The sequence below is a fragment of the Flavivirga jejuensis genome (assembly GCF_030540765.1).
Lineage (GTDB): Bacteria > Bacteroidota > Bacteroidia > Flavobacteriales > Flavobacteriaceae > Flavivirga > Flavivirga jejuensis.
The window spans coordinates 1-57,671 of record NZ_JAUOEL010000006.1 but is presented as its reverse complement, the minus strand read 5'-3'; the positions used below and the strand labels follow the sequence as shown (position 1 = coordinate 57,671).

Here is a 57,671-nt window from a genome sequence, read left to right as displayed (position 1 = left end):
TTGGAGCAGAATACATTAATTTTTTTACTAAGGTTTTCATATTTTTAGGTAATTAGTTTTACTTACAATATACAAAGCTTGGTTTCTATATTTGGCTTTTTACTTTTTCTTTTAACGCATTCGCCAAATCATGATGCTTTTCAAGGTTTTTAACATTGGTCAATTTGTTAATTTTACCTTTTAATTCAAAATTAGAAGTATATACTCCTGTTTTACTGTTTATATCAATGCGATTAAATAATTCTAAAATACCATCAAACCTGCAAGAATCTACGAAACTATCAAATCCATTAACAAATATTACTGGTGTACCAAGTGCTAAACATGGTAATGCACAGTGAATCCTAGAAGTTATTACTAGTTTTGCTTTGGCATATTTTTTTAATAACGATTCTGCCATTTCAAATTTTTCCACATCAGAATATTTATTTGAAGGGGGTTCTTGATTAATAAACTCGGCAGATTCTAATAATTCGTCACTAATAAAATTCTTTAAGTGCTTATTTTTTTTGGAAAGTTGAAAAGCAGTTCCGTTTAGTATATTTCTTACTGTAGCTTTTGCATTATAAAATATTTTTTCTGGTCTTGGGTAACTATACAATGGATCTACAATGTATATATTTTCATCTCTTTGAGAATCATCAACTTTATAAGAATCTAAAGTAAGGGTTAGGCATCCAGTGAAGTGAGCATCAATTCCTTTTGCTATGAGTGTATCAGCCGTAAACTGGTCTCTACACCCAATAGGTTCATGCTTTTTCAAATAAGCAATTCCTTTATCGCTTAACATTGCTGGTGCTGCTGTATTATTCATGTGAAACGAAACAAATACTGGCGAAATATCATCAGAGGGTACCCAATTATGGATATTGTGTGTAAACCACCCATTCATAATAAGTTTGGTTTTTTCTCCTTTATATTCGCCTAATCGCTCTCTATTTATAAATGTATCAACATTTGGTAAAAACTGTTTAGCTGCTAAGCTTTGTATATTGTCTCCAACGTTAAAAAAACGTTTATTTTCGTCGTATGTAAGCAGTCCGTATTTCATTTTATCGTACTTGGATGGTTAATTTATCTTAAAATGGATCTTGGTCTAATTAAGAGGTTTTTATTTTTTTAATTAGGTTATAAACTTTTGAAAACTTATTTCTTAAAATAAATTTAAACTTTTGATTACTACTATTAGTCTTTAAAGATATTTCGTCTAAAAGCTTATCAATTTTCCCATTAGCTATGTCTTTAATCTGTGATAGTTCTTTTTCTTTATCATTAAAAATGTAAGGATTTGTAGCTGTTTTAGCTTTCTCCATTAATTCCCACCAAAAGTATTGCATCCCCTTATTCGAATTACCAATCTCTAATGTCTTAAACATCTCGTCATAATATTTCTCATCTACATTAAAACCATAATTATTTGGATTTTCGCCAGCAAGCACTAAACCTAAAATAGTTCTGTAACATTTTTCACAATTACTACAATTAAACTGGTCTCTTACTTCAGAATAGCAAACTCTAAGGCGGAAAGGCGTATTCGTTTCTTTAGAAAAATTAGCAATTAAATCTACTTTATCCTGTCTTCTTAAATCGAATGCATCATGATGTATTTGTATCCCAGCCCAAGTTATTTTTTCATCTATTTCTGGTTTTGAACCCCATACGACATCCATTAGCTCTGAGTAAGTCGATGAAATTGTAAGATGTTTATAGCCGTTAATAAAAGAAATAGGAGCTACCGAGCCTAATAGAGACAAGCCATGCTGTACTTTACCCCACCAGCCTAAACCTTCAATTAACAAGTTGACTTCATAAGTATAAAAATCACGAACATTAGACTCAATAAAGTTTTTATTGTTTTTTTGTAATAAAGACTGACCTTCAATAAACGTTTTTAAATCGTTCCATTGTTCAGTATCCTTAATGGCAATATCTGGACCATGTATGGTTACTAAATCTGGTACAGTGTCTATTTCTCTGATATATGAAGAAAAGGCATCAACACCACCACTAAAAAGCAATGCATATTTCTCTCCATTTATAGTATTCTTTATCAGGTTATTAACTAGTAGTTTACTAGTAAGTGTATATGAAGCATCTCGCTTCTCAAATTCCTTTTTAACAAGTACCATGGCATTGTAAAAATCTTCATCTAATTCATCTGCTTCAACATCAAAACAGCCATACCAAGCAATAGTTAATACATTAGATAAAAAAGGAATGGCCAAAATACTTTTAGGCACTTGACTAACATCTACGCCATATTCGGCATACAATGGTTGATCTTCATTGAAAAATTTTTTGATCTTATTTCCAATTGAATAATCATAATTAACTCTTTTTCCATTGTTTGAAAAAGATATACTATTAAGTTTTAATACATTATTCATTTTTTTTTATTTTAAATAATCTACTGAATGTTTTTTTAAATAATTCTTTTTCAAATTCTATTAAACCAATATAATACATAAGAATACTAAAGACAAACGTGTATAAAATAGATTTGGTAATAAAATTTACCCAATCATTAACCGAAACTGAAATTGAATTGATAAAGTAACCTATAGCTAATGCTATTACTATTACCAAAATGGTTTTATTTAATAATTCTTTAAAGAATCTAATAATGTTGAGTCCTATTTTGTTATGATAATAAAAATTCATAACATTTTGTACAATTATCCATGCTATAACTGAGCCTATCATCATTCCTATGGCGCCATAGTCATGCGCTAATATGGCGCCAAGTATGGTTCCAAGAATCATAAATGACAAGTATAAGATTGCTTTAAATTTAAGCTTGTTTTTAGCTTCTAAAATAGAATTCCCAAAGCCTTGTACTAGAGGTAAAGTATAAGCAACCATTATCATTAGAGCAATTACCCACGATTGAAAACTTCCATCATCACCTAATTCTCTACCAACCCATAAATACACAAATTGTTTTCCAAATAAAATGAAAGCAGTCAAAATAAACATTAAAACAATAAACGATAATCTACCTATTTTAATCATCATATCTGTTAGCGCTTCACCAGAGGCATCATCTACAGACATTTTTGTTGCCCTTGGTAAAAATACGCTAGAAATTGCTGTAGAAAAAGCGCCATAGTAAGACCCTAAGACAATCCCTATCCCATATATACTTAAAACTTCAGGAGGGCTTATTCTCCCTAAAACCCAATGCCCAGCTTTCCATTGAAGTAAACCTACTAATGCAAATACAAATATCCATGTGGAATAACTAAATATTTTCTTTATAAAATCTACAGAAAAGGAGTGAAGCTTAATTTTTACATCTAATTTATAAAACACATAATATCCGGTAATTAGTATGATGCATATATTAAAGATGGAGTCCACTATTACAAGAGCTATTGCTTTTCCACCTAATAATAGCACTGCTACTACAGTTATTGACCTTAAAATATATCTTATTATATTAAGTGTTTTTGGAAATACAAACTTCTCGTAGCCATAGCATATTCCTGTTAATGAACCACCAGGTAAACCAATAGCTAGATTAAAAATAAAAATTATAAAAATCACTTTTGCAATTTCTATTTCTCCTGGATTCATTTTGGTGAAATAGGTGTCTATATAACCGTAAAAAACAACACCAATAATAACGACTAGCGTAGATATACCAAGATAAATAAGCATGGTAGTTGCTAGAAAGTTTTCTTGACCAATTTTATCTTTTTCTGCTTTGTATTTGGCAACAAAACGTACTACTGTGTTGTTAAGTCCAAAATCCAGCAAAGATATTGTTCCTACTAAAGCGCCTATAGTTAGAAAAATACCGTATTCTTCTTTCCCTAAGTGATTAAGTATAAAAGGAGTTATTAATAACCCTATTACATTTATCAAAATAATAGTTGTGTAATTTAAAAAAGCTCCTTTTTTTAATTGACTCAAAGCGCGTAGGTTTTAGTTAAAATCATTTAAAATGTATTGATAAAGGTTATAACCTTCCATTCACATTTTCGCTAAGAATACCTTTAACATCATATAAAACGCCTTCTGGATTTAATAATGATCTTAAATCTTCTTGAAGAAATTCTTTATGAGCAACAGTTAAAACAACAGCATCAAATGTATCTTTTGGTAATTGTCTTACTGTCTGTAAATCATATTCATGTTTTACTTCTTCCGGGCTAGCCCAAGGGTCGTATATGGTAACTTCTGTACCATAACTTTTAAGTTGGTTAATAACATCAACAGCTTTGGTATTTCTAACATCCGGACAATTCTCTTTAAATGTAATCCCTAAAGCTAATATCTTTGCGCCTTTTATCCGGATATCATTTTGAACCATTAACTTAATAACTTCAGAAGCAACATATTGTCCCATACTATCATTTACGCGACGCCCCGCTAATATGATTTCTGGATGATACCCAACTTCTTGTGCCTTTTGAGCCAAATAATAAGGATCAACACCAATACAATGGCCTCCAACCAGACCTGGCTTAAATGGTAGGAAATTCCATTTAGTACCTGCAGCTTCTAATACCGAATGGGTATCAATATCCATTAGATTAAAAATTTTCGCTAACTCATTTACAAAAGCAATATTGATATCACGTTGTGAGTTTTCGATAACTTTTGCTGCTTCTGCGACTTTAATGGTTGGTGCTAAGTGAGTTCCAGCTGTGATAACGCTGGCATATAAATCATCCACTTTTTTGCCTACTTCTGGAGTTGAACCAGCCGTAACTTTTAGTATTTTATCTACTGTATGAAGTTTATCTCCCGGATTAATTCTTTCTGGCGAATAGCCCGCATAAAAATCTTCGTTAAACTTTAAACCGCTTATTTTTTCTAATACTGGCACACACTCATCTTCTGTAACTCCTGGGTATACAGTAGATTCGTAAATAACAATATCTCCTCTTTTTAAGACCTTAGCAACTGTTTCACTAGACTTATATAATGGTGTTAAATCCGGACGATTATTTTTATCGATAGGCGTAGGGACAGTAACAACATAATAGTTGCAATCTTTTATATCTTCAAGATTAGAAGAACAAAACAAACCAATGTTATTGCTTGGATTCTTTTTTAAAACAGATTGTAATGTTTTAGAATCGACTTCTAAAGTAGCATCATTACCTTGTAATAATTCTTCAATTCTGTTTTCATTAATGTCAAAACCTATAACATCATATTTTGTTGCAAAAAGTCTAGCTAAAGGTAGACCTACGTAGCCTAAACCAATAACGGCAATTTTAATATCCTTCATTTTTTTATTTTGATAATGTAACTTTTATTTTAAATTTTCCCAATACCAATTAACAGCTTCTTTTAAGCCGCTACTAATATCGTACTTTGGGTCGTAATTTAATAATTGTTTTGCTTTATCAATAGAAGCCAAAGAGTGAGGGATATCTCCAATTCTATTATCTCTGTGTTTAATTTCAATATTTCCTATAGCATTATCAAAATCAGTCAAATATTCTTTTAAAAGGTTGACTAATTCAATTAAAGTCGTTCTTTCGCCATACGCTACATTATATACCGTATTTATAGCTTTTGCATTACCAACTGTTAATGCATTTATATTCATTTGTACGACATTATCTATATATGTGAAATCTCTAGAATAACTACCATCACCATTAATAATTGGAGATTCATGACTTATAAACTGTTGAACAAATTTTGGTATCACAGCTGCATAAGCTCCATTTGGATCTTGTCGTTTTCCAAAAACGTTGAAATAACGTAATCCAATAGTATCTAATTTATAAGTACTGTAAAAAATTTCAGCATATAATTCATTTACATATTTAGTAATAGCGTAAGGAGATAATGGTTTTCCAATAGTGTCTTCTACTTTTGGTAAAGCTTCATGATCTCCATATGTTGAGGAACTGGCTGCGTATACAAAGCGTTTGACACCTGCATCTCTAGAAGCAACTAACATATTTAGAAATCCTGATACATTAACATCATTAGTAGTAATAGGGTCATTGATAGACCTAGGAACAGATCCTAAAGCCGCTTCATGTAATACATAGTCAACATTAGCACATGCATTATGGCAATCTTCAAGGTTTCTAATATCCCCTTCAATTAATTTAAAATTGCTATTATTTAAAAAAGGATCTATATTGATTCGCTTCCCTGTTGAGAAATTATCTAAGCAAACGACGTTTATATTATTGTCTAATAATACTTCACATAAATTAGAGCCAATAAAACCAGCGCCGCCAGTAATAAGAATTCTTTTTCCTTGTAAAGTTTTTAGTTGTTGTTTAGTCATTTTAGATTTTAGGATTTATTTAATTCGGAGCAAATATGAAAAAAATAAATGTAATTAGTTAACTAATTATATTAAGGTCTCGTTTTTACCGATGAAATTCAAATAAGTGCTAAAATAAGCGATTAAGTAAAGCTTTTTTTATAAAAACAGAATCACATTCTTTATAATTAAATCTAAGCATTTTAGATTTTGTAAGTTAAATATTATGCATATATATCTATTAATCAATAATATTTAAACTTAAAACTGAAATATAGAATCGATGATATGCATACTTTTACTTTTAACTAAATACGCCTATGTATTTAACCGATTTTAATTACTCTTTTAGCGAATTAAGTTAGTTATGCTCTTTTTGATATAAAACAATTACTAAATTTACACCGTAAAACACAAATTGAATTGATTAATAGCAGCATTAATTTAATTGTATTAAAAAGGATAAATAAAAATATTTTCAAAATCTCTCTATTATTAATCTATAAAAAAGTAAATAGATTAAAACGAATATTTTAAAATCATTTAATACTAATTTAATTGAAGCTAATAAACAGGTAATTAATTTTGTTTTATGAATAAAGAGGGAAATCATCCAGAAAAAAAATGTATTTAATTGTATAACCGTAAAAAGTTGTACGCATGTTTTATGCAATAAACTGGAATTATAAAACTGTAAAATGTTGACCAAAACTAAAATATATTTATCATCGCCACATATGGGAGGCACAGAACGAAAATTTGTTGCTGATGCTTTTGATACTAATTGGATTGCTCCATTAGGGCCTCATGTTGATGGTTTTGAAAATGATTTAAGAAATTATTTAGGAGAAGATAAATATGTTGCTGCGTTAAGTTCTGGCACAGCGGCTATTCATTTAGCACTTCTACTTCTTAATGTATCTAAAGGTGATGAAGTTTTATGTCAGAGTTTCACCTTTTCTGCTTCTGCTAATCCAATATTATATCAAGGAGCAACTCCTGTTTTTATAGATAGTGAAACTGACACTTGGAATATGTCTCCAGAATTATTGGAAATAGCTATTAAAGACAGGATTGAAAAGTATCAAAAACCGAAAGCAATAATAGCTGTTCATTTATATGGTATGCCATACAAGGCTAATGAAATTAATGCTATTGCTGAGAAATATCAAATTCCAGTAATAGAAGACAGTGCTGAAGCTTTAGGAAGTACCTATTTTAATAAAGCCTGTGCCACACTTTCAGATATTGGTATAATATCTTTTAATGGTAATAAAATAATAACGACTTCTGGAGGAGGTGCTTTAATTACAAATACTCAAGACCTAAAAGAAAAAGCTGTTTTTTTATCAACTCAAGCAAGAGATCATGCCCCTCATTATGAGCATTCATCAATTGGTTACAATTATAGAATGAGCAATGTTTTAGCGGGTATTGGTAGAGGACAAATGGAAGTGATTGACGATAGAGTAGCTGCTAGAAGACAAAATTTTGAATTTTATAAGAAGAATTTATCACAATTTAATACTATCGAATTTTTAGAAGAACCTCAAGGTTTCTTTTCAAACAGATGGATTACTTGTATTAAAACCGATTCTTTTAACACTCGTGAGCAAATAAGACTTACGCTATTAAAAGATGATATAGAATCAAGGCCTTTATGGAAGCCAATGCATATGCAACCTGTCTTTAAAGATTACCTTCATTTTACAAACGGTACTTCAGAAGACCTTTTTGATAAAGGTTTATGTTTACCAAGTGGATCTAACTTAAGTCAAGATGATTTAGACAGAGTCCTTAACAATATTTTAAAAACCCCAACTTATGGTAAATAATTACTTTACTTATCTCTCGCAAAAATATGCTTCAAAATGGCTGGTTTTAGCTATCGATTTAACAATTGTTTTGTTAACGTTTTTTATAGCGTATTTAATTAGGTTCAATTTCACATTAGATTTTGATTTAAAACAATTTTTTATCCAATTACCCTTTTTGGCAACAGCTACGACTCTTAGTTTTTTATTAACAGGATCATTTAAAAGTGTTATTAGACATACAGGATTTGCAGATGTTGTAAATTTATTTAAATCGATTACTGTAATATCTTTTATATGTATAGCTGCTGTATCAGTTAATAGAATATTTGTGATATTTCCTGAATTTACAATACCATTATCTATTGTAGTAATGCATGCCTTATTAAGTTTTGTTGCACTTAGTGCAAGTAGATTACTTTTTAAAATGTCTTACAAGTACTTAAAGTGTCAATTGATAACATCAAAAAGAGTTCTAATTTATGGTGCTGGAGACTCTGGAATCGTTACTTACAACGCTTTAATAAGTAATGTTACTACGCAATTTCAAGTTGTTGGATTTATTGATGATAACTCAAAAAAGAAAGGAAAATCAATAAATGGTATTTCTATTTTTTCTAAAGAAAAGATTAACAATGATTACATTGAGTCTCATAAAATAGACGAATTAATTATAGCTTCTAAGAATATAGAGAAGGAAAATTTAATTGATTTAGTAAATCTTAATATAAAGATCACTAAAGTTCCGCCTATTGAAGACTGGATTAATGGAGAATTAAGTGTTAAACAAATAAAACAAGTACAAATAGAAGATCTATTAGGAAGGCCTCCTATTGAAATAAATAATCCTAACTTAATAAATGAATTCACAGGTGAAACGGTTATTGTTACTGGTGCAGCTGGATCTATAGGGAGTGAGTTAGTAAAACAACTTTCTAATTTTGATGTGAAACATTTAATTTTGGTTGATCAAGCTGAGTCTGCTCTTTATGATGTACAGCAAGATTTAAAGCAAAATGGAAAACATAACTTTACAGCTATAGTAGCAGATATTAGAGATGGTTTGAGAATTGATACCATTTTTCAAAATCATAAACCAACCATGGTATTTCATGCCGCAGCTTATAAGCATGTCCCATTAATGGAGAAATCTCCTTATGAAGCCATAAAAATTAATGTTAATGGAACTAAACTTTTAGCAGATACAGCATCTCGCTATAATGTAAAAAAGTTTGTTTTTGTATCTACAGATAAAGCTGTTAACCCAACAAGTGTTATGGGAGCTACAAAAAGAATGGCAGAAATGTATATAAGCTGCCTTCAAAAAGAAAGCAAAACAAAATTTATTACCACACGATTTGGTAATGTATTAGGTTCCAATGGATCTGTTATTCCTTTATTTAAAAAACAAATTGAAAATGGAGGGCCTTTAACTTTAACACATAAAGATATTACCAGATATTTTATGACCATTCCTGAAGCTTCTCAACTAGTATTAGAAGCTGGAACAATGGGCAAAGGAGGTGAGATATTCATCTTTGATATGGGTGAATCTGTTAAGATCTATGATCTTGCAGAAAATATGATAAAACTTTCTGGTCTTAGATTTCCTGAAGATATTGCTATTAAAATTACAGGATTACGTCCTGGTGAAAAATTATATGAAGAACTATTAGCTAATGGAGAAAATACATTATCTACATATCATAAAAAAATATTAATAAGCAAAACCAGAGAATTAGATTACGATAAGGTTAGGGCTCAAATAGAAGAATTATGTATTACAAATCGTTTTCAAAATAACAATATTGTTATGAAAATGAAACGACTTATTCCTGAATATAAATCTAATAATTCTGATTATGAGCGATTTGACAAAAGAGTTCAGATATACAAAAAAGTAAAAGGAATATCTCAAAACAGGGCCGATAAAAATTATGGGAACCTATAATTAACTATTTCTAGTTTCACTATTTTCCCCCAAATAATATTAAAAATGAGCATATCACTTATAAAAAGTAAATTATTTATTATTGGTATAGTAATTAGTCTGTTTTTGACTTCATGTGCATCAAAAGAAGATATTGTATACTTTCAAAATGCCAAAAATTTTGAAACTATTGTAGATACAGATACTTTTACAGCCAAACTTAAAGTTGGTGACGTAGTAAGTATTTATGTTTCTACTTTAGATCCAACTGTTACACAACCGTATAATTTAATTAGATCTGCTGGTGCCCAAGGAGAATTAATTGATTATTTAATTGATGCAGAAGGTAATATAGATTACCCTGTTTTAGGTAAAATAAAATTATTAGGTCTTACCGTTGAGGAAGCAAAAGCTTTATTTAAGAAAAAATTTGCTGAAGGTAAGCTATTAAAAGATCCTGTTATTATTTTTCGTGTCCTTAATTTTAGAGTAACTGTAGCTGGAGAGGTGAACAGTCCAGGTGTTTACCCTGTTACTGGTGAAAGAATATCCATTCTAGAAGCACTTGGCATGGCTGGAGATTTAACGATAAAAGGCAGAAGAGATAATATATTAATAGTTAGAGATTTTAATGGTACAAAAACGTATACAAGAATTGATTTAACAAATAAAGAGGTTTTTAATTCTCCCGTATATTATTTAACACAAAATGATTATATTTACGTTGAGCCTAACAACTCAGCTATAAGTGGTGCTTCTGGTGATGCAAGAATTGGAACTCTAATTTCAATTACATCATTCCTCATAACTACAACACTCTTATTAATTACTAGAAATTAGAATTACGACATGGCTTTAGCTGACAATAGAAACTCATCTGATAATACTTCTGAAGATTTTAGTTTTAATCTAAAGAAAGTACTTTTTGTATATTTAAAGCAATGGAAATGGTTTGCATTAAGTTGTATTGTATGCTTAGGTATGGCTTATCTACATTTAAGGTATACGATTCCGCAATATCAAGCAACTGCCAAAATAATGCTCTTAGATGATAAAGATGCATCTTCCGCAGGGGCATTAAAAGATTTATCTATTTTCTCTGAAAAAGAGGATGCGATGGTCGAAGATGAAATACAAGTCATTCAATCTAGAAGTTTTTTAAGAAATATAGTTAAAAGGCTGCGTTTAAATATTACCTATTTTACAAAAGGAAGAATTAACGAGTTTGAACTTTATAAAACATCTCCAATAGTTGTCAATTTTATTGAATCTGATTCTATTATTAATACGACTAATTTTAATTTTCATACCGAAATTCTTTCTGTTACTCATTTTAACTTTAGAATTAATGAAGAAGATCCTCCCAAAAAATACACTTTTGGAGAAACAATTCCCACGTTTTTTGGTGGTCTTATAATTACACCTAAAAGTAAAAGTTTAGAAGGTTATATTGGAAATAACATTAGGGTAAAAATAACCCCGTTAGAATCATTAGCTGAATCTCTTAAATATAGAATTTCAATAACCCCTTCAGGTAAATCATCGAAGGTTGTTAGAGTTACTATGACTGACCCTGTTATACAGAAAGCTAAAGATATTGTAAATGTTCTGATTGATGAGTATAATATTTCTACCATTCAGAAGAAAAATGAAATATCAAAGAATACAGCCGACTTTATTAATAAGCGTGTTGAATTAATAGCCTCAGACTTAGTTAATGTTGATGATAGTATTGTAAAATTTAAAACAGGAAATAAAATAACAGATGTTTCCTCTGAAGCTGGTCAATTTCTGAGTTCTAGCGTATTAAACGAGCAACAATTGGATGCCTCTAGAATGCAATTGAATCAATTAAATTATATGAAAGAGTCATTAGGTGAGGAGAAATATCAAGCCATCCCATCTAATTTAGGCTTGGGCGATGCATCTATTAGCCAACTTTCATCTAGATATAATGAGTTACTTGAAAGAAGAAAAACACTTTTAAAAAGTGCAGGTGAACAAAACCCTATAGTTATAGAATTAGACCAAACTTTAAGAGGGATAAGAGAAAATCTTCAACAAAGTATTAATAATTCCAGTAAATCACTTAGAATCCAAATAGGTGGTTTAGAAAGCCAATCAAAAAGGATAAATTCCAAAATATTCTCTGTTCCAGGACAAGAACGCAGACTAAGATCTATTGAAAGAAAACAAGGTATTAAAGAATCTCTATATTTATACTTGCTAGAAAAAAGAGAAGAAGCCACCATATCTTTAACAGCGACTTCTCCGACTGCAAAAGTAATTGATGAAGCCTATAATAGTTACGGAGGTCCTGTATCTCCAAACAACCAAATTACATACATCACAGCATTATTTTTTGGGCTCGTAATTCCCTTTTCATTAATATATTTAGGGCATTTATTAGATACTAAGATCCATAATAAAGAAGATTTAGAAAAAGAGATTAAAAATATAACTGTTCTAGGGGAGATACCAAGAGTAAAAAAGAATGGAGAAACTTTAGTAGAACAAAATGATAGATCTATCTTATCTGAGTCATTTAGAATAATAAGAACGAATCTTGATTACGTTAAAAGAGGTAGAGAAGCCAGGGATTACGAGAATGTTATTTTTGTAACATCTACCATTAATGGAGAAGGAAAATCATTCTTCAGTTTAAATATGGCGCTTACACTAGTAAATACAGGTAAAAGAGTTTTACTTCTTGGTGCAGATATTAGAAATCCTCAAATTTATTCTGCAATAAAAAACGAAAAAGGAAAAGAGTATTCTAAAGTTGGGCTTACTGAATTCTTAGTTGACCAATCTATAATTGTTGGAGAAACTATTAATACACATAACATTAATGGAATAAATATTGATATTTTACTTTCAGGAAAAGTGCCACCAAACCCGGCAGAATTATTAATGAATAATAGAATAAAAGATTTATTTGATACTGTTTCAGAACAATATGATTATGTTATTGTTGATACAGCTCCATCCATGCTTGTTACAGACACATTATTAATAAGTGAATATGCTGGGCATACCATTTATTTAACAAGAGCAGATTATACAGAAAAACGTATATTGAATTTTGCGAAAGAATTACATGCTGAAAATAAACTTAATGGAATGATGCTTGTAGTTAATGATGTAAAACAATCTAATTTTGGATATGGAGCAAAATATGGTTATTATGGAGCTCCTGAAAAGAAAAGCTTTTTTAGAAAGATATCAAAGAGATCTTAAATTACTGAAAATGTTCGGTTCGTATTTTCTATTATTCCATTAAGGCTTTTAACTATTTTCTTATTTAATGTTAAATTAGATAATTTATCTACATGACCTTCATTGTGAATATCTGTACCAACAAAATCAATTAATTGTTCCTCTATTAAATAACTAGCGGTCTTTTCAACATTTTTTCCATAATGATTACCAAGTGATAGCAAGTTAAGCTGAAAAAAACACCCCAATTGTTTTAGTCTTTTGTAGTATTCTAAATTGTTATGATAAAACGAATAACGTTCGGGGTGTGCCAAAATAGGGAGGTACCCTTGCGTTTTAATTTTAAAAATAATGTCTTCTAAATTTATAGGTGCTTGAAAATACGACATTTCAATAAGCACGTAATCTCTTTTTAAAGTAAATAAGTTTTTGTTCTCTAATAAGCTTTCAAAATGACTATCAAGCATATATTCTGCAGCTGGGTTTACCGTAATAGTATCAAGTGATTTAGAAGCACTTAAAGCTTCTAATAAAATTTGATAAGCACCTCCAATAGATTCATCTGTATTGGGGTAAAAATCCTGCATGATATGAGGCGTAGGTATAAACTGTTTTACCCCCAGTTCTTTCATTTTTTTTATTAAGAGTAAAGCATCTTCAATAGTCTTTGCACCATCATCAATCCCAGGAAGTATGTGATTATGGATATCTACAAAATCTTCTAATAAATCTTTTAAAAATAGTTTCTTAGAAAAAAAATGAAACATTTATAAGTTTACAAATTATATTAAGTTAACAACTAATTATTAGTTGTCATAAAAATGAAAAGCATCTACGATTATCTTGTTATCTACTAAACAATCAATTCTAGGTTTCCCTATCGATTCTAAAAGCACAAAGTTAATATTGCCATGATTATTCTTTTTATCATATTTAAGCAGTTCAATTATAGCGGCATGTTCATCTTCATTAATTTTAACTTTACCGTAATAATTAATAAATAAGCTTTTAATATCTGCCGTTGTTTGCTTAGGGAAACCTGCTAATTCTGTAGAAATATAACAAGCTAAAATCATACCAATTATAATAGCCTCGCCATGCAACAGTGTTGTTTTATTAGGATTGCTTAAAAAATAAGATTCTATAGCATGGCCAAGTGTGTGACCAAAATTTAAAGTTTTACGTAAATTATCTTCAAAAGGATCATTCTCTACAACATTCTTTTTAATTAATACAGATTCATAAATTAAAACATCTAAATCATCTAAAGTTAATTTTGAGACCTCTTTAAATTTATTCCAATAAGCTTCATCTCTAATTAAACCATGTTTTAACATTTCTGCTAAACCAGAACGTATTTGGTTTTCTGGCAAAGTATTTAGAAACTTAGTGTCAATTAGTACCAAATCAGGATTACTAATAACGCCTATTTGATTTTTTAAATGTCCTAAATCAACGCCAGTTTTCCCACCAACAGAAGCATCAACCATAGAGAGTAGGGTAGTAGGAACATTAATATATGAAACCCCTCTTTTAAACGTACAGGCAACAAAACCTCCTAAATCTGTAATAACACCGCCTCCTATATTTATAACTAAGCTTTTTCTGTCTGCATCTAAATCGGAAAGAGTGTTCCAAACTCCTACACAGGTATCTATTGTTTTGTTAATTTCGCCAGATTCGATTTCAATAATTTCAATGACTAGGTTTGTTTCTAGTTTTTCTAAGAAATAAGGCAAACAATATTGATGCGTATTTTCATCAACTAAAACAAAAATTTTAGAAAAACCACTTTCTTTAATGTGCTTGTTTAAAGGCTCATAACATAAGTCATTAAAATGAATTGTACATTCATTTGCAGTAATAGAATCCATAGAATAATTATCATTTTTAAGGTGGTGAAATTAAGGAGATTTTATATAAAATGATAGTATAGATATAATTATCTTTGCGAAAATTTTTAATATGAGTTCTAACAAAATATTTGATAATACAGAAATTGCATTTTCATTAAAAAATGATTCTCAATTAGAGCGTGCTTATTTTTTATTTAAAATGATATCTATAGAGCCTTTAGTTAGAATAGGTACAGCGGCTACAAACTTTGCAATTAAGGCCAATTTACCAATAGAAGGGTTGATTCGATCTACAGTTTTTGATCATTTTTGTGGTGGTGTAAATGAAGAAGATTGCTTGCCAGTAATTAACAACATGTTTGTGAATGGTGTGAGTTCCGTTTTAGATTATTCTGTAGAAGGAAAAGAAAGCGAAAAAGAATTTGATTCTGCAATGAATACAATACTTAGCATTATTGATTTTGCAAAAAATATTGATGCCATTCCAATTGCTGTTTTTAAACCTACAGGATTTGGCAGATTGAATTTATATGAAAAAGTTGGCAGCGGAGAGACACTAAGCCAAAGTGAACAAGAAGAATGGAATCATGTTATAAATAGATTTGACCTTGTTTGTAAAAAGGCTCAAGAAAATGATGTTGCAGTTTTAATTGATGCAGAAGAAAGTTGGATGCAAGATGCAGCAGATGCATTAGTAACAACAATGATGCAAAAGTATAATACAGAAAAACCTATTGTATATAATACTTTGCAAATGTATAGACACGATCGATTAGACTTTTTAAAAGCAGAACATGAAAAAGCAAAAGCAGGTCATTATTTTCTGGGGTATAAATTGGTTCGAGGTGCTTATATGGAAAAAGAAAATGAAAGAGCTGAAGATAAAGGGTATAAGTCTCCCATTTGCGTAAGTAAATCTGCTACAGACGAAAACTTTGATCAGGGGTTGCATTATATGATCGATAATTTAGATACGATGTCTTTATTTGCAGGTACTCATAATGAGGCTAGTTCTTATCTATTAATGGAATTAATGGCAAGTAAAAATTTAAAAAATAACGACAGCCGCATTTGGTTTGGACAATTATATGGAATGAGCGATCATATTAGTTTTAATCTATCTGATAAAGGCTATAATGTTGCTAAATACATTCCTTTTGGGCCTGTAAAAGATGTTATGCCTTACTTAATTAGAAGAGCAGAAGAAAATACTTCTGTTGCAGGACAAACTGGTAGAGAATTAGCACTTTTAAGCAAAGAAAAGAAACGTCGGAAAACACTATAATTTAGACATATTTTTTTAAAATAGATTTAATTTCCGAATTCGACATATTTGGTGTAATACCCTCTAATTCTGTAAAATCAACCTTTTTAGTTTCAATATTATTTTTTGATCTAACCATTAAAATGCTCTCATCTTCGGTTGGTATTAACTGCTCATTATTCCAAACTATTTCTTCATGAAGTTTTTCACCTGGTCGTAATCCTGTGATTTTAATTTCTACCTTTTCATCTGTACTACTATAAAAGGCTACCAATCTTTCTGCTAAATCAATTATTTTAATAGGTGCTCCCATATTAAAAGTGAAAACATTACTTTTTCCTCCATCAAGAATAGCAATCTGTAATATTAAAGAACATGCCTTACTATTGCTTATAAAATAACGAGATATACTTTCATTAGTAACTGTAAGCGAGATATTTGATTCTATTTGCTTTTTAAAAAGGGCTAAAACAGACCCATTAGAACCTAGTATATTACCAAATCGTGTGGTTATAAATTGTGTTTTTGATTGAGTCGATAAATAACTCAAGTAATTCTCGGCTATACGTTTAGACATGCCCATAACACTTATAGGTTTTACAGCCTTATCTGTAGAAATAAATATAAATTTATTGACATAATATGTTGTTGATAGATCTGCCAGAAGCTTCGTTCCTAACACATTAACTTTAATGGCTTCGTACGGATTTTTTTCCATTAGAGGGACATGCTTGTATGCCGCAGTATGAAAAACAAATGTAGGTTTATAAGTTTCAAATAGCCTTTTTATTGATTTGGTTTCTGTAATATTTATAAGAAGAAAATCAATCTTACTAGTATCTTCAAACTCTAAATCTGTTATAAGATCATAAAGAGGAGATTCTGCCACATCAACTAGAATAAGTTTTTTATACTTGCATGCTAACAATTGTTTAGAAAGCTCACTACCTATAGAACCAGCAGCTCCAGTAATTAGAATGATTTCATTAGAAAAATCGAAATTATTTAATGGTTTTTTATCTGTTATTTTAGTAGGAAACAATCCAGAATCAATTAACAATTGATCTATACGATTAGATGTAGATTTATTCATTTCAGGGTTTTAGCTGTGCTTAAATGTATACTTAACGAGGAGGGTTACATTTGCAAAATATGAATAATAATGTTTTATGCCAAATACAGTAGGCAAAAACGAAATAAAAAAATCTTAAAACAGAGCTATCCTAAAGGATGGAGAATCTTTAGATTAAAAACTTACCTAGCTATAACTTTAATTATAGTAATGAATATAAGCTTCAAATCAAAAAAGAAATGGCGTTTTCTAATATATTCTTTATTATATTTTAACTTATCTGGAATAATTGTATTAATAAAGAAATCTTCAGGGTTTTTGGCAGCTTTTAAAAGCTCAACTTCGTTTCTGTATTTTAAAGAAGCAAGCCCTGTAATACCTGGCCTAACAGAAAAGATCCTCATGTCATCTTCATTATAAAAATTCACGTAGTACCTTAATTCAGGTCTAGGGCCTACAAAACTCATATCTCCTTTTAAAATATTTATAAGCTGCGGGAATTCATCAATTTTATAACGCCTTAAAAGATAACCTACTTTAGTGATTCTTGAATCGTTATTTCCCAATGTAAGCAATCCCTTTTTTTGAGATAGCACATGCATGGTACGAAACTTAAAAATATTGAAGTCTATATTATTTCTACCAACACGCCCTTGAACAAAAAGAACAGGGCCTTTTGAGTCTAACTTAATTAAAACAGCAATTAATATTAAAAAAGGAGCCAGTACAAATAATCCTATTACAGAAAGAATAACATCGAAACTACGTTTAAGCATTGCTACCTATTCTATTTTTAAATTAGTTATTGTAGCCGTGCTATCACAATTTTGAATAGTTAAAACAATTTCTTTTTTTTGAAATTCACCTTCAACATTGTATATGCCACATGGCTTTTGTCTTGCATTGCTTTCAGAAAAATCAATATTTCCTTTTCTTAAAATATAATTTATAGCTACAGAATCTATATCATATTGCTGCAAATTAGACTGAATGTTATCACTATAAATAATTCTTTTTAATCTAATATTCTTTAAAACCCTAGCATCTGGTCCATAACTGCAGGAGGTTTTTTTTCCATTTAAAAAGAAAGCTAAAATTATTAACCCGATAGAAAAGCCACCTAGATAATAACCAATGCGCTGAATAAGTTTCATTTAATGTGTTTAGTGAAATAAATCAGAATTGTAATCAATTAAAAAATCAGCAAATTAACATCGCTAAAATCTAAATCAAACCAATCACCTACAGATTTACTTGTTAAAATTCCGTGGTAAAAATACAATCCATTTTTTAAACCTCTATCAAATCTTAAAGAATTTTCTATCCCACCATCTTCGGCTATTTTTAATAAATAAGGTGTAAAAATATTACTTATAGAAACAGACGCTGTACGTGAGTACTTTGCAAGAATATTGGGTACACAATAATGAATAACATCATGTTTAATAAACGTTGGTTTTTTATGTGTTGTCACTTCACTAGTCTCAAAACACCCACCCATATCTATACTTACATCTATAATAATAGCGCCTTTTTTCATAGATTCTACCATAGCTTCCGATACTATTATAGGAGCTCTATTTGTACCACGTATGGCACCAATTACAACATTACAACGCTTTAGAGCTTTTGTTAAGTTTTTTGGTGTAATCGTAGATGTAAAAAATGGTCTACCAAGATTGGTTTGTATTTGCCTTAATTTTGTAATAGAATTATCAAAAACCTTAACATTAGCGCCAAGTCCAATCGAGCTTCTTGCTGCAAATTCCCCAACAGTGCCAGCACCTATTATAACAACTTCTATAGGAGGTACTCCACTAATATTTCCAAACATTAATCCATTTCCATCTTTAGTATCAGACAATAACTCTGAAGCTATTAAGACAGAGGCAGTTCCTGCAATTTCACTTAAGGTTCTTACAGCTGGGTATGTGCCATCTGCATCACGAATAAACTCAAAAGCTAATGCTGTAACTCGTTTTGATGCTAATGTCTCAAAATATTTTTTAGATTGGGTTTTTATTTGAAGTGCAGATATTAATATCGTTTGTGGATTAATAAGTTTGATTTGCTCAATACTTGGTGGTTCTACTTTAAGAATCATTGGACATGCAAAAACTTTAGCTGTATCTTTTGTGATTTCGGCACCAGCTTCACTATAATCTTTATCACTAAAACTGGCGCCAAGTCCTGCACCAGATTCAAGTAATACTTTATGGCCGTTACTTACAAGAGCAAATACAGCATCTGGAGTTAAACACACACGTTTTTCCTGAAAAGCAGTCTCCTTAGGTATTCCAATATATAATTCTCCTTTACGTTTATGTATCTCAAGAGTTTCTTCTTGTGGTAAAAGTTGTTGCTTAGTAAAAGGGGAAAGTGATTTCGACATGGTTAGTTTAATTAATAAAAATCAAATTACAAATAAATTCTCTATTGTTTAATACAAACTGAAAATAATTATTCTAGTTTCTTTATAACCTCAAAAGTAAGCAATTCGAAACTGTAAGAAAAAAAAACAAAAAATTATAGTTTTTCCTTAAATGGTTTTATCTTAATTATTTATAAGTTTGCATTACAACTATATATATGATTAAAAATTTATTTTATTTTTTCATTCTGTTGCTTTCTATAACATCTTTTTCTCAAGAATTTAGAATAAATGGACATGCTAAGGATGCTAATAACAATCCAATAGCATATGCAAATGTATTAATTACAAGCCTTGGAAATTCTAAAACTGCAAATGGTACTTCTACAGATGAAGCAGGGTATTTTATAATAGAGAACCTAAAAGCAGGTGATTATATTTTAAAAATTAGCTTTCTTGGATTTAAATCATATATTACTAGGGTAGAACTTTATAGAAATATTAATTTTGACACTATTATACTTAAAGACAATATAGAAGCGCTTGACGGTGTAACTGTTATGACAAAAAGACCAACAGTTAAACGGATGGTAGATCGCCTGGTTTTTAATGTAGAAAATTCCACGCTATCAAACAGTAACATTTTAGATATCTTAAAACATACACCAGGTGTGTTGATTCATGATGGTGCTATAACTATAAAACAATCAACACCTACGGTGTACATAAACGATAGAAAAGTTCACTTATCTTCAAATGAAATACAACAACTTTTAGAAGCTACATCTGCTAATAATGTAAAATCTATAGAAGTTATTACAAATCCTCCTGCAAAGTATGAAGCTGAAGGTGGTATTGTGCTTAATATTGTAACCAGTAAAAATATCATTGCTGGTTATCATGGAAGTGTTTTCGGGAATTATAAGCAAGGAGAAATGTTTCCTAAATATTCATTAGGTACTAGTCATTTTTTTAAAACAAAGAAACTTAGTGCCTATGTAAACTATAATATAAGCCCAAGAAAAGATTATAGGCATAACAATGAATTTATTAATTTTATAGATAATAACGATCAAATCACATCAAGTTGGGAAACAGATTTTGAAAAAACGCGTGAAACTTCAAATCAAAATATAAATAGTAATATTGATTATATTATAAATAAGCGCAATAGCTTAAGTTTTTCTACAAGTATGCTTATCTCACCAAGGGAAAACACAAAAACTTCAGTTAATTCTTTAACCGAAGTTTTTAATTCAAATAAAACATTAGATTCTACTTTTAATACTTTAAACCGTAAGGTTGATGAATCCTTTAATTTAGCTTTTACGCTGGATTACACTCATAAATTTAAAAGGGCAGGAGAGAGGCTCTCAATAAGCACACATCATACCAATTATGATTCTTCAAGTTTTCAAAATGTAGATACAGATTATCGTTTTTCTGATAACACCCTTATTAGGAGTAATAGATTTCAAACATTTTCGAGTCAAATAATTAAATTATATACAGGCCAAGTAGATTATGAATTACCAATAAGTGATTCAGCACAATTTGAAGCAGGTGTAAAGATCTCAAATATTAACTCAGAAAGTATTTTAAATCAGTTTATTTTTGAAAATGACGAAAAAGTAGAAGATTTACTAAACTCAGATACTTTCTTATATGATGAAACTAATTATGCGACCTATATAAGTTATTCAAAAGATTGGGATCATTGGAGTTTAAAATCTGGTATAAGAGGAGAATATACCGATATTAAAGGAAGTTCCTTATCAACGAATCAAATTAATAATAATGACTACTTTAAATTTTTTCCTTCTTTTCATTTGCTCAATAAAATAAATAAGAATGATGAAATTTATTTTAATTACAATAAGCGTATTTATAGACCTCGTTACACGCAGTTAAACCCATTTAAATATTTCTTAAATGATAATACCTTTGTTACTGGTGACCCCAATTTAAAACCTCAAATAGATGACATATTTGTTTTAGGATACACTTTCGATAAAGATTATACTTTTGAGCTATATTATCGATATGAAAATAACCCTACAATCCAAATTACATTTCAGGACAATGACGAAAATGTTATAAAATATATTAACACTAATATAGATAGAAGTATTTCTTATGGACTAGATTTTATAACTTATAAAGCAATTACTCGCAATTGGAACTTATATGTTTTATCGTCACTATATTATTATGACGAACGTTTTTTTGCTTTAGAGAGTAATAATGAATTATTGACTAATGATAGGTGGTCCACTTTTGCCCAAATAATTAACTATTTCTCCTTTTTAAAAGATAAGAGCTTAACCGCCGATCTCTCCTTTTTATACGTATCTTCATTCATTACTGGGCCGATAAATATTAGTTCTAGTAATGGGTTGGATGTAAGTTTAAAGAAAACTTTTTGGGATAATAAAGCTTCATTTAACATTGGAGTAATGGATATTTTTAATAGTAAAAACGTTAATACAGTTACAAAATATATCAATCAAGATGTTTCTTTTTTATCACGAAAAGAAAATAGACTCTTTACTTTTGGGTTTAATTATAAGTTTGGAAACTTTAGATTAAATACTAATAAAAAAGAAATAGAAATAAACGAAAGAAAAAGATTGAAGAGTACTAATTAAAAATACTCTTTTATTTTACCCCAGAAGTTTTTTGGAGATATTTTAAATTCATCTTCAAGTTCTTGTAAAGACTTTGTTGCCTCATTAATTTTATTAAAAATTCTTGCTCTTATTAAATATATAGTAGGAATGATAATCGCCATTACAGGGATTAAATAAATTAATTGAAATTCATCAATATATTTAATTGTCGAATTGAAAAAGTCAAATATTTGGTAAGAATACATTGCAATAGGCACTAATAAAGCGTGATACCACCAATGTCTACAAGTAAAAAACCATATAAATAATAAAAATAACGGAATTGCTTTACCCGTTAATACCCACATTGCAAAATTAGCATCCCCCCAGGCTTTGCTGTCATAATCAAACAAAAAAGTGCTCCAAACTTGTTTTTGAGGAACACTTTCATGTAAATAAAATAAGTAAGGTATAATTGCTATGAAAGTAGCAATTATACTCCCAATAACTAAAGACTTATTACCTTGTAGGTAGCGGTCTCGATCTTTTGTCAATTTTTGCTGTTTGTTGTCCATCTTGGTTGTAAGCGTCTGCAGCTTGAGCCATAAACAACATTCCTCCGAAAATTGCGATTGCAATTACATACTTTTTAGTTTTCATTTTTAAGGGATTTATTAATTAATATAATCCAAATGTAACTAAAGACTATTTTGAAGTATTTCTTGAAATGTTAAAAAAATGTTAAAATCAAGATTTTTTTAAATTCACAATGTGGTTTTCCCGTAAAACTTCAAAATATCGGAGTTTTTTATGTTATTTATTTGTAAAAGCTAAGATATTAGTTCGTTATTTGTTGATTACGTTTAATCTTAAAATCCTTTTATTAGAATCAAATTCTAAATCGATTCTATCGAAATGATCTGTTAAAATTGGTACAATTTTTTCTGGCCATTCTATTAACTTCCAATTTTCTGAATCAACATAGTCTTCTATCCCAAAATTATAAGCCTCTTCTAAATCATCTATTCTATATAAATCAAAATGATATATTTTATCATCATTTAATTGATATTCGTTTACAATAGAAAATGTTGGACTACTAACTTTATCATGACTGCCTAAAACTTTTACTATGGTTTTTATTAGTGTTGTTTTTCCAACCCCCATGTCTCCATAAAATAATAATGTTTTAGTTTTTACATTTTTAATCAGCTGTGTTGCAACATTTTCAACATCATTTAATCTGTAATTAATTTCCAATTTTGTTAAATTTTACACACAAGTATAGTCATTAAAAATTAAAAAAACAACAAAATAATGCATTTTATCGATGTTTTATGCTTTTAATAGGTTATTTTGGATTAAATACAACAAAAGGAATAATCATTTCTTCAAGTGAAACGCCTCCATGCTGATAAGTATTTCTAAAATAACTTACATAATGATTGTAGTTATTCGGATAAGCAAAAAACAAGTCGCTTTTTGCAAAAATATAGGAGCTACTCATATTTATTGATGGTAGACAAGCTTCTTTTGGATTCTTAAAAAACAAAACATCTTTATTATCATATGTTAAACTCCTTCCGGTTTTATAACGAAGATTTAAACTAGTATCCCTATCACCAATTACTTTCGATGGATTTTTAACATTAATAGTCCCATGGTCTGTTGTTAAGATTAGTTTAAACCCTAATTGCTGAGCCTGTTGGATCATATCTAAGAGTGGTGAGTTTTTAAACCAACTTAATGTTAAAGATCTATATGCTTTATCGTTTGAAGCTAATTCTTTAACGACTTCCATTTCTGTTTTAGAATGCGATAACATATCTACAAAATTATACACAATAACAGTTAAGTCATTATTTTTAAGAGTTTTAAAGTTGTCAGCTAATTTTTTTCCATTTTTAAGATTCGTTATTTTATGATAATCATAATTTAAATGAGTCAAACCTAATCGCTTCATTTGTGTTTCTAAAAATTCTGCTTCATGCATATTTTTACCACCATCATCTGTATCATTTTTCCAATATTCTGGAAATAATTTCTCCATATCGCTAGGCATCAACCCAGAGAAAATAGCATTACGAGCATATTGAGTAGCTGTTGGTAGAATACTAAAAAACGCTTCTTCTTTAACTTTTTTGTAGTAGTTATTAATTATAGGTTCAAAAACTTTCCATTGGTCATAACGTAAATTATCAATAACAACTAAAACAGTTGGTTGTTCTTTACTAATCTCGGGAGCTATTTTTTCTTTAAAAAGCGTATGAGACATTATTGGCGACTCCGTATTTGGTTTAAACCAATCTGCATAGTTTTTTTCTATAAATTTTCCAAAGTGGATATTAGCCTCATTTTTTTGAGATTCTAAAATTTCAAACATACCTATATCTTCAATATCTTCAAGTTGAATTTCCCAATAAATAAGTTTCTGGTATAAATTCACCCATTCTTCATAAGAATTAACCATAGATAAATCCATCGCAATTTTCCTAAACTCTTGTTGGTAGTTTGAAGTCGTTTTTTCAGATACTAAACGGGAATGATCCAGGTTTTTCTTTAAACTAAGTAGTATTTGATTCGGATTTACAGGCTTAATAAGATAATCTGCTATTTTATTACCAATAGCCTCTTCCATAATATATTCTTCCTCACTCTTGGTAATCATAACAACAGGAAGATTGTCTTGTTTTTCTTTTATTTCGTTTAAAGTTTCAAGACCTGTAAGTCCAGGCATGTTTTCATCTAGGAATACGATATCAAAACTTTTTTCATCTATAGCATCAATAGCTTCAGTGCCACTCATGCATGTTGTAACATTATAATTGCGTTGTTCTAAAAATAGGATATGAGGTTTTAGTAAATCAATTTCATCATCTACCCAAAGTATTTGTATTGTATTCATTTAAATGTTTTTAATAATCATTTATAGTTATTTGTTTTAATAATGTCCTTATATATAGACTTCATATAATTATATTTGTCTATTTAAACACTAACTTTTCAAGTTTGAACAAACTTAAAATATTAAACGACCCAATTTACGGATTTATTACTATTCCAAATTCCCTTATTTTCGATTTAATTCAACATAAGTATTTTCAGCGTTTACGCAGGATTACACAAATGGGGATGTCTTATTTAGTTTACCCTGGAGCACATCACACCAGATTCCATCATGCTATTGGCTGTGTGCATTTAATGCAGCAAGCCGTCAAAGTACTTCGTTTTAAAGATGTTATAATTTCAGACGAGGAAGAAAAAGGGCTCTATGCTGCTATTTTATTGCACGATATAGGTCATGGTCCTTTCTCTCATGCCATGGAACATAGTATTGTTAATGATGTATCTCATGAGGACATTTCTTTGCTTTTTATGGAACAATTAAATCAAGAATTTAACGGAAGTTTAACGCTTGCCATCCAAATTTTTAAAGGAGAATACCACAGAAAGTTTCTGTGTCAGCTTATTTCCGGACAATTGGATATGGATAGAGCCGATTACTTAAAAAGGGATAGTTTTTATACTGGAGTAGCAGAAGGCAATATAAATAGTGAACGATTAATTACAATGCTTAATGTTGTTAATAATGAATTAGTAGTTGAAGAAAAAGGCGTTTATAGTGTTGAAATGTTTATTGTTGCAAGACGTCTTATGTATTGGCAGGTTTATTTACACAAAACAGGATTAGTTGCAGAACAATTATTGATTCGTGTTTTAAAACGTGCCAAAGAATTACATAAAAAAGAGGTGTCCTTAGAAGCAAGTAAAGCATTACTGTTTTTTTTAGAAAATAAAATATCAATTGATAACTTCGATAACAATACGCTTGATGTTTTTTCTCAATTAGATGATTATGATATTATTTCAGCCATGAAACATTGGCAACATCATGATGATTTTGTGCTTAGCAATTTAAGTAAAATGATAATTAACAGGGACTTGTTAAAAATTAAACTAAAAAACAAAATAATAAAAAAAGAAAGCCTTGAAAAGCATATTCAAAGTTTAATTAGTACATATAATGTAAGCAAAGAAGAAGCAAGGTATTTCGTGTTTACTGGTGAAATATCTAATCAAGCTTATCAATTAAAACACCAAGGCATAAATATTTTGCACAAGACTGGTAAAATTGAAGATATTGTTAAAGCTTCAGATCAACTTAACCTAAAAGCATTGTCTAAACCAGTAACTAAATATTACATATGTTATCCTAAGGAAGTCCTGTAGTTATTTTTTATATGGCTATAAAAAATGTGACAAATGTCAATAAAAAACAATAAGCATCTGCACATGAAATACTTTAGCACATTTTTCCTATTTTTGCGTCAATCAAACAAAAAAACAAACTTTTCAGTGTGAAATTTACAGCACAACAAATAGCAGAAATATTAGAGGGTGATATTGTTGGAAATCCAAATGTAGAAGTTTCAAAGCTATCCAAAATTGAAGAAGGCACTAATGGTTCTTTAACATTTTTATCTAACCCAAAGTATACCCAATATATATATTCTACGAAAGCTTCGGTAGCAATAGTTAATAAAAGTTTTGTGCCCGAACAAAAAATAGACACGACCTTAATCAAGGTTGAAGATGCTTACGCTGCTTTTTCTAAAGTACTTGAGTATTATAATATGGTTAAGCTTAATAAAACAGGCATAGAGAAACCTTCATTTATATCAGAATCCGCAGAATATGGGGATAATGTTTATTTCGGAGCATTCTCCTATATAGGTGAGAATGTTTTAATAGGCAATAATGTTAAGATATTTCCAAATGCTTATATAGGTGACAATGTTGTGGTTGGAGAAAACTCTATTGTTTTTTCTGGATCCAAGATTTATTCAGATACTATTATAGGACATTCATGCGTCATAAACTCTGGAGCAATAATTGGAGCCGATGGCTTTGGTTTTGCACCAAGTCAAGATGGTCGCTATAGCAAAATACCACAAATAGGTAATGTTATTTTAGAAGATCATGTAGATGTGGGAGCAGGAACAACTATAGATAGAGCTACGATGGGATCTACAATAATAAGAAATGGCGTTAAATTAGATAATCAAATTCAAATTGCTCATAACGTAGAAATAGGTAAACATACCGTAATAGCTGCACAATCAGGAATTGCTGGCTCGACTAAAATTGGTGAGTATTGCCAAATTGGTGGGCAGGTAGGTATTGCGGGGCATATTACTATTGGCAATAATGTAAAAATTCAAGCGCAATCGGGTATTGCCAGAAATGTAAAAGATAACGAAACCCTCCAAGGGTCACCAGCACTAGCTTTAAGTGACTATAATAAATCTTATGTGCATTTTAAGAACTTACCTAAGATTGTAAAAAATATTAATGATTTAGAAAAAAACAAATGGGAATAATAAATACTGAAATAAAGCAAAAAACTATTAAAGAAGAAGTTTCTTTAACAGGCGTTGGCTTACATACAGGAAAAAATGTTACTCTAACTTTTAAACCAGCTACCGCTAATTCTGGATTAGCTTTTAAACGAGTAGATTTAGAAGGCACTCCGGTGATTGAAGCCGATGTTAACTACGTCACTAATACACAACGCGGTACCTGCTTAGAGAAAAATGGGGTTATGATTCAAACTTCAGAGCATGTACTTGCTGCTCTAGTAGGTTTAGATGTCGATAATGCTATAATAGAATTGAACGCATCTGAGCCACCAATTATGGATGGTTCATCTAAGTTTTTTGTTGATGCCATTGAAAAAGCTGATGTTATAGAACTCGACGCTTTTAGAGAAGAGTTTGTTATTACAGACATTGTTTCCTATACAGATGAAGAATCTGGTAGTGAAATTTTAGTAATGCCTTCTAAAGAATACAAAATAACTACTATGGTAGATTTTGGGACTAAAGTTTTAGGAACTCAAAATGCTACTTTAAATAAAATATCTGATTTTAAAAAGGATATTTCAAATTCACGTACATTTAGTTTTTTACATGAAATTGAAATGCTTTTAGAACATGGATTGATTAAAGGAGGGGATTTAAATAATGCGATTGTTTATGTTGACAAAGCATTATCTCCAGAAACTATGGAAAAACTAAGAGTCGCTTTTAATAAAGATTCCATAGCTGTAAAACCAAATGGTATCTTAGATAATTTGACTTTACACCATCCCAATGAAGCAGCGAGGCATAAACTACTTGATGTTTTGGGAGATTTAGCACTTGTAGGCACAAGAATTCGTGGAAAAGTAATAGCAAATAAACCAGGTCACTTTGTAAACACACAATTTGCTAAAAAATTATCTAAAATAATAAAGAACGAACGTCGTAATAATGTACCAAATATAGATTTGAATAAACCGCCTTTAATGGATGTTATTCAAATTATGGCTATGTTACCACATAGACAACCTTTTTTGTTAATAGACAAAGTCTTTGAGCTTACTGATAATCATGTTATTGCTACGAAGAATGTTACTATGAATGAACCTTTTTTTGAAGGTCACTTCCCAGGAGCTCCTGTAATGCCAGGTGTCTTAATTGTAGAAGCTATGGCACAAACAGGTGGTATTTTAGTACTTAATACAGTTCCAGATCCAGAAAACTACTTAACCTTTTTCATGAAAATGGACAATGTTAAATTTAAACAAAAAGTAATGCCTGGAGATACGTTAATATTTAAATGTTCGTTAATTACTCCTATTCGTCGTGGTATTTGCCATATGCAAGGTTATGCATACGCCAATGGTAAACTTTGTGCAGAAGCAGAATTAATGGCCCAAATATCTAAAGTAAAATAAATATGAACCAACCACTAGCATACGTTCACCCAGGTGCAAAAATTGCGAAGAATGTAGTAATAGAACCTTTTACAACTATTAACAATAATGTAAAAATAGGAGAAGGCACATGGATAGGTAGTAATGTAACCATAATGGAAGGTGCACGTATTGGTAAAAACTGCAATATTTTCCCAGGTTCAGTTATTTCTGCTGTCCCTCAAGATTTAAAATATAATGATGAAGATACCACTGTAGAAATTGGTGATAATGTTACAATAAGAGAATGTGTAACTATTAATAGGGGTACCACCGACAGAATGAAAACAGTTATTGGTAATAATTGTTTAATAATGGCATACTGCCATATTGCTCACGATTGTATTGTTGGAGATAATTGTATTTTCTCTAATAATAGTACTCTTGCTGGTCATATTACAATAGGCGATTATGTTGTACTTGCAGGAATGACAGCAGTACACCAATTTGTGTCTATAGGTAATCATGCTTTCGTAACAGGAGGATCTTTGGTTAGAAAAGATGTGCCCCCATATGTAAAAGCTGCACGTGAACCTTTATCATACGTTGGTATAAATTCAGTAGGTCTAAGAAGACGTGGGTTTACGACAGAAAAAATAAGAGAGATTCAAAATATTTTTAGGATACTTTATCAAAAGAATTATAATAATACCCAAGCTTCAGAAATTATTGAAGCAGAAATGGAAGCCACAACAGAGCGTGATGAAGTCCTTCAATTTATTAAAAATTCGCATCGAGGTATCATGAAAGGGTATTTCAAATCAAATTAATTAAACCAAGTTATTTACAAAAAAGAATTTATGGCAACTACAAGCGATATTAGAAATGGATTATGTATAAAATACAATAATGATATTTATAAAATAATAGAATTTTTACATGTAAAACCAGGAAAAGGACCTGCTTTTGTAAGAACAAAAATGAAAAGTGTAACGAATGGTAAAGTTATAGATAATACCTTTTCTGCTGGTCACAAATTAGAAGATGTACGTGTTGAAACCCATAAATTTCAATTTTTATATAATGATGGTGAGTTTTATCATTTTATGAACACAGAAGATTATACGCAAATTCAATTAGCAGAATCTGCTTTAGATAATCCAAGTTTAATGAAAGAAGGAGAGGTTGTAACAGTTATTATTAATTCTGAAGACAATATGCCGCTTTCTGTAGAAATGCCAGCAAGTGTTATATTAGAAGTAACTGCAACAGAGCCAGGAGTAAAAGGTAATACCGCAACCAATGCAACAAAACCTGCAACAGTTGAAACAGGAGCAACAGTTAATGTGCCTTTATTTATAAATGAAGGAGACAAGATAAAAGTTGAAACCGAAAAAGGAACTTATAAAGAACGTGTTAAGGAATAATTCTAATTAATTTCTTTCTCTTTTAAAGATTTTTAATAAAAGAAGGGGCTTTTGGTTTTAATAAAAATCAGAAGTCCAAAAGGTTTTTACAAATACATATTTTTCAAAACTGAATGAAATTTCCACAACCACATATTTTAAAAGACATTGCTCAATTAATTGATTGCACTTTTGTTGGCGATGCAAATTTCTCCGTTTTAGGAATGAATGAAATTCATGTAGTAGAGCCAGGAGATATTGTTTTTGTTGATCATCCTAAATATTATGATAAAGCACTTGATTCTGCTGCAACCATTATACTTATTAATAAAGAAGTTGCATGCCCCTCGGGAAAAGCATTATTAATTAGTGATGATCCTTTTAGAGATTTCAACAAACTTACAAACCATTTTAAACCATTTCAATCTGCTAATAGCCAAATATCTAACACCGCAGTTATTGGTGAACATACCGTAATTCAACCCAATAGTTTTATTGGACATAATGTTGTAATCGGAGATCATTGTGTGATACATTCTAATGTAAGCATTTACGACGATGCCGTTATCGGAAATAATGTTACCATTCATGCAGGAAGCGTTTTAGGAGGTAATGCCTTTTATTATAAAAACAGACCAGAAGGCTACGATCGATTAAAATCTAGTGGTCGTGTTGTTTTAGAAGACCATGTAGATATTGGAGCTGGATGCACCATCGATAGAGGGGTAACTGCAGATACGACTATTAAAGAAGGAACAAAAATTGATAATTTAGTTCAAATAGGGCATGATACAGTTATTGGAAAAAAATGCTTAATTGCATCTCAAGTAGGAATTGCTGGTTGTGTTGTTATTGAAGATGAAGTCACTATTTGGGGTCAAGTTGGTATTACCAGTGGTATAACCATTGGAAAAAAAGCGGTCATATCTGCAAAAGCAGGCGTTAGTAAATCATTAGAAGGTGGCAAAAGTTATTTTGGAATTCCAGCTGATGATTTCCGTTCAAAATATAAAGAAATTGCAGCTATAAGAAAGATTCCTGAGATATTTGACAGATTAAAAGAACAAGATAAAAATAAAGCTTAAAGTCTGTTTTAGATTTTCTGACTAGACCTTTTTATAGGCTATTATTTTTAAACATGGCCCAAGTTACGGTTCAAAATTTTAACAAAATAATGCGCAAAAAGGGGCATAAAAAGATAATTGACGAAATTTTAAACAGGACTCTTAATACTTCTAAAAATAAAAGTGCGTTTTTACTTTAAATTTTTAATACAAAAAATTACATTTGCTCAATAAATTAATAAACGACAAATAATCTCCTATGAGTGTTTTAGTAAATAAAGATTCAAAAATTATAGTTCAAGGGTTTACAGGAAGTGAAGGTACATTTCACGCTAGCCAAATGATTGAATACGGAACCAATGTAGTTGGAGGTGTAACACCAGGTAAAGGAGGGCAGACGCACTTAGATAAACCTGTTTTTGATACCGTTTTAGAAGCTGTTCAAAAAGTTGGAGCAGATACAACTATTATTTTTGTACCACCGGCTTTTGCTGCCGATGCGATTATGGAAGCTGCCGATGCTGGTATTAAAGTTATTATTACAATTACAGAAGGCATTCCAGTTGCAGATATGATCACTGCATCTAATTATATAAAAAATAAAGCGTGTCGCCTAATTGGACCTAACTGCCCTGGAGTAATTACCCCAGAAGAAGCTAAAGTTGGCATCATGCCAGGTTTTGTTTTCAAAAAAGGTAAAGTAGGTATTGTTTCTAAATCGGGAACACTTACTTATGAAGCTGCAGACCAAGTTGTAAAACAAGGATTAGGAATTACTACGGCCATTGGTATTGGTGGTGATCCCATTATTGGAACCACAACTAAAGAAGCTGTTGAATTGTTAATTAACGATCCAGAAACTGAAGCTGTTGTAATGATTGGAGAAATAGGTGGGCAATTAGAAGCAGATGCTGCAAATTGGTATAAAGCAAGTGGAAGTAAAAAACCAGTTGTTGGTTTTATAGCTGGTGAAACAGCTCCTGCTGGTCGTACTATGGGACATGCTGGTGCTATTGTTGGAGGAAGTGATGATACTGCACAAGCAAAAAAGAAAATTATGAAAGCTTGCGGAATTCATGTGGTAGATTCTCCTGCCGAAATTGGAAAGAAAATAGCAGAAGTATTAGGGTAAATAAACCTAGTAATTCTTTAAAATATAAATCCGTTGACTTAGATAAGTCAGCGGATTTTTTTTTGCAATAAAATAAAATATGGGGTAACAAAAATGTGATCTAATTGATATACTAGCATAAAGCTAAAAATTAGGAATCATGAAAGCACAAAAAATAATATTAGGACTACTAATCATAGGATCATGCTTCAGTAGCTGTTCTAAAAATGATGATGATGTAGAAATTATTGAAAGCATACCTGAATACCCGATGAAATCACTAATAGAAAGTGGGCACATGCAAGTAAACTATCAAAAAGTAGATGGACCGAGTACCTTTGAGATTGGTTACAAATTTAAATCATTCAAAAATGGAACAATAACAGCATTAGGTATTCGTGTGCCAAATAACGGTGTGTATCGGGTAACATTGTGGCATATAGAAACCGAAGAAATTTTAGTAACAACAGATATTACTTCAAGCTCTGGTTTATTGTCTTTTGAAGATATAGCCCCAGTTGCCATTAATTCTGGAACAGCATATTTTGTTTCTGTTAATACTAACGATTATTACCAGTTTACTAATTCAGGAAATGATTTATTCCCTGTAGAAATAGGGAACATGTTAATTTCTGGTTATGGTTCTAACTTCGGAACAAGTCAAACCTTACCTGCAACGTTTTCAGAAACATCATATCTTGGAATGGTAGATATTAAATTTACTGCAAATAATTAAAATACTTATCCATTATAAGAAACTGTTTAATTTTTTAGTTTGTTTTGTTATTTTGCCCTGACTGAAAACTTAATACCACCCAAACTAATTCCAAAAAACAAAACTTAAACAGTTTCTAAATTTATCATAAGCCTCATAACCTGAGTTCTACATAAGGAAAATGAGGCTGTTTTTGTAAAATACTGTCTATAAGATATTTATCTTAATAAAGTAAATTTTAAATATCTGAAACATATTCAACTCTATTAGTTTCAAGCTAAAAACCAATAAACATACCACTTCCTTCCTTAAATTATCATAAACTAGCTAGTTAGTCTATAATAATTATAAGTGGAATCTAGCATATTCATTGACTTTTATCTATGATCCTTACATCGAACTCAGGTTCATAAAATCTTGTGAGGTTTTTTTATTTGGTACAACTTGTATTTGTTATATTTGAATTCAAAAATAATTAACAACTTTGCTTACGAATCACATAAATGAAATTTATACATTCGTGATATTAAAATAAATAATAAATACATGAAATTGTTAGAAGGAAAAACAGCCATAGTAACTGGAGCAAGTCGTGGCATTGGTAAAGGTATTGCTCAAACATTTGCTAATCAGGGAGCCAATGTAGCATTTACATACAGTTCGTCTGTAGAAGCAGCAAACGCATTAGAAGCCGAATTGAACGCACTAGGAGTAAAAGCAAAAGGATACCAAAGTAATGCGGCTAGTTTTGATGAAGCGCAAAAATTAGCCGAAGCTGTTGTTGGTGAATTTGGAAGCATCGATATTTTAGTAAACAATGCAGGTATTACAAAAGATAATTTATTAATGCGTATTAGCGAAGAAGACTTTGATACTGTTATAGAAGTCAACCTAAAGTCTGTTTTTAATATGACGAAAGCGGTACAACGCACCATGTTAAAACAACGTAAAGGTTCTATAATAAACATGAGTTCTGTAGTTGGAATAAAAGGTAATGCCGGACAAACTAATTATGCGGCTTCTAAAGCTGGAATAATAGGATTTTCTAAATCGGTAGCCTTAGAATTAGGGTCTAGAAATATTAGAAGCAACGTGGTTGCTCCTGGATTTATTGAAACTGAAATGACTGCTAAACTCAGTGAAGACATATTAAAAGACTGGCGTGCTGGAATTCCTTTAAAACGTGGTGGCACACCAGAAGATATTGCCAATGCTTGTGTCTTTTTAGCTAGCGATATGAGTGCTTATGTCACAGGACAAACACTTCATGTTGATGGAGGTATGCTGACTTAATTTTAGATTTACGAATGAATCACGGTTTTTGAATTCAAAAATCGACAATCAAAAAAAAATCGGCAATCTAGAATGCATACAGAAACGATTATTTATATCATACTTGCTGGAATAGTAGCTATTTTATTAGCGGTTTTTCAGTATTATAATAAAAAGAAAAGCATGTCTAAATTAAACATGCTTTTCTCTTTTTTAAGATTTCTTAGTATTTTTTCTGTTCTTTTATTACTAATAAACCCAAAATTTGAACAAGTTAGTTTTTCTATTGAAAAACCAAATTTGGTTGTTGCAATAGATAACTCAAGTTCTATAAAACATCTTAACCAAGATACACATGTCATTAATTTGATTGAAACAGTATCTAATGATGCAGGATTAAATAATAAATTTAATATAGACCTATATACATTCGGCGAATCATTTAAAGTTTCAGATTCTACAACCTTCTCAGAGAATCAAACGAATATTAACAACGCCTTCAAACAACTATCTCAAATATATAGAGGAACCACAGCACCTACGTTAATAATATCAGACGGTAATCAAACTTATGGTAACGATTATCAGTTTACTGCATCCACATACAAACAAAGTATTTACCCTGTAATATTAGGAGATACAGTAACTTATACCGATTTAAAAATCAAACAGCTAAATGTAAACAAGTACGCCTATCTAAAAAACAGGTTTCCTATAGAAGCTATCCTGGTTTATAATGGAAATAAAACTATAAATTCTCGTTTTCTGGTAACAAAAGGCCATACAACTGTTTACTCTCAACCCATTAGTTTATCAAAAGAAAACAACTCTAAGATTATTAACTTTACATTACCAGCCAATAGTGTTGGTGTAAGTAGCTATAAAGCAACTATTGTTCCAATCGAAAATGAAAAGAACACGGTTAATAATTCTAAAAACTTTGCGGTAGAAGTTATCGATCAAAAAACAAAAATAGCTATTGTTAGCGATTTTTTGCACCCAGATTTAGGTGCTTTTAAAAAGAGTATTGAAAGCAATGAACAACGCGCTGTTACGCTTTTAAAACCAAAAGAAATATTAAATCAAATTAATGATTTTCAGTTAATTATAATAAATCAACCAAACTATAGGTTTAAAGATCTGTTTGACATTTTAGAAAAAGAAAACAAGAATCATTTTACTATCGTAGGAACTAAAACCGATTTAAATTTCTTAAATAAAAACAAGCAGAATTTTTTACATGAAAAAACAAGCCAAACCGAAAACTATCAAGCAGAATTTAACACTAATTATTCACCTTTTATAGTAGATAATATCAACTTTGAATCATTCCCGCCTTTAAACTCAAATTATGGATCTGTATCTTTTACAACACCATTCGAATCCATTTTAAATAAACGTATTAATGGAATTTCAACAAACGAACCTCTATTAGTAACTTATGAAACGAATGGTAGGAGAGAAGGCGTATTGTTTGGCGAAAATATTTGGCAATGGCGAGCACAAAGTTATATTAACAATCAATCATTTAATCAATTTGATAACTTTTTAGGAAAACTTGTGCAATATTTAGCTTCAAATAAAAGAAAAAACAGATTAAATATTGATTATGAGTCTTTTTATAACGGAAGCAGCAATATTATAATTAAAGCAGAATTCTTTGATAAAAATTATGTTTTTGATACACGAGAAACCCTTAATATTTCCGTAACAGATAACATTTCAAAAGAAAATAAAACCTTCCCTCTTATTCTTAAAGGTAATAATTTCCAAGTAGACCTAAGCAGCTTAGCGCCTTCAAACTATAGCTTTACGGTAAAAGCTACTAATGAAAATATAGCCAAATCTGGGAACTTTCAAATTTTAGAATACAACGTTGAGCAACAATTTTTAAATGCCAATGTAACAAAACTGCAACAATTAGCTACTAACAGTGACGGTAAGAGTTATTTTATTGATAATACTAAGGATTTAAAAACCGATTTATTAAACGATAATCGTTTTGTTTCTATTCAAAAAAGCAATAAAAATATCATACCTTTGATAGATTGGAAATATCTACTCATCATACTGGCTTTAAGCTTAGGTCTAGAGTGGTTTATTAGAAAATATAACGGATTAATCTAAATTAAAATAAATAATGGAAAAATTACCAAAAATTGCATTACCTGTAATTATTGTTGCAATTATACTTGTTGTAATATTAGCAAAATCGGCTGTAACTATAGGTTCTGGTGAGGCAGGCGTTCTATACAAAACATTCGATAATGGAGTTGTTACAGATGCCCCCCCTTTAGGAGAAGGGTTTCATATTGTAGCACCATGGAATAAAGTTATAATTTATGAAGTACGTCAACAGGAACTTTTCGAAAAAATGAAAGTACTTTCATCTAATGGACTTGAAATTCAAATTGATGCTTCAGCATGGTATGAGCCTATTTACAATGATTTAGGAAACTTGCACCAATCATTAGGAGAAAATTATTTACAACGTGTTATTCAACCAGCTATTCGTAGTGCTGCTCGTAGTGTTGTTGGACGTTACACGCCAGAGCAATTATATTCTAGTAAGCGTGACGCTATTCAAGATGAAATTTTTGCTGAAACGAAAAAGATTCTTGATAAACAATATGTACAATTGAATGAAGTATTAGTAAGAGATGTTACTTTACCAAATACCATAAAAGAAGCTATTGAACGTAAACTAAGGCAAGAACAAGAGTCTTTAGAATATGAATTTAGATTGGTTACAGCTGCAAAAGAAGCAGAAAAAGTAATTATTGAAGCGCAAGGTAAAGCAGATGCTAACCGTATTTTAAGCGCGTCTTTAACAGATAAAATTCTTCAAGATAAAGGTATCGAAGCAACCATTAAATTATCAGAATCACCAAATAGTAAAGTTGTAGTTATTGGTTCTGGAGATAGCGGAATGCCTATTATACTTGGAAATCAATAGGGCTGAATTAAATAATTTAAGATTTTTGCTAATATTTTAAACATTTTTGATTTTTTTTTAGCTAAAAACATATAATATTTATTTGAGATAAAAATTGTTACTATAATTTGGAATTATAAATATAAATTATAGATATTTGCAGAAATAAAACAAAACATGACCTTTATTCAATTACATCATCATCATTTTCATATTTGCTCTCAAGCGAACTGAAAATGTATTGAATAAAATCAACATATTTTTTAAACCCGTTTGAGACAATCAAGCGGGTTTTTTAGTTTTAATTCCAAATTGATTGTTTCAAACTCATAAAAACAACAAAATGAGTAAATTAAGAATTGCAGTGCAGAAATCGGGTCGTTTAAACGAAGATTCGATGAGAATTTTAAAAGACATCGGTATATCTATCGATAATGGAAAAGATCAATTAAAAGCATCAGCCAGAAACTTTCCAGTAGAAGTATTTTACCTAAGAAACGGGGATATCCCACAATATCTTAAAGATGGGGTAGTAGATGCCGCTATTATTGGAGAAAACGTTCTAATTGAAAAAGGTAATGACATTCGTGTTGCCGAAAAATTAGGATTTTCAACCTGTAGAGTTTGTATCGCTGTACCAAAGTCAGTTGACTATAAAGGTATAAAAGATTTAGAAGGCAAACGTATTGCGACCTCTTATCCAAACACCGTTAAAAGCTATTTAGAAAAGAATAATATTTCTGCTAACCTACACATTATTAATGGTTCGGTAGAAATAGCTCCAAACATTGGGCTAGCAGATGCTATTTGTGATATTGTTTCTAGTGGAAGTACCTTGTTTAAGAACAACTTAAAGGAGGTTGAAATGATTTTAAAATCTGAAGCAGTATTAGCTGTTTCTCCGATTCTTAATGAAGAAAAGCAGGCTATTCTTGATAAAATTCAGTTTAGAATTCAATCCGTATTAAAAGGAAGACAATCAAAATATATTTTATTGAATGCTCCTAACGAAAAAATCCAGGATATTATTAACGTATTGCCAGGTATGAAAAGCCCAACCGTTTTACCTTTAGCACAAGAAGGATGGAGTTCTGTACATTCCGTTATAAGCAAAAATGAATTTTGGGATGTTATTGATGAATTAAAAAATAATGGTGCTCAAGGTATCTTAGTTTGTCCTATTGAAAAAATGGTTGTTTAGATATTTTTTTCATTTCCGCAAAAAACGGAAATCTCATAATACTAAGAAAAATACGAATTATGCAAATTATAGATAATCCTAATAGAAGCAGTTGGTTCGACATATTAAAACGTCCTACACAGACAGTTAATGATATTGAAGGTATTGTAAGCGATGTTTTTAATGATGTCATTAAAAATGGTGATGCAGCCATAAATAAATACACAACACGTTTTGACGGCATTGATTTACAATCCAATATAGTTACTAAAGAGGACATAAAAAAAGCGATAGAAAGTGTTCCTGAAAAACTTCAAAGCGCTATTAAAAATGCTAAGAAAAACATTGAAGCCTTCCATACAGCACAAAAAACATCTAAAGTAGCTGTAGAAACTACAAACGGGGTACAATGCTGGCAAGAAAAACGCCCCATCGAAAAAATAGGTTTATATATTCCTGGAGGTACAGCCCCTTTATTTTCAACGGTTTTAATGTTAGCAGTTCCAGCTCAAATTGCTGGTTGTAAAGAGATTGTTTTATGCTCACCACCAAATAAAGAAGGCGAGTTAGCACCAGAAATTCTTTTTGCTGCAGAACTTTGTGGTGTCACAAAAATCGTTAAAGTTGGAGGTATACAAGCCATTGCGGGATTAACATTTGGAACAGAGACCATTTCTCAGGTTTATAAAATTTTCGGACCAGGAAATCAATTTGTTACCGTTGCAAAGCAATTAGCCACTAAACATGGCGTAGCTATCGATATGCCAGCAGGACCAAGTGAATTGTTGGTTGTAGCCGATGGTGATGCCAATGCATCCTATATAGCTTCAGATTTACTAAGTCAGGCAGAACACGGCGCAGACAGTCAGGTTATTTTAGTATCGACATCTAAAAATTTAATTAGCTCAGTTTCAGAAGAAATTGAAAAACAAATTAAAGAATTACCAAGACAAGCGATTGCCGAAAAAGCGATTACCAACTCTAAATTAATTTATATAGATAATGATGCGCGAGCACTCGATTTAATCAATGAATATGGTCCAGAACACTTTGTCATCTGTACTAAAAATGAAGATTTCTATGTAAATGGGATAACTAACGCTGGCTCTGTTTTTATAGGAGATTACACACCCGAAAGTGCTGGAGATTACGCTTCTGGAACAAACCATACCTTGCCGACAAATGGATTTTCGAAAGCTTATTCTGGGGTTAACTTAGACAGTTTCTTAAAGAGTATGACCTTTCAGAAAATATCAAAAGAAGGTTTGTTAAATATAGGAGAAACTATCGAGTTAATGGCAGAAGCTGAAGGCTTACAAGCACATAAAAATGCAGTGTCAATTAGATTAAAAGATATCATTCCTGCAAAGACAGGAACCTCATAAATCCAGCTTTAAAATTAAAATGAAAACTACAAATTTCAATATAGACAACTTAATAAGACCTAGCATTAAGGCTTTAAAACCTTATTCATCAGCAAGAGATGAATTTCAGGGTACTAGCGATGCTATGGTGTTTTTAGATGCCAATGAAAATCCATTCAATAATGGCGTAAATCGTTATCCAGATCCTCAGCAAGGGGATGTTAAGGCTATACTTTCAGAAATTAAAAATGTTAATTCAAAACATATCCTTTTAGGAAATGGAAGTGACGAAGTATTAGATCTTATTTTTAGAGCGTTTTGCGAACCAAATAAAGACAACATCATTATATTGCCCCCAACATACGGTATGTACAGTGTATTAGCTAATATTAATGCTATTACCATTAAAGAAGTGCAACTATCGGACAGTTTTCAACCGCAAGTTGAAGAAATATTAAACATTACAGACGGTAGTAGTAAAATCCTTTTCCTCTGTTCACCAAACAATCCTACAGGGAACAGTTTTTCAAGCGAGTCGATTGAAACACTGTTAAATAAATTTAAAGGAGTGGTTGTAATTGATGAAGCATATATTGATTTTTCAAAAGAAAAAAGTTGGATTGATCGCTTAGAGGAATTCCCTAACTTGATAGTAACTCAAACCCTGTCTAAAGCCTATGGAATGGCTGGAATCAGATTAGGAATATGTTATGCCTCCACCAAGATTATTTCAGTTTTAAACAGAATAAAACCGCCCTATAATGTTAATGAACTAACACAGCAAAAAGCCATTCAACAGTTAAGCATAAAAGATTTGGCAACAAATCAAATTAATGGTATTCTAAAAGAACGTGCTAATTTAATTTCAGAATTGCAATCTGTGAGTTTTATTTCAAAAATTTACCCCTCGGATGCTAATTTTGTTTTAGTAAAAGTTGATGATGCCTCTAAACGTTATGATCAACTTATAGACAAGGGCATTGTTATTAGAAATAGAACCACGCAACCTGGTTGTGAGAATTGTTTAAGGTTAACAGTTGGCACAAAAGAGGAAAATACGATATTAATAAAAAACCTTTTATTAATATCGAAATCCTGAGTATGAATGGATATTAGAAATGCAATTTAGGAGTAGATTGTTATTCCTGCAAAGGCAGGAATCCATTATAGAAAGTTTAAGTTTAAATTAAAAAAGTTCCTGCCAAGTTTATCTTGAGCGATAATCGAAAGGCAGGAATGATATGATAACAAAGATGAAAAAAGTATTATTCATAGACCGGGACGGAACCATTATCAGAGAACCTGCAGATGAGCAAATCGATTCGCTTGAAAAGTTAGAGTTTTACCCTAAAGTATTTCAATATTTAGGTAAAATAGCTAAAGAATTAAATTATGAAATTGTGATGATCACTAATCAAGATGGATTAGGAACAGAAGCATTTCCAGAAAGTGATTTTTGGCCTATTCATAATTTTATTATTAAATGCTTTGAAGATCAAGGAATTGTTTTTAAAGAACAGTTTATAGACAGAACTTTTGCAAAAGACAACGCTCCTACAAGAAAACCAAATACAGGTTTGCTAACAAAATATTTTTCTAACGATTACGATTTAGAAAACTCTTTTGTAATAGGAGATAGGCTTACAGATATTGAATTAGCAAAAAACTTAGGAGCCAAAGGTGTTTTTATAAACGATGATACCAATTTGGGTACTGATGAAATCACTGTAAAAAGAGAGCAATTAGATGCCTATATCGCTTTAGAGAGCAACGATTGGGAAAATATCTACGCCTTTTTAAAAACAAGCGCCCGCACTGGAGAGATTATTAGAAATACAAATGAAACAAAGATTGCTATTCAAGTTAATCTCGACGGAACGGGAAAAAGTAATATAGATACAGGGCTTGCTTTTTTTGATCATATGTTAGACCAAATAGCACGTCACGGACAGTTAGATTTAAATATTAAAGTTGATGGCGACTTAGAAGTTGATGAGCACCACACTATTGAAGATACAGCTATTGCATTGGGTGAATTATTTAACACCGCTTTAGGTAATAAATTAGGCATAGAACGTTACGGTTTTTGCTTACCCATGGACGATTGTTATGCACAAGCTGCTATTGATTTTGGAGGAAGAAACTGGCTTGTTTGGGAAGCAGACTTTAAACGAGAAATGATTGGAAAAATGCCAACAGAAATGTTTTATCATTTCTTTAAATCCTTTACAGACGGCGCAAAATGTAATTTGAATATTAAAGCCGAAGGACAAAACGAACATCATAAAATTGAGGCTATTTTTAAAGCTTTCGCAAAAGCTATCAAGATGGCGGTAAAGCGCGATGTAGAAAAAATGATTTTGCCATCAACTAAAGGAATGCTGTAAAAGCCCATCCCAACCTTCCCTAAAGGAAGGCTTTATAAACGGATAAAAATATAAAATGAGTAAAATAACAGATCAGAATAATAGTTCTTCCTCTTTGAAGAAATTAGATGAGGCTTCTATTGTAATAATAAATTACGGTGCAGGAAACATTAAAAGCATTCAATTTGCTTTTAAACGCTTAGGCGTTGATGCTGTTTTATCAAACGATCCAGATGAAATTTTAGCCGCAGATAAAATTATTTTCCCTGGTGTTGGTGAGGCAAGTACTGCTATGGCCATGTTACAAAAAAGTGGTTTAGATAAACTAATACCAACCTTAAAACAACCCGTATTAGGGATTTGTTTAGGTATGCAATTACTATGCGAATCAACCGAAGAGGGTAATACAAAAGGCGTAGGCATCTTTAAAACTAAAGTGAAACGTTTTAACAACGATGTAAAAGTGCCACAAATGGGTTGGAATGTTATTAAAGACCTAAAATCCGATCTATTTTCTGGAATTAAAGAAAATGAATATATGTATTTAGTACACAGCTACTATGCCGAAGATTGTGAAGAAACCATTGCAAAAACGGACTATGGCATTAATTATGCCTCAGCTTTGCAACACAATAATTTTTATGGTGTGCAATTTCACCCAGAAAAGAGTAGTTTAGCAGGAGCAAAGATTTTACAAAATTTTATAGAACTGTAAATTAAAATTTCTTTGATAAATAAGTGAGTAAAAGAAATGAAAGGATTAAAATTGAAACTAATAAAAAATCGTAAAACTCAATGAATTGTGAAGCTATTCCTTCAACCACTACAATCGAGATAATAAAACGAAAAGCTAAGTTTTTAATTAAATCCACATTGTCAAATATATAATAATTAGTGACTTAAAATCATTCAAAGATGAGAATTATACCAGCGATAGATATCATAGAAGGTAAATGTGTAAGGTTAACAAAAGGAGATTACGAAACTAAAAAAATATACAATGAAAACCCTTTAGAGGTCGCAAAGATGTTTGAAGACTCTGGCATTGAATACTTACATTTGGTAGATCTAGACGGCGCAAAAGCGAAACATATCGTGAATTATAAAGTGCTAGAACAAATAGCCTCAAAAACAAATCTCAAAATAGATTTTGGTGGCGGATTAAAGGCGAACGAAGATTTACACATTGCTTTTAATTCTGGTGCAAAACAAATTACAGGAGGAAGTATTGCCGTTAAAGACCCAGAAATATTTGAAGGTTGGATTAATAAATACGGTGCTGAAAAAATTATTTTAGGAGCCGATAGCAACAATGGGAAAGTGTCTATTAGTGGCTGGATGGAGCAAAGTAAAGAAGACGTTATTCCGTTTATTAAATCATATCAGAAAAAGAGCATTAAATACGTTATTTGTACCGATATTTCAAAAGATGGTATGCTTGAGGGCCCTTCTATAGATTTATATAAACAAATCATCTCAGAATGTTCAAATAGTAGCAGCGATCAATCTATTAAGCTAATAGCTTCTGGAGGGATTTCATCTATTGACGAATTACCTGTTTTAAAAGAAATTGGTTGCGAAGGGGTTATTATAGGAAAAGCTATTTACGAAAATAGAATAAGTCTTTTCGAATTAGAAAAATTTGTATAAACATGCTAACAAAAAGAATTATACCCTGTTTAGATATTAAAAACGGACGAACAGTAAAAGGCGTTAATTTCGTTGATTTGCGTGATGCTGGGGATCCTGTAGAATTAGCAAAACAATATGCTGATATAGGAGCAGATGAATTGGTTTTTCTTGATATTTCGGCAACCCTTGAAGGACGTGCTACTACTTTAGATATGGTATTACACGTTGCAGAACAAGTAAACATTCCATTTACAGTTGGGGGTGGTATATCTTCTATTGAGGATGTGGATGCCTTGTTAAAATGTGGTGCAGATAAAGTCTCAATAAATTCATCAGCTGTTAAAAGACCTGAACTTGTTAATGAATTATCAAATAAATTTGGAAGCCAATGTGTGGTGGTTGCTATTGATGCTAAAGAAGTAGATGGCCAATGGAAAGTTCATTTAGCAGGCGGAAGTATTCCAACAGAAATTGATTTGTTTGAATGGGCAAAAGAAGTAGAACAACGAGGTGCAGGAGAAATTCTGTTTACCTCCATGAATCATGATGGTACCAAAAATGGATTCGCTAATAAAGCTTTAGCTAAGTTGTCTGAAGCATTAAACATTCCTATTATTGCCTCTGGCGGTGCAGGAAGTGTACAACATTTTATAGACACCTTCAAAGAAGGAAAATCTGATGCCGCTTTAGCCGCAAGTGTTTTTCATTTTGGTGAAATTCCAATTCCAGACTTAAAAAAAGAATTAAAAGAGAACAATATAGAAGTACGACTATAATCCTTTTAGCCCAAAGGAGGTTTATTACGTATAAAAAATTAAGGTTATGACAAATAATAAAAATACAGCTATCATTTCTCCCTCTTGGGAGAAGTTAGAAGGAGGGCTTATACCTGCAATCATTCAAGATGCGACAACTAAAAATGTATTAATGTTGGGCTATATGAATAATGACGCCTACCAAAAAACCATTGAAACGAAACAAGTTACTTTTTTTAGCAGAAGCAAGCAACGTTTATGGACTAAAGGAGAAGAAAGTGGTAACTTTCTCAATTTAGTTGATATAAAAAATGATTGTGATAATGATACACTCTTAATTCAGGTAAATCCTGTTGGACCTACATGCCATAAAGGAACAGATACATGTTGGCAAACTGAAAACAAACCATCCTATGGATTTTTCTCAACTTTAGAAGCTATTATTACAGAACGTATTTCAAGCAAAGACGCTAAAAAGTCTTATGTCGCAAGTTTATTTGAAAAAGGCATCAATAAAATAGCTCAAAAAGTAGGAGAGGAGGCTGTAGAAACAGTTATTGAGGCGATGGATACTAATGATGAGTTGTTTTTATACGAATCGGCAGATCTATTATTTCACTATTTAATGTTACTGCAAGCAAAGGGATTTACCTTAAAGGATATTGAAGAAGAATTGAAAGGAAGACATAAATAATAAAAAAATATTATCTTTACACTATATAATTTTAATTTAAAGACCCCATGAACCTACAAAAAACAATGCTGTCGTTATTATTTTTTATAACCGTTTCAGCTACCGCATTTGCCCAAAAAGGGATTGACAGTCAAGTAAATGATTTAATCAAAAAAGATAATCTTGAGTTAACAATAAATGATAAAAGTTTAAAATTGTCAAAAAAGCAAGAAGCTAAACTCAGAGAACTTTACAAAGAACTTCTTACCCTTGAAAAAGAAGCTCCTAAATCTAAAAAAAAGAAAGAAACTTTCAATAAAAAAATAGAGGAGAAACGTAAAAAGACGTATGCTGCGAAAAATGATCTTTTAACTCCTAAACAAAAGCAAGCTTTAAAACGCTAATACAACTAAGTCTCCATTGGATGAATAGTTGGTTAAAAATATATAAGGCATTAGAATAAATTTTCTAATGCCTTTTTTTATTAATAACCTTCTTCTAAACAGCCCTACAGGATAACTATTGCAAATCCTGTAAAGGTTTCTTTGGTTTCTTTTCTTACCTCAATCAAATTCTTTTCAAGAAAGCCATCCTTTTGCTTGAGACCTTCTGGAAACCCAAAGAAAAATAAATGCTAATACAACAATCATAAGAGTCATCTCTAAATGAGTGACTTGATTATTAATAAAAGCATAGCCCATTTGAACGATTACAGCAATTAATGAAATACTCCAAAAAATTGTAGCCCATTTTTTTCTTAACAAAAGCCCAATAGCCCCAATAACACCCGCAAAAACAGCAATAGCAAATGTTGCTGTTATCCATGAAGGTAAATTTGCAGCAATTTCAAGTTCTTCAGCCGAAAAAGAATTACGATACCGTTCGGTATTATATGTTTGCCCTAAGTAACCATCTATTCCAAGTGTATTCCAAACAAGTGCAATAACACTTACTATCCAGAACCAAACAGGCGGATCATTTGTTGATGTTTTAGTCATAATTTTGAGTATTTAGTTAGTTAATAATATATACAAGTTATAAATTTTTTGTCACAATTAATAAAGAGCGTATTTTTCGAGCCTTATATAAAATAAAAAATGAAAAAATATTTTTATGTGTTTACTATTCAATATTTAGGATATCGTTTTCATGGTTGGCAAAAACAACCCAACGTAAAAACGCTGCATTTAATGGTAGACAGAACTCTAAATTTTATTCTTGAAGGCAAGCGATTTAAAAGTTTAAGTTCGGGAAGAACAGATGCAATGGTGTCTGCCGAAAATGCTGCCTTTGAATTGTTTTTATTTGAACCTATTGAAGATGAAAACGCTTTTTTAGAGCTCTTTAACCACAACCTGCCACAAGACATTAGAGCCACCAGTATACAAGAAGTCGACGCAGAGTTTAATATAATAAAACATTCAAAAATTAAAGAATACCTATATTTGTTTACTTGTGGTGAAAAGTGCCATCCGTTTTGTGCACCAATTATGACCACTATTCTTGACGATTTAGATATTGATATTATGAAACAAGGCGCTAAACTTTTTGAAGGTAAGCACTATTTTAAATCGTACTGTTATAAACCTACAGATAATGGTATTTACGATCGGGAAATTTTGTTATGCGAGTTAGTAGAAAACACCATTTATACCGCTAATTATTTTCCTAAAAAAACGTATTTATTAAGAGTAAAAGGAAAAGGGTTTATGCGAAATCAAATTAGATTAATGATGGGGACACTAATTGATTTAGGAAAAGGAAAACTATCTATAGAAGATATTAAAAACAGCCTACTACCTGGTAGTAACACAAGAATGGAATACATAGCTCCGGCATCGGGACTCATTCTTAACAATATTCAGTTTGAATAATACTGCGATTTTTGTAATTTCCTCGCATTATTTAGACTAAAAGTCTTTATATACTAACCATCAATATCAAAAAACATAATAATATGGGAGTAACGGTTCCAAAAGAAGCATTAGATTTTTTTAAAAAATTAGAAAAAAACAATAATAGAGATTGGTTTAATGAACGAAAAAAAGAATTCAAAAGTGTAGAAGCCGAAGTTAAACAAGTGTATAATGCCATTTTGGAATCTCTTAATACGCATGATGAAGTAGACAAACTAAAAATGTTTAGAATTTATAGAGACGTCCGTTTTTCAAAAAACAAGGATCCTTATAAAACACATTTTGGTGGTTCGTTTCGCAGAACAAAACCAAAACTAAGAGGTGGTTATTACCTACACCTTCAACCTAATAATGAAAGCTTTATTGCAACAGGTTTTTGGGAACCAGCACCTGCAGATTTATTGAGAATTAGAAAGGAATTTGAAATGGACGATAGTGAAATTCGCGACATTTTAGCTAATAAAAAGTTTAACAGCATCTGGGGTGATCGTTTTGTTGGAGATGAAGTAAAAACGGCTCCAAAGGGCTTTAGTAAAGACCATAAAGCTATAGATCTTATAAAGAAAAAGCAATACATATTTACTAAAAAGTATACAGATAAAGAGGTTTTAGATACTAATTTTATAAAAGATGTGAATGATTCTTTTAAAGCCATTAGACCGTACTTTAACTATATGAGTGATGTACTTACTACAGATTTAAATGGGGTGTCTTTGATTTAGAAAGTATACGACTTTTTTTAAAGATTAAACAGCTTCAAGTAATTCTGGCTTTTCAAAAATTTGAATATTACTTAGTAAACGCTCTTTAACGATACGCATCATCCGCTTATTTAAAGCAGATGAATTCTGTATGTATATTTGATATTCTTCGACAGTAAATTGTCCGATAATCATGCCCTTTAAAGCATTTCTAAATTTCATATCTTTTTGAATGGCATTTTCAATATAGATCATGCGTTTTTCTATAGACAAATCGTAAAAAACCGATTTATGCTTAACAATGTAATTCTTAAAAACAGCAATTAACAAGTCATTCTGCAACGTAGCTATAGGTCGCAAAACTAAATTTTGAAAACGCTCATCATTACTCATGCTATCATTAATAGTAGTAGAAGGAACTTCTGGACGGATACTTTTTAGATTATATTGTCTTGTGTTCATTATCTATGATATTGGTTTTCATAAAAGTATAGATTATTGAGGCTTAAATATGATAGGGGTACTTGTAATTGTTAACGAGGTTATTAACAAAATAATTTAAAGTACTCGTTTTTAGTCTAAAAGTTCTCCAATCAAGGAGAGGGTTTCCAATTATATCGTCCTTTTGGAGCCATTAAAACGGTGATTTTTTTACAGTTCTGGGTGAGGTAAAATAATAAATTCGATTTAGCTCTAAAGCAAAACCTGTGTTGATCTAAGCCAAAATATACCCCTATGGTTGCTATAGGGGTATTCAGTTTCAATATTTTATTATAATTTATGCTTCAAAAATGACACAAGTTCTAAATCTGACTTATACCACCATCAACTTCTAATTCAACACCATTTATATAAGAAGCATCATCAGAAGCCAAGAACAAAGCTGTATTAGCTATTTCTTCAGAAGTACCAAAACGACCTAGTGGTACCATAGCAGCAAAACCTTTTCCTGTTTCTTCAAGTGCGTTCTCAGGTAAACCCATTTTTCCATAAATAGGAGTGTCTATAGGTCCGGGAGCAATCGTATTTACACGTATGCTTCTAGATTTCACTTCAGAAGTTAAAACTTTTGAAAAAGAACGTAAAGCACCTTTACTTGCAGAATATACACCAAAGCCATCAAATGCCTTTTGCTTTACAATTGAACCTGTAAATATAATAGTCCCCCCATCATTAATGTGTGGTAAAGCTTCTTTTGTGGCCAATATTGGACCTTTAACATTCGTGTTAAAAATAGCATCATAATGATTCTCATCAATCTCTGTGATTTGCGTAATAGGAGCAATCCCTGCATTTAAGAATAGTATATCAATAGTTCCAAATGCCTCTGTAGCTTCTTTTATAAGCTTAACATTATCTTCTGGTTTAGATACATCTGCTAAAACAGTAATAAAATCACCTTCCAGACTTTCTGATACCTCATTTAATGCCTCTTGGCGTCTTCCCGAAACAACTACTTTGGCACCTTCTTCTAAAAATAATTTAGCTGTTGCTAAACCAATACCACTGTTTGCACCTGTTATTACGGCGACTTTGTTTTTCAATTTATTCATAGTTTACATATTTTATCTGAAATGATCGTTCCAAATAGGATTAAAAAAAAAATTAAATTAATGTTTGTATTATAGTATTTGCAATAGTTTGCAAGTCTTTCTTATTTGATATTAAAATGCCAGCAGTTCTAAAACCTTGGATAGACGAGAATAAATATAACGCATATTCGTTAGGCGTTCTACTGAGGTTTATAGAGGATTCTTTTTGACCTTTAGCAACTAATTCTTCCAATAATTTGATAAAAGATTTCTGATTTGATTTTAAAAAGGTTACAATAGCATTTTCTTGATTTGCCATTTCGGAAATACAATTCGTAATCAAACAACCTTTATCATCTTTATCTTTAAGAGTATCATGCAAATAAAGCTCAAAAAGAAGTTCTATAGCATGTAATGAGTTATCTGCGCTTTGCAATATCTCTGAAACTTTTAAAACATACGTATCTTGATATGATTTTAAGCATTCTAAAAACAAATCCAATTTACTCCCAAAAGAATTATAGATACTCGATCTGTTAAGGGTTGTGGCATCTACTAAATCTTGCATAGAAGTAGCGTTAAAGCCCTTATCATGAAAGACCTCAGTAGCTCTTTTTAAGACCAGCTCTTTATCGAATGTTTCTACTTTTGGCATATTGATTTGAAATGAACGTTCCAAATATATAAAATATTTATGAATCCAGTTATTAAATTTTTTGTTATTATGCTTAAAAACATTAAAAATACTTTCAAAATATTTACTTTTGGTTAAAGAAACATACTATAAAAAAAGAACAAAGCTAAACTTAGAAAATTCTATATATTATGTGACGTATAAATTACTAATAAAATAACCTATGAAATTTGGACGTGTAGACAATCCTGAACTTATTGATTTCACTTTTCCTGAAGATCATCTAGATACCGAAAACGTATTAAATAAAGTTAAAGATGATAACATTCCTGAAATTTATGTGGGATGTGCAAAATGGAATAGGGCAGAGCTCAAAGGGTTTTATCCTAGAGGTACCAAAGATGAATTGGCTTATTATTCAAGACAATTTAATGCAATCGAATTAAATGCCACATTTTATAGAATTTTTCCAGCAGAACAATTTGCTACCTGGTATGATAAAACACCACCAGGATTTAAGTTTTTTCCAAAGTTAAATCAAGAAATAAGTCATTGGAAACGCTTAAACGATACCCAAGCTATTGTTGAGAATTATTTATACAATGCTTCTAATTTAAAAGAAAAGCTAGGCACCATCTTTTTGCAAATGCATAGTAATTTTGCACCTAAAGATTTTAATCGCGTTATTTCTTTTATTGAAAATTGGCCAAAAGAAATCCCATTAGCTGTTGAGTTTAGACACACGGACTGGTATAACGATGCTACCATAGCCAAAGAATTGTACCAATTATTAGAAACCAATAACATTTCTAATGTTGTTGTAGATACTGCTGGTAGACGCGATTTAATGCATATGCGCTTAACCAACGCTACTGCTTTTGTTAGATATGTAGGTGCTAACCATGAAACAGATTATTCTCGTTTAGATGATTGGGTAGAACGATTAAAACTTTGGAAAGATTCTGGAATTAAAGAAATTAATTTTTTCATTCACCAAAATATTGAAAAAGAATCCCCACTATTATCGGCATATTTTATTAAAAAAATCAATCAAGAATTGGGATATTCTTTAACAATCCCTAATGAAGACAAACAACAAAAATTATTATAAAACCAAAACACATGAGATTTCATACAAGAAAATGGATAAAACCAGAAGATCTAAACCCTAACGGAACATTATTTGGAGGCAGATTATTAGAATGGATAGACGAGGAAGCTGCTTTATATGCCATTATTCAGCTCGAAAACCAAAAGGTAGTAACAAAATTCATGAGTGAAATAGACTTTAGATCTTCGGCTAAACAAGGAGATATCGTAGAAATTGGTATTGAAGTGGTTAAATTTGGAAATGCTTCTATTGTACTGAGCAGTGAAGTTAGAAATAAAATGACTCGAGAAACGATTATAACCATTTCTAACATTGTAATGGTTAATCTGGGAAAAGATGGCAAACCAAAGCCCCACGGAAAAACACAAATAGAGTATGTTGCAGACAGATTATTGAAATAGTTATAGTAAGTTATGACCTTTAAAATATTGAGTTCATTCTAACTTTTTATTTTTTACAGATAAATAACTTTTTTTCACATTAATTACTATTTTTTTTAATGCCATTATTATGAATAATGGCATTTTTACTTTTGTATTGTATTAACTTCCTCACAGAGACAAATAAGACAACATCCCCTTTCAATACTAGATAATCAGGCTATTCTTCTTTATAAAAACAGATACTTTAAAAATTATAGTCAATTTCAGTGTTTTATTGCATTTAATTCAATGAATGTGCTATCTATTAATGATTTTATAAAAATTTAATACCAAAGTATCTTACTCACTTAAAAGACTGCAATAAAAAGCAGTTTTTTATAAATTTGCTTTCCTTAGTAATACATTACATTAAATTTAAAATATTTTATGAGTAAATCATTATTTGACAAAGTGTGGGATTCGCATGTTGTAAGAAAGATTGAAGGTGGTCCAGACGTATTCTTTATAGATCGTCATTTTATACACGAAGTAACAAGTCCTGTAGCCTTTTTAGGGTTAAAAAATAGAGGATTAAATGTTTTATTTCCAGAACGTACATTTGCTACTGCAGATCATAATACACCAACTATTAACCAACATTTACCTGTTGAAGATCCGTTATCGGCAAATCAATTAAAGGCTTTAGAAGATAATTCTAACGAATATGGTATTAGCCATTGGGGGCTTGGTCATAAAAAGAATGGTATTGTACATGTTGTAGGTCCGGAAAACGGCATTACGTTCCCAGGAGCTACTATTGTTTGTGGCGACTCACATACATCAACTCACGGAGCATTTGGTGCGATAGCCTTTGGTATTGGAACCTCTGAGGTTGAAATGGTATTATCTACACAATGTATCATGCAACCAAAGCCTAAAAAAATGCGCATTAATGTAAATGGGCAATTAGGAAAAGGTGTGACACCTAAAGATGTCGCGCTTTATATCATTTCAAAATTAACAACTTCTGGTGCTACTGGGTATTTTGTAGAATATGCTGGTGATGTTTTTGAAAATATGACTATGGAAGGTCGTATGACGGTTTGTAACTTATCTATAGAGATGGGTGCTCGTGGTGGTATGATTGCTCCCGATGAAACAACTTTCGAATATTTAAAGGATAAGCCGCTATCTCTAAAAGGTGACGCTTGGGATGCTGCCGTTGCACATTGGAAAACCTTAAAAACTGAAGCTGATGCAACCTTCGATAAAGAATTAACTTTCTTAGCTAGCGATATTGAACCAATGATTACTTATGGTACAAACCCAGGTATGGGGATAGGGATCTCTAATAATATTCCTGATGCCAATACTGTTGATGGAGGTGTTGCTACATACAAAAAGTCTTTAGATTATATGGGGTACGAGGAAAACGACCCTATGCTTGGTAAAAAGATTGATTATGTTTTCTTAGGAAGTTGTACAAATGGTAGAATTGAAGATTTTAGAGCATTTGCTTCTATAGTTGAAGGAAAACAAAAAGCAGATCATGTGACAGCTTGGTTAGTTCCTGGGTCTCACGAAGTAGAAGATAAAATTAAAGCAGAAGGGATCTTAGATATCATTACAAAAGCTGGATTTGTATTAAGACAACCAGGTTGTTCTGCTTGTTTAGCAATGAACGATGATAAAATTCCAGCTGGAAAATATGCAGTAAGTACCTCTAATAGAAACTTTGAAGGACGTCAAGGTCCAGGGTCAAGAACATTACTTGCTAGTCCTTTGGTTGCAGCTGCTGCTGCAGTTACAGGTGTAGTAACAGATCCGAGAGATTTATTGTAATTCCCCTAAATCCCCGAAGGGGACTTTTGGAAGGATTCGCATAAAAATATAATTAAAAACACTGGCAATTGAATACTCCCCTCAATCCCCAAAGGGGAAGTTGAAATATAAGTAGGGAAGAAGAGATTAAATATAAAATAACTGCCAACTAAACATTGGCAACTGAATAATCCCCTCAATCCCCAAAGGGGAAGTTAAAATATAAATAGGGAAGAAGACATTAAATATAAAATAACTGCCAACTGAATACTGGCAACTGAATACTAAAATATGGCTTACGATAAATTTAATATACTAACAAGTACAGCGGTTCCTTTACCGTTAGAAAATGTTGATACCGATCAAATTATACCTGCAAGATTCTTAAAAGCTACAGAACGTAAAGGATTTGGAGATAATTTGTTTAGAGATTGGAGATATAATGGTGATGATACACCAAAAGAAAACTTTGTGTTAAACAACCCTGTTTACAGTGGTAAGATTTTAGTAGGAGGTAAGAATTTTGGTTCTGGTTCTTCTAGAGAGCATGCGGCCTGGGCTGTTTACGATTATGGGTTTCGTTGTGTTGTATCTAGCTTTTTTGCTGATATTTTTAGAAACAATTGCTTAAATGTTGGTGTTTTACCAGTGCAAGTGAGTCCAGAATTTTCAGAGCAAATCTTCAATGCCATATACGACGATGCTAACACAGAGATAGAGGTAAACTTACAAGAGCAAACCATTACTATAAAATCTACAGGTGCTCAGGAATCTTTTGACATCAATAGTTACAAAAAAGAGAATATGCTTAACGGTTTTGATGATATTGACTATTTACAAAACATAAAAGGTGAAATAGAAACATTCGCAAATGGTTTGATGCTATAAAATGGCCATAAAAAAAATAGAAATAATGGATACGACACTGCGCGATGGTGAACAAACATCGAGTGTGTCGTTTTCTGCCTCAGAGAAACTAACCATAGCAAAGCTTTTATTAGAAGAATTAAAAGTTGACCGTATAGAAATAGCATCTGCAAGAGTATCTGAGGGAGAACTTCAAGCAGTAAAAGAAGTAACCAGTTGGGCTAAAGACAATGATTATTTAAATACAGTTGAAGTGCTCACTTTTGTTGATAAAGGTGTTTCTATACAATGGATGATTGAGGCAGGAGCAAAGGTTCAAAACTTATTAACAAAAGGTTCATTAAATCATTTAACTCATCAACTCAAAAAGACTCCTAGTCAGCATTTTGAAGAAATATCAAAAGTTACTTCATTAGCTAAAGAAAAAGGTATTGAAACCAATATTTATTTAGAAGATTGGAGCAATGGGATGCGCAATTCTAAAGACTATGTTTTTGAGTTTTTGGAATTCCTTTCTACACAACCTATAAAACGAATCATGCTTCCAGATACTTTAGGTGTTATTACTCCTAAAGAATCTTACGATTTTGTAAAAGAAATTAAAGATAAATATCCGAACCTACATTTCGATTTTCATGCACATAATGATTATGATCTGGGTGTAGCCAATGTTATGGAAGCTCTTAAAGCTGGTGCAGACGGACTTCATTTAACCATTAATGGTATGGGTGAACGTGCCGGGAATGCCCCTTTATCGAGTACCATTGCTGTTATTAATGATTTTATGCCAGAAATAGAAGTTGGTGTTAATGAAAAAGCGTTATATACAGTTAGTAAACTGGTTGAGACATTCTCTGGAGTTATGATTCCAGCGAATAAACCTGTTATTGGCGCTAATGTGTTTACGCAAACAGCTGGAATACATGCCGATGGCGATAATAAAAAGAATTTATATTTTAGCGATTTACTACCCGAACGTTTTGGAAGAACTCGTAAGTATGCCTTAGGAAAATCGTCTGGAAAAGCTAATATTCAGAAAAATTTACAGGAATTAGGACTTCAACTTAATGATGACGATTTAAGAAAGGTAACGCAACGTATCATCAAATTAGGTGATAAAAAACAAGTCGTTACTAAAGAAGATTTACCTTATATTATCTCTGATGTTTTAGATTATACTTATGAAGAAAAAGTAAAGATAAATTCTTATGTACTAACACATTCTAAAGGGTTGAAACCTTCAACAACAGTTTCTATCACAATAAACAATGAAACGTTTGAAGAAAATGCGCAAGGCGACGGACAATTTGATGCCTTTATGAATGCGATTAGAAATGTCTTCAAAAAGAAAAAAATGGTATTACCAGATTTGATAGATTATGCCGTAAGAATACCGCCAGGAAGTCATTCGGATGCGTTATGTGAAACCATTATTACCTGGAGAAACCCTGAGAAAGAGTTTAAAACACGTGGTTTGAATTCAGATCAAGCAGTATCTGCTATTAAAGCAACCGAGAAAATGCTAAACATTATTATTAATTAAGATTACAATAAAACAAAATAAATGAAATTTAATATTGCGCTTTTAGCCGGAGACGGTATAGGACCAGAAGTAATAGATCAAGCCGTGAAGGTAAGTGATGCTGTTGCTAAAAAATTTGGACACGAAATAACCTGGAAACCAGCATTAACTGGTGCAGCAGCTATTGATGCTGTTGGAGAACCTTATCCAGATGCAACCCATGATATTTGTGTTGCTTCAGATGCGGTTTTATTTGGTGCTATTGGTCACCCACGTTTCGATAACGATCCTTCTGCAAAGGTGCGTCCAGAGCAAGGACTTTTAAAAATGCGTAAAAAATTAGGGCTATTTGCCAATGTAAGACCAACTTTTACTTTTCCATCACTTATAGAAAAGTCTCCTTTGAAGAAAGAACGTATTGAAGGTACCGATTTAGTGTTTTTACGTGAATTAACTGGTGGTATTTACTTTGGGGAAAAGGGAAGAAGAGATGATGGTGAAACAGCTTATGATAACTGTGTGTATACAAGAGCAGAAGTACAACGATTAGCAAAAAAAGGCTTTGAGTTAGCTATGACGCGTTCTAAAAAATTATGCTGTGTTGATAAAGCTAATGTACTGGAAACATCTCGTTTATGGAGAGAAACAGTTCAAGCCATGGAAAAAGATTATCCAGAAGTAGAAGTAGCTTATGAATTTGTTGATGCTGTAGCCATGCGATTGGTACAATGGCCAAATAGCTATGATGTATTAATTACTGAAAACTTATTTGGAGACATTTTAACAGATGAAGCGTCTGTTATTTCTGGTTCTATGGGACTTATGCCATCGGCATCTATGGGAAGTGATATCGCTTTATTTGAGCCAATTCACGGATCGTATCCGCAAGCAACAGGATTAAACATAGCAAACCCATTAGCAACTGTATTATCTGCTGCTATGATGTTTGAAACAGCATTTAACTTACCAGAAGAAGGTGCAGCTATACGAGACGTTGTAAACAAATCGCTTGCTGAAGGTGTTGTAACTGAAGATCTTGCTAACGGTGGAAAAGCTTACGGAACCAAAGAAGTAGGGGACTGGTTAGCTACAAATATCTAAGAAATATATACTACTCTAATTATATTTAAACGTGGGCTCATTTATTTTTGAGTTCACGTTTTATTTTGTCTTAACTGTAGACTGGAAGTCTGCTTCATGAACTACCAAAACAAAAGAAAAAGCTTTGTAAAACGTGAAATTTGTGTCAAACTTTTTAGAAGCTGAAAACGAAATCCACAAAAGCACTTAGTTTTAACTACGGTTAAGACTAATAAAAATAATTTTAGATTCTTCAGTGGTTCCTCCTTACCATTGACGTGTTTTATAAATATTTAACTTTCAATTGTTTGTCATCAGAGCGCAGCGAAGAATCTTTATTATTAATTTCTATAGATTCTTCAGTCGTAAGCTTCGCTTATATCTTCAAACAAAATATATTTTGTTTTCGATAGCCTACCATTGACGTCTGTTTCAAGTATTTGATTTTTAGAGTTTTAAAAATCACACTTGAACAACCTTTAAACCTAGTTCTTTAGCCATTCTTGTAACAGAGCGTTGCTTGTTGACTAACATTAT

The 57,671-nt window shown here is 31.2% G+C and carries 53 protein-coding genes (1 of these 53 running past the window's edge); 34 read left to right on the top strand and 19 right to left on the bottom strand.

The features are described from left to right. The 6 genes in view from Q4Q40_RS16455 to Q4Q40_RS16430 are tightly spaced (at most 49 nt apart) and all read right to left on the bottom strand, a layout consistent with a single transcriptional unit that may run on beyond the window. Positions 1–40: the 5' portion of a class I SAM-dependent methyltransferase gene (locus tag Q4Q40_RS16455; protein WP_303303023.1), read on the bottom strand. 908 nt of this gene lie to the left of the window's left edge; only the first 40 of its 948 coding nucleotides appear in the window; its start codon is at positions 38–40; its stop codon lies off the left edge, out of view. A gap of 45 nt (positions 41–85) precedes the next feature. Next, the gene (locus Q4Q40_RS16450; RefSeq protein WP_303303021.1) at positions 86–1,051 is read right to left on the bottom strand and encodes a polysaccharide pyruvyl transferase family protein; all 966 of its coding nucleotides are present in this window, start codon (positions 1,049–1,051) and stop codon (positions 86–88) included. A gap of 49 nt (positions 1,052–1,100) precedes the next feature. Beyond that, positions 1,101–2,387: a hypothetical protein gene (locus tag Q4Q40_RS16445; protein WP_303303020.1), complete on the bottom strand. Its 1,287-nt coding sequence runs from the start codon at positions 2,385–2,387 to the stop codon at positions 1,101–1,103. Continuing rightward, a complete protein-coding gene (locus Q4Q40_RS16440) occupies positions 2,380–3,915 on the bottom strand; it encodes a lipopolysaccharide biosynthesis protein (RefSeq protein WP_303303019.1) in 1,536 nt (511 codons plus the stop codon). Before Q4Q40_RS16440 ends, Q4Q40_RS16445 begins: the two co-directional genes overlap by 8 nt. Before the next feature lie 46 nt (positions 3,916–3,961). After that, complete coding sequence (locus tag Q4Q40_RS16435) at positions 3,962–5,242, bottom strand: nucleotide sugar dehydrogenase (protein ID WP_303303018.1); 1,281 nt, start codon at positions 5,240–5,242, stop codon at positions 3,962–3,964. A gap of 24 nt (positions 5,243–5,266) precedes the next feature. Then, positions 5,267–6,265: an SDR family oxidoreductase gene (locus Q4Q40_RS16430; RefSeq protein ID WP_303303017.1), complete on the bottom strand. Its 999-nt coding sequence runs from the start codon at positions 6,263–6,265 to the stop codon at positions 5,267–5,269. 677 nt (positions 6,266–6,942) lie between these two features. On the opposite strand from Q4Q40_RS16430, the gene Q4Q40_RS16425 reads away from it, so the two are divergent. Genes Q4Q40_RS16425 through Q4Q40_RS16410 form a run of 4 tightly spaced genes read left to right on the top strand, consistent with a single transcriptional unit; the run spans position 6,943 to position 13,228 of the window. Continuing rightward, positions 6,943–8,079, top strand: coding sequence for an aminotransferase class I/II-fold pyridoxal phosphate-dependent enzyme (locus Q4Q40_RS16425; RefSeq protein WP_303303016.1), 1,137 nt, complete (start codon positions 6,943–6,945; stop codon positions 8,077–8,079). Continuing rightward, entirely contained in the window at positions 8,069–10,009 is a 1,941-nt protein-coding gene (locus tag Q4Q40_RS16420) for a polysaccharide biosynthesis protein (protein WP_303303015.1), read from the top strand. Before Q4Q40_RS16425 ends, Q4Q40_RS16420 begins: the two co-directional genes overlap by 11 nt. 45 nt (positions 10,010–10,054) lie before the next feature. After that, positions 10,055–10,828: a polysaccharide biosynthesis/export family protein gene (locus Q4Q40_RS16415; protein WP_303303014.1), complete on the top strand. Its 774-nt coding sequence runs from the start codon at positions 10,055–10,057 to the stop codon at positions 10,826–10,828. Positions 10,829–10,837: 9 nt separating this feature from the next. Then, entirely contained in the window at positions 10,838–13,228 is a 2,391-nt protein-coding gene (locus tag Q4Q40_RS16410; protein ID WP_303303013.1) for a GumC family protein, read from the top strand. On the opposite strand, the gene Q4Q40_RS16405 is transcribed toward Q4Q40_RS16410, so the two are convergent. Continuing rightward, the gene (locus tag Q4Q40_RS16405) at positions 13,225–13,974 is read right to left on the bottom strand and encodes a tyrosine-protein phosphatase (RefSeq protein ID WP_303303012.1); all 750 of its coding nucleotides are present in this window, start codon (positions 13,972–13,974) and stop codon (positions 13,225–13,227) included. The genes Q4Q40_RS16410 and Q4Q40_RS16405 overlap by 4 nt on opposite strands. A 39-nt stretch (positions 13,975–14,013) precedes the next feature. Then, positions 14,014–15,081: a 3-dehydroquinate synthase gene (gene aroB / locus Q4Q40_RS16400; RefSeq protein WP_303303011.1), complete on the bottom strand. Its 1,068-nt coding sequence runs from the start codon at positions 15,079–15,081 to the stop codon at positions 14,014–14,016. 91 nt (positions 15,082–15,172) lie between these two features. On the opposite strand from aroB, the gene Q4Q40_RS16395 reads away from it, so the two are divergent. Beyond that, the gene (locus tag Q4Q40_RS16395) at positions 15,173–16,348 is read left to right on the top strand and encodes a proline dehydrogenase family protein (RefSeq protein ID WP_303303010.1); all 1,176 of its coding nucleotides are present in this window, start codon (positions 15,173–15,175) and stop codon (positions 16,346–16,348) included. A 1-nt stretch (position 16,349) separates the two neighbouring features. Here the strand turns inward: Q4Q40_RS16395 and Q4Q40_RS16390 are convergent, their stop codons facing one another. From Q4Q40_RS16390 to Q4Q40_RS16375, 4 genes are all read right to left on the bottom strand, one after another. Then, a complete protein-coding gene (locus Q4Q40_RS16390; RefSeq protein ID WP_303303009.1) occupies positions 16,350–17,420 on the bottom strand; it encodes a polysaccharide biosynthesis protein in 1,071 nt (356 codons plus the stop codon). Between the two features lie 161 nt (positions 17,421–17,581). Further along, positions 17,582–18,175: a sugar transferase gene (locus tag Q4Q40_RS16385; RefSeq protein ID WP_303303008.1), complete on the bottom strand. Its 594-nt coding sequence runs from the start codon at positions 18,173–18,175 to the stop codon at positions 17,582–17,584. Between the two features lie 6 nt (positions 18,176–18,181). Beyond that, positions 18,182–18,553 (bottom strand): hypothetical protein, encoded by a 372-nt coding sequence (locus Q4Q40_RS16380; protein WP_303303007.1) that lies wholly within the window; start codon positions 18,551–18,553, stop codon positions 18,182–18,184. 38 nt (positions 18,554–18,591) lie between these two features. Next, entirely contained in the window at positions 18,592–19,791 is a 1,200-nt protein-coding gene (locus Q4Q40_RS16375; protein ID WP_303303006.1) for an alanine dehydrogenase, read from the bottom strand. Positions 19,792–19,988: 197 nt separating this feature from the next. Here Q4Q40_RS16375 and Q4Q40_RS16370 point away from each other — a divergent pair, with 197 nt between their 5' ends. Next, on the top strand, positions 19,989–22,418 hold the full coding sequence (locus Q4Q40_RS16370) for an outer membrane beta-barrel protein (RefSeq protein ID WP_303303005.1): 2,430 nt from the start codon (positions 19,989–19,991) through the stop codon (positions 22,416–22,418). Here the strand turns inward: Q4Q40_RS16370 and Q4Q40_RS16365 are convergent. From Q4Q40_RS16365 to porX, 3 genes are all read right to left on the bottom strand, one after another. Then, positions 22,415–23,017 carry a hypothetical protein gene (locus Q4Q40_RS16365; protein ID WP_303303004.1) on the bottom strand — a complete coding sequence of 201 codons (603 nt, stop codon included), beginning with the start codon at positions 23,015–23,017 and terminating at the stop codon, positions 22,415–22,417. The two genes, Q4Q40_RS16370 and Q4Q40_RS16365, sit on opposite strands and share 4 nt — an antisense overlap. A gap of 208 nt (positions 23,018–23,225) precedes the next feature. Continuing rightward, on the bottom strand, positions 23,226–23,639 hold the full coding sequence (gene tsaE, locus Q4Q40_RS16360; RefSeq protein WP_303303003.1) for a tRNA (adenosine(37)-N6)-threonylcarbamoyltransferase complex ATPase subunit type 1 TsaE: 414 nt from the start codon (positions 23,637–23,639) through the stop codon (positions 23,226–23,228). A 91-nt stretch (positions 23,640–23,730) separates the two neighbouring features. Beyond that, entirely contained in the window at positions 23,731–25,284 is a 1,554-nt protein-coding gene (porX, locus tag Q4Q40_RS16355; RefSeq protein WP_303303002.1) for a T9SS response regulator signal transducer PorX, read from the bottom strand. Positions 25,285–25,388: 104 nt separating this feature from the next. Here porX and Q4Q40_RS16350 point away from each other — a divergent pair, with 104 nt between their 5' ends. The 20 genes from Q4Q40_RS16350 to Q4Q40_RS16255 all read left to right on the top strand — a co-directional run bounded on the left by Q4Q40_RS16350 (position 25,389) and on the right by Q4Q40_RS16255 (position 45,992). Next, on the top strand, positions 25,389–26,609 hold the full coding sequence (locus Q4Q40_RS16350; protein ID WP_303303001.1) for an HD domain-containing protein: 1,221 nt from the start codon (positions 25,389–25,391) through the stop codon (positions 26,607–26,609). A 128-nt stretch (positions 26,610–26,737) separates the two neighbouring features. Beyond that, positions 26,738–27,760 carry a UDP-3-O-(3-hydroxymyristoyl)glucosamine N-acyltransferase gene (gene lpxD / locus Q4Q40_RS16345; RefSeq protein ID WP_303303000.1) on the top strand — a complete coding sequence of 341 codons (1,023 nt, stop codon included), beginning with the start codon at positions 26,738–26,740 and terminating at the stop codon, positions 27,758–27,760. Beyond that, on the top strand, positions 27,751–29,157 hold the full coding sequence (locus tag Q4Q40_RS16340) for a bifunctional UDP-3-O-[3-hydroxymyristoyl] N-acetylglucosamine deacetylase/3-hydroxyacyl-ACP dehydratase (RefSeq protein WP_303302999.1): 1,407 nt from the start codon (positions 27,751–27,753) through the stop codon (positions 29,155–29,157). Before lpxD ends, Q4Q40_RS16340 begins: the two co-directional genes overlap by 10 nt. Before the next feature lie 2 nt (positions 29,158–29,159). Then, positions 29,160–29,945 (top strand): acyl-ACP--UDP-N-acetylglucosamine O-acyltransferase, encoded by a 786-nt coding sequence (gene lpxA, locus Q4Q40_RS16335; RefSeq protein ID WP_303302998.1) that lies wholly within the window; start codon positions 29,160–29,162, stop codon positions 29,943–29,945. 30 nt (positions 29,946–29,975) lie between these two features. After that, the gene (gene efp / locus Q4Q40_RS16330; protein ID WP_303302997.1) at positions 29,976–30,542 is read left to right on the top strand and encodes an elongation factor P; all 567 of its coding nucleotides are present in this window, start codon (positions 29,976–29,978) and stop codon (positions 30,540–30,542) included. 113 nt (positions 30,543–30,655) lie between these two features. Next, on the top strand, positions 30,656–31,606 hold the full coding sequence (locus Q4Q40_RS16325) for a UDP-3-O-(3-hydroxymyristoyl)glucosamine N-acyltransferase (RefSeq protein WP_303302996.1): 951 nt from the start codon (positions 30,656–30,658) through the stop codon (positions 31,604–31,606). Between the two features lie 238 nt (positions 31,607–31,844). Continuing rightward, on the top strand, positions 31,845–32,717 hold the full coding sequence (gene sucD, locus Q4Q40_RS16320; protein WP_303302995.1) for a succinate--CoA ligase subunit alpha: 873 nt from the start codon (positions 31,845–31,847) through the stop codon (positions 32,715–32,717). Positions 32,718–32,856: 139 nt separating this feature from the next. Beyond that, positions 32,857–33,432: a DUF4082 domain-containing protein gene (locus tag Q4Q40_RS16315; protein WP_303302994.1), complete on the top strand. Its 576-nt coding sequence runs from the start codon at positions 32,857–32,859 to the stop codon at positions 33,430–33,432. Between the two features lie 525 nt (positions 33,433–33,957). Next, positions 33,958–34,704, top strand: coding sequence for a 3-oxoacyl-[acyl-carrier-protein] reductase (gene fabG / locus Q4Q40_RS16310; protein ID WP_303302993.1), 747 nt, complete (start codon positions 33,958–33,960; stop codon positions 34,702–34,704). A 72-nt stretch (positions 34,705–34,776) separates the two neighbouring features. Next, positions 34,777–36,810, top strand: coding sequence for a VWA domain-containing protein (locus tag Q4Q40_RS16305; RefSeq protein ID WP_303302992.1), 2,034 nt, complete (start codon positions 34,777–34,779; stop codon positions 36,808–36,810). Positions 36,811–36,823: 13 nt separating this feature from the next. Beyond that, positions 36,824–37,639, top strand: coding sequence for a prohibitin family protein (locus Q4Q40_RS16300; RefSeq protein WP_303302991.1), 816 nt, complete (start codon positions 36,824–36,826; stop codon positions 37,637–37,639). A 322-nt stretch (positions 37,640–37,961) separates the two neighbouring features. Continuing rightward, a complete protein-coding gene (gene hisG / locus Q4Q40_RS16295) occupies positions 37,962–38,819 on the top strand; it encodes an ATP phosphoribosyltransferase (RefSeq protein ID WP_303302990.1) in 858 nt (285 codons plus the stop codon). A gap of 59 nt (positions 38,820–38,878) precedes the next feature. Further along, positions 38,879–40,183: a histidinol dehydrogenase gene (hisD, locus tag Q4Q40_RS16290; RefSeq protein ID WP_303302988.1), complete on the top strand. Its 1,305-nt coding sequence runs from the start codon at positions 38,879–38,881 to the stop codon at positions 40,181–40,183. A 19-nt stretch (positions 40,184–40,202) separates the two neighbouring features. After that, complete coding sequence (gene hisC / locus Q4Q40_RS16285) at positions 40,203–41,261, top strand: histidinol-phosphate transaminase (protein ID WP_303302986.1); 1,059 nt, start codon at positions 40,203–40,205, stop codon at positions 41,259–41,261. 154 nt (positions 41,262–41,415) lie between these two features. Then, positions 41,416–42,549, top strand: coding sequence for a bifunctional histidinol-phosphatase/imidazoleglycerol-phosphate dehydratase HisB (gene hisB / locus Q4Q40_RS16280; protein ID WP_303302985.1), 1,134 nt, complete (start codon positions 41,416–41,418; stop codon positions 42,547–42,549). Between the two features lie 55 nt (positions 42,550–42,604). Then, entirely contained in the window at positions 42,605–43,243 is a 639-nt protein-coding gene (gene hisH / locus Q4Q40_RS16275; RefSeq protein WP_303302984.1) for an imidazole glycerol phosphate synthase subunit HisH, read from the top strand. Positions 43,244–43,443: 200 nt separating this feature from the next. Beyond that, positions 43,444–44,178 carry a 1-(5-phosphoribosyl)-5-[(5-phosphoribosylamino)methylideneamino]imidazole-4-carboxamide isomerase gene (gene hisA / locus Q4Q40_RS16270; protein WP_303302983.1) on the top strand — a complete coding sequence of 245 codons (735 nt, stop codon included), beginning with the start codon at positions 43,444–43,446 and terminating at the stop codon, positions 44,176–44,178. Between the two features lie 2 nt (positions 44,179–44,180). Next, the gene (gene hisF, locus Q4Q40_RS16265; protein WP_303302982.1) at positions 44,181–44,936 is read left to right on the top strand and encodes an imidazole glycerol phosphate synthase subunit HisF; all 756 of its coding nucleotides are present in this window, start codon (positions 44,181–44,183) and stop codon (positions 44,934–44,936) included. A 46-nt stretch (positions 44,937–44,982) separates the two neighbouring features. Beyond that, positions 44,983–45,609: a bifunctional phosphoribosyl-AMP cyclohydrolase/phosphoribosyl-ATP diphosphatase HisIE gene (gene hisIE / locus Q4Q40_RS16260; protein ID WP_303302981.1), complete on the top strand. Its 627-nt coding sequence runs from the start codon at positions 44,983–44,985 to the stop codon at positions 45,607–45,609. Between the two features lie 47 nt (positions 45,610–45,656). Next, positions 45,657–45,992: a hypothetical protein gene (locus Q4Q40_RS16255; protein ID WP_303302980.1), complete on the top strand. Its 336-nt coding sequence runs from the start codon at positions 45,657–45,659 to the stop codon at positions 45,990–45,992. 174 nt (positions 45,993–46,166) lie between these two features. On the opposite strand, the gene Q4Q40_RS16250 is transcribed toward Q4Q40_RS16255, so the two are convergent. Continuing rightward, positions 46,167–46,586, bottom strand: coding sequence for a hypothetical protein (locus tag Q4Q40_RS16250; RefSeq protein WP_303302979.1), 420 nt, complete (start codon positions 46,584–46,586; stop codon positions 46,167–46,169). Between the two features lie 99 nt (positions 46,587–46,685). Here Q4Q40_RS16250 and Q4Q40_RS16245 point away from each other — a divergent pair, with 99 nt between their 5' ends. Then, positions 46,686–47,462, top strand: coding sequence for a tRNA pseudouridine synthase A (locus Q4Q40_RS16245; RefSeq protein ID WP_303302978.1), 777 nt, complete (start codon positions 46,686–46,688; stop codon positions 47,460–47,462). 83 nt (positions 47,463–47,545) lie between these two features. After that, complete coding sequence (locus tag Q4Q40_RS16240) at positions 47,546–48,226, top strand: DUF2461 domain-containing protein (protein ID WP_303302976.1); 681 nt, start codon at positions 47,546–47,548, stop codon at positions 48,224–48,226. A 24-nt stretch (positions 48,227–48,250) separates the two neighbouring features. On the opposite strand, the gene Q4Q40_RS16235 is transcribed toward Q4Q40_RS16240, so the two are convergent. From Q4Q40_RS16235 to Q4Q40_RS16225, 3 genes are all read right to left on the bottom strand, one after another. Continuing rightward, positions 48,251–48,667 carry a glyoxalase gene (locus Q4Q40_RS16235; RefSeq protein ID WP_303302975.1) on the bottom strand — a complete coding sequence of 139 codons (417 nt, stop codon included), beginning with the start codon at positions 48,665–48,667 and terminating at the stop codon, positions 48,251–48,253. 341 nt (positions 48,668–49,008) lie between these two features. Then, complete coding sequence (locus tag Q4Q40_RS16230) at positions 49,009–49,758, bottom strand: SDR family NAD(P)-dependent oxidoreductase (RefSeq protein ID WP_303302974.1); 750 nt, start codon at positions 49,756–49,758, stop codon at positions 49,009–49,011. A gap of 52 nt (positions 49,759–49,810) precedes the next feature. Then, positions 49,811–50,392: a TetR/AcrR family transcriptional regulator gene (locus tag Q4Q40_RS16225; protein ID WP_303302973.1), complete on the bottom strand. Its 582-nt coding sequence runs from the start codon at positions 50,390–50,392 to the stop codon at positions 49,811–49,813. Between the two features lie 202 nt (positions 50,393–50,594). Here Q4Q40_RS16225 and Q4Q40_RS16220 point away from each other — a divergent pair, with 202 nt between their 5' ends. From Q4Q40_RS16220 to leuB, 6 genes are all read left to right on the top strand, one after another. Then, entirely contained in the window at positions 50,595–51,482 is an 888-nt protein-coding gene (locus Q4Q40_RS16220) for a DUF72 domain-containing protein (protein ID WP_303302972.1), read from the top strand. An 11-nt stretch (positions 51,483–51,493) separates the two neighbouring features. Continuing rightward, on the top strand, positions 51,494–51,883 hold the full coding sequence (locus Q4Q40_RS16215; protein ID WP_303302971.1) for an acyl-CoA thioesterase: 390 nt from the start codon (positions 51,494–51,496) through the stop codon (positions 51,881–51,883). A 408-nt stretch (positions 51,884–52,291) separates the two neighbouring features. Continuing rightward, positions 52,292–53,686 (top strand): 3-isopropylmalate dehydratase large subunit, encoded by a 1,395-nt coding sequence (gene leuC, locus Q4Q40_RS16210; protein WP_303302970.1) that lies wholly within the window; start codon positions 52,292–52,294, stop codon positions 53,684–53,686. Between the two features lie 270 nt (positions 53,687–53,956). Continuing rightward, positions 53,957–54,553, top strand: a complete 597-nt coding sequence (leuD, locus tag Q4Q40_RS16205; protein WP_303302969.1) for a 3-isopropylmalate dehydratase small subunit — start codon at positions 53,957–53,959, stop codon at positions 54,551–54,553. A 1-nt stretch (position 54,554) separates the two neighbouring features. Beyond that, the gene (locus tag Q4Q40_RS16200) at positions 54,555–56,075 is read left to right on the top strand and encodes a hydroxymethylglutaryl-CoA lyase-like TIM-barrel protein (RefSeq protein ID WP_303302968.1); all 1,521 of its coding nucleotides are present in this window, start codon (positions 54,555–54,557) and stop codon (positions 56,073–56,075) included. Between the two features lie 21 nt (positions 56,076–56,096). Continuing rightward, positions 56,097–57,155 (top strand): 3-isopropylmalate dehydrogenase, encoded by a 1,059-nt coding sequence (gene leuB, locus Q4Q40_RS16195; RefSeq protein ID WP_303302967.1) that lies wholly within the window; start codon positions 56,097–56,099, stop codon positions 57,153–57,155. Positions 57,156–57,671: the final 516 nt, after the last annotated feature.

Bases quoted from the DNA above. Each gene is read 5' to 3' on its own strand.
- Q4Q40_RS16305 (WP_303302992.1), top strand. From the start codon at position 34,777: ATGCATACAGAAACGATTATTTATATCATACTTGCTGGAATAGTAGCT.
- hisH (WP_303302984.1), top strand. From the start codon at position 42,605: ATGAGTAAAATAACAGATCAGAATAATAGTTCTTCCTCTTTGAAGAAA.
- Q4Q40_RS16430 (WP_303303017.1), bottom strand. From the start codon at position 6,265: ATGACTAAACAACAACTAAAAACTTTACAAGGAAAAAGAATTCTTATT.
- Q4Q40_RS16325 (WP_303302996.1), top strand. From the start codon at position 30,656: ATGAAATTTCCACAACCACATATTTTAAAAGACATTGCTCAATTAATT.
- leuB (WP_303302967.1), top strand. From the start codon at position 56,097: ATGAAATTTAATATTGCGCTTTTAGCCGGAGACGGTATAGGACCAGAA.
- Q4Q40_RS16220 (WP_303302972.1), top strand. From the start codon at position 50,595: ATGAAATTTGGACGTGTAGACAATCCTGAACTTATTGATTTCACTTTT.
- Q4Q40_RS16300 (WP_303302991.1), top strand. From the start codon at position 36,824: ATGGAAAAATTACCAAAAATTGCATTACCTGTAATTATTGTTGCAATT.
- Q4Q40_RS16425 (WP_303303016.1), top strand. From the start codon at position 6,943: ATGTTGACCAAAACTAAAATATATTTATCATCGCCACATATGGGAGGC.
- fabG (WP_303302993.1), top strand. From the start codon at position 33,958: ATGAAATTGTTAGAAGGAAAAACAGCCATAGTAACTGGAGCAAGTCGT.
- Q4Q40_RS16255 (WP_303302980.1), top strand. From the start codon at position 45,657: ATGAACCTACAAAAAACAATGCTGTCGTTATTATTTTTTATAACCGTT.
- Q4Q40_RS16370 (WP_303303005.1), top strand. From the start codon at position 19,989: ATGATTAAAAATTTATTTTATTTTTTCATTCTGTTGCTTTCTATAACA.
- Q4Q40_RS16215 (WP_303302971.1), top strand. From the start codon at position 51,494: ATGAGATTTCATACAAGAAAATGGATAAAACCAGAAGATCTAAACCCT.
- Q4Q40_RS16390 (WP_303303009.1), bottom strand. From the start codon at position 17,420: ATGAATAAATCTACATCTAATCGTATAGATCAATTGTTAATTGATTCT.
- Q4Q40_RS16230 (WP_303302974.1), bottom strand. From the start codon at position 49,758: ATGAATAAATTGAAAAACAAAGTCGCCGTAATAACAGGTGCAAACAGT.
- Q4Q40_RS16420 (WP_303303015.1), top strand. From the start codon at position 8,069: ATGGTAAATAATTACTTTACTTATCTCTCGCAAAAATATGCTTCAAAA.
- hisF (WP_303302982.1), top strand. From the start codon at position 44,181: ATGCTAACAAAAAGAATTATACCCTGTTTAGATATTAAAAACGGACGA.
- Q4Q40_RS16250 (WP_303302979.1), bottom strand. From the start codon at position 46,586: ATGACTAAAACATCAACAAATGATCCGCCTGTTTGGTTCTGGATAGTA.
- hisG (WP_303302990.1), top strand. From the start codon at position 37,962: ATGAGTAAATTAAGAATTGCAGTGCAGAAATCGGGTCGTTTAAACGAA.
- Q4Q40_RS16415 (WP_303303014.1), top strand. From the start codon at position 10,055: ATGAGCATATCACTTATAAAAAGTAAATTATTTATTATTGGTATAGTA.
- Q4Q40_RS16410 (WP_303303013.1), top strand. From the start codon at position 10,838: ATGGCTTTAGCTGACAATAGAAACTCATCTGATAATACTTCTGAAGAT.
- Q4Q40_RS16315 (WP_303302994.1), top strand. From the start codon at position 32,857: ATGAAAGCACAAAAAATAATATTAGGACTACTAATCATAGGATCATGC.
- Q4Q40_RS16225 (WP_303302973.1), bottom strand. From the start codon at position 50,392: ATGCCAAAAGTAGAAACATTCGATAAAGAGCTGGTCTTAAAAAGAGCT.
- leuD (WP_303302969.1), top strand. From the start codon at position 53,957: ATGGCTTACGATAAATTTAATATACTAACAAGTACAGCGGTTCCTTTA.
- efp (WP_303302997.1), top strand. From the start codon at position 29,976: ATGGCAACTACAAGCGATATTAGAAATGGATTATGTATAAAATACAAT.
- Q4Q40_RS16240 (WP_303302976.1), top strand. From the start codon at position 47,546: ATGGGAGTAACGGTTCCAAAAGAAGCATTAGATTTTTTTAAAAAATTA.
- hisC (WP_303302986.1), top strand. From the start codon at position 40,203: ATGAAAACTACAAATTTCAATATAGACAACTTAATAAGACCTAGCATT.
- Q4Q40_RS16450 (WP_303303021.1), bottom strand. From the start codon at position 1,051: ATGAAATACGGACTGCTTACATACGACGAAAATAAACGTTTTTTTAAC.
- hisA (WP_303302983.1), top strand. From the start codon at position 43,444: ATGAGAATTATACCAGCGATAGATATCATAGAAGGTAAATGTGTAAGG.
- Q4Q40_RS16435 (WP_303303018.1), bottom strand. From the start codon at position 5,242: ATGAAGGATATTAAAATTGCCGTTATTGGTTTAGGCTACGTAGGTCTA.
- Q4Q40_RS16235 (WP_303302975.1), bottom strand. From the start codon at position 48,667: ATGAACACAAGACAATATAATCTAAAAAGTATCCGTCCAGAAGTTCCT.
- Q4Q40_RS16380 (WP_303303007.1), bottom strand. From the start codon at position 18,553: ATGAAACTTATTCAGCGCATTGGTTATTATCTAGGTGGCTTTTCTATC.
- sucD (WP_303302995.1), top strand. From the start codon at position 31,845: ATGAGTGTTTTAGTAAATAAAGATTCAAAAATTATAGTTCAAGGGTTT.
- Q4Q40_RS16385 (WP_303303008.1), bottom strand. From the start codon at position 18,175: ATGCTTAAACGTAGTTTCGATGTTATTCTTTCTGTAATAGGATTATTT.
- porX (WP_303303002.1), bottom strand. From the start codon at position 25,284: ATGAATACAATACAAATACTTTGGGTAGATGATGAAATTGATTTACTA.
- lpxA (WP_303302998.1), top strand. From the start codon at position 29,160: ATGAACCAACCACTAGCATACGTTCACCCAGGTGCAAAAATTGCGAAG.
- Q4Q40_RS16340 (WP_303302999.1), top strand. From the start codon at position 27,751: ATGGGAATAATAAATACTGAAATAAAGCAAAAAACTATTAAAGAAGAA.
- Q4Q40_RS16445 (WP_303303020.1), bottom strand. From the start codon at position 2,387: ATGAATAATGTATTAAAACTTAATAGTATATCTTTTTCAAACAATGGA.
- aroB (WP_303303011.1), bottom strand. From the start codon at position 15,081: ATGGATTCTATTACTGCAAATGAATGTACAATTCATTTTAATGACTTA.
- hisB (WP_303302985.1), top strand. From the start codon at position 41,416: ATGAAAAAAGTATTATTCATAGACCGGGACGGAACCATTATCAGAGAA.
- Q4Q40_RS16395 (WP_303303010.1), top strand. From the start codon at position 15,173: ATGAGTTCTAACAAAATATTTGATAATACAGAAATTGCATTTTCATTA.
- Q4Q40_RS16405 (WP_303303012.1), bottom strand. From the start codon at position 13,974: ATGTTTCATTTTTTTTCTAAGAAACTATTTTTAAAAGATTTATTAGAA.
- Q4Q40_RS16245 (WP_303302978.1), top strand. From the start codon at position 46,686: ATGAAAAAATATTTTTATGTGTTTACTATTCAATATTTAGGATATCGT.
- hisD (WP_303302988.1), top strand. From the start codon at position 38,879: ATGCAAATTATAGATAATCCTAATAGAAGCAGTTGGTTCGACATATTA.
- leuC (WP_303302970.1), top strand. From the start codon at position 52,292: ATGAGTAAATCATTATTTGACAAAGTGTGGGATTCGCATGTTGTAAGA.
- Q4Q40_RS16200 (WP_303302968.1), top strand. From the start codon at position 54,555: ATGGCCATAAAAAAAATAGAAATAATGGATACGACACTGCGCGATGGT.
- hisIE (WP_303302981.1), top strand. From the start codon at position 44,983: ATGACAAATAATAAAAATACAGCTATCATTTCTCCCTCTTGGGAGAAG.
- Q4Q40_RS16375 (WP_303303006.1), bottom strand. From the start codon at position 19,791: ATGTCGAAATCACTTTCCCCTTTTACTAAGCAACAACTTTTACCACAA.